This is a genomic window from Anaerococcus sp., assembly GCF_022770135.1.
In the GTDB taxonomy this organism is placed as follows: Bacteria; Bacillota; Clostridia; order Tissierellales; family Peptoniphilaceae; genus Anaerococcus.
The window spans coordinates 1-41,416 of the sequence record NZ_JALEIL010000072.1 but is presented as its reverse complement, the minus strand read 5'-3'; the positions used below and the strand labels follow the sequence as shown (position 1 = coordinate 41,416).

35 protein-coding genes, 1 tRNA gene and 1 other annotated feature are annotated in these 41,416 nt (G+C 36.8%); of the genes, 33 read left to right on the top strand and 3 right to left on the bottom strand.

Going from position 1 to position 41,416, the window contains the following annotated elements:
- Nucleotides 1-905: 905 nt before the first annotated feature.
- The 10 genes from MRZ08_RS03395 (at nt 906) to MRZ08_RS03350 (ending at nt 11,587) form a co-directional block, all read left to right on the top strand.
- Entirely contained in the window at nt 906-1,847 is a 942-nt protein-coding gene (locus MRZ08_RS03395) for a metal ABC transporter substrate-binding protein (RefSeq protein ID WP_297379242.1), read from the top strand.
- Between the two features lie 92 nt (nt 1,848-1,939).
- Nucleotides 1,940-2,503 (top strand): ATP-binding cassette domain-containing protein, encoded by a 564-nt coding sequence (locus MRZ08_RS03390; RefSeq protein ID WP_297379240.1) that lies wholly within the window; start codon nt 1,940-1,942, stop codon nt 2,501-2,503.
- Between the two features lie 6 nt (nt 2,504-2,509).
- The gene (locus MRZ08_RS03385; protein ID WP_297379238.1) at nt 2,510-3,304 is read left to right on the top strand and encodes a metal ABC transporter permease; all 795 of its coding nucleotides are present in this window, start codon (nt 2,510-2,512) and stop codon (nt 3,302-3,304) included.
- Nucleotides 3,305-3,314: 10 nt separating this feature from the next.
- Nucleotides 3,315-5,015: a hypothetical protein gene (locus MRZ08_RS03380; protein ID WP_297379236.1), complete on the top strand. Its 1,701-nt coding sequence runs from the start codon at nt 3,315-3,317 to the stop codon at nt 5,013-5,015.
- Between the two features lies 1 nt (nt 5,016).
- Nucleotides 5,017-5,607, top strand: coding sequence for a DUF5633 domain-containing protein (locus MRZ08_RS03375; protein WP_297379234.1), 591 nt, complete (start codon nt 5,017-5,019; stop codon nt 5,605-5,607).
- A 382-nt stretch (nt 5,608-5,989) separates the two neighbouring features.
- On the top strand, nt 5,990-6,919 hold the full coding sequence (locus tag MRZ08_RS03370; protein WP_297379232.1) for an ABC transporter permease: 930 nt from the start codon (nt 5,990-5,992) through the stop codon (nt 6,917-6,919).
- Between the two features lies 1 nt (nt 6,920).
- Complete coding sequence (locus MRZ08_RS03365) at nt 6,921-7,946, top strand: ABC transporter permease (RefSeq protein WP_297379230.1); 1,026 nt, start codon at nt 6,921-6,923, stop codon at nt 7,944-7,946.
- 6 nt (nt 7,947-7,952) lie between these two features.
- Nucleotides 7,953-8,951: an ABC transporter ATP-binding protein gene (locus tag MRZ08_RS03360; protein WP_297379228.1), complete on the top strand. Its 999-nt coding sequence runs from the start codon at nt 7,953-7,955 to the stop codon at nt 8,949-8,951.
- Nucleotides 8,941-9,924: an ABC transporter ATP-binding protein gene (locus tag MRZ08_RS03355; protein WP_297379226.1), complete on the top strand. Its 984-nt coding sequence runs from the start codon at nt 8,941-8,943 to the stop codon at nt 9,922-9,924. The genes MRZ08_RS03360 and MRZ08_RS03355 overlap by 11 nt, the downstream gene beginning before the upstream one ends.
- Nucleotide 9,925: 1 nt before the next feature.
- Nucleotides 9,926-11,587, top strand: a complete 1,662-nt coding sequence (locus MRZ08_RS03350; protein ID WP_297379224.1) for a peptide ABC transporter substrate-binding protein — start codon at nt 9,926-9,928, stop codon at nt 11,585-11,587.
- 72 nt (nt 11,588-11,659) lie between these two features.
- Here the strand turns inward: MRZ08_RS03350 and MRZ08_RS03345 are convergent, their stop codons facing one another.
- Nucleotides 11,660-12,610 (bottom strand): DMT family transporter, encoded by a 951-nt coding sequence (locus MRZ08_RS03345; RefSeq protein WP_297379222.1) that lies wholly within the window; start codon nt 12,608-12,610, stop codon nt 11,660-11,662.
- Nucleotides 12,611-12,830: 220 nt separating this feature from the next.
- Here MRZ08_RS03345 and MRZ08_RS03340 point away from each other — a divergent pair, with 220 nt between their 5' ends.
- The gene (locus MRZ08_RS03340; protein ID WP_297379220.1) at nt 12,831-14,075 is read left to right on the top strand and encodes a hypothetical protein; all 1,245 of its coding nucleotides are present in this window, start codon (nt 12,831-12,833) and stop codon (nt 14,073-14,075) included.
- Nucleotides 14,076-14,129: 54 nt separating this feature from the next.
- On the opposite strand, the gene MRZ08_RS03335 is transcribed toward MRZ08_RS03340, so the two are convergent.
- On the bottom strand, nt 14,130-14,516 hold the full coding sequence (locus MRZ08_RS03335; protein WP_297379217.1) for a hypothetical protein: 387 nt from the start codon (nt 14,514-14,516) through the stop codon (nt 14,130-14,132).
- 135 nt (nt 14,517-14,651) lie between these two features.
- Between MRZ08_RS03335 and treP the strand changes: the two genes are divergently transcribed.
- Together treP and treC are read left to right on the top strand one after the other, a co-directional pair.
- Entirely contained in the window at nt 14,652-16,097 is a 1,446-nt protein-coding gene (gene treP, locus MRZ08_RS03330; RefSeq protein ID WP_297379214.1) for a PTS system trehalose-specific EIIBC component, read from the top strand.
- Between the two features lie 8 nt (nt 16,098-16,105).
- Nucleotides 16,106-17,767, top strand: coding sequence for an alpha,alpha-phosphotrehalase (treC, locus tag MRZ08_RS03325; protein ID WP_297379212.1), 1,662 nt, complete (start codon nt 16,106-16,108; stop codon nt 17,765-17,767).
- Between the two features lie 31 nt (nt 17,768-17,798).
- Here the strand turns inward: treC and MRZ08_RS03320 are convergent, their stop codons facing one another.
- Complete coding sequence (locus MRZ08_RS03320) at nt 17,799-20,510, bottom strand: ATP-binding cassette domain-containing protein (RefSeq protein ID WP_297379210.1); 2,712 nt, start codon at nt 20,508-20,510, stop codon at nt 17,799-17,801.
- Nucleotides 20,511-20,589: 79 nt separating this feature from the next.
- On the opposite strand from MRZ08_RS03320, the gene MRZ08_RS03315 reads away from it, so the two are divergent.
- The 20 genes from MRZ08_RS03315 to MRZ08_RS03220 all read left to right on the top strand — a co-directional run.
- A complete protein-coding gene (locus MRZ08_RS03315; protein WP_297379208.1) occupies nt 20,590-21,612 on the top strand; it encodes a hypothetical protein in 1,023 nt (340 codons plus the stop codon).
- A 64-nt stretch (nt 21,613-21,676) separates the two neighbouring features.
- Nucleotides 21,677-22,963, top strand: a complete 1,287-nt coding sequence (locus MRZ08_RS03310; RefSeq protein ID WP_297379206.1) for a dicarboxylate/amino acid:cation symporter — start codon at nt 21,677-21,679, stop codon at nt 22,961-22,963.
- A gap of 130 nt (nt 22,964-23,093) precedes the next feature.
- The gene (locus MRZ08_RS03305; protein WP_297379204.1) at nt 23,094-23,780 is read left to right on the top strand and encodes a hydrolase; all 687 of its coding nucleotides are present in this window, start codon (nt 23,094-23,096) and stop codon (nt 23,778-23,780) included.
- Nucleotides 23,780-24,706, top strand: a complete 927-nt coding sequence (locus MRZ08_RS03300; protein ID WP_297379244.1) for a P1 family peptidase — start codon at nt 23,780-23,782, stop codon at nt 24,704-24,706. Before MRZ08_RS03305 ends, MRZ08_RS03300 begins: the two co-directional genes overlap by 1 nt.
- A gap of 127 nt (nt 24,707-24,833) precedes the next feature.
- On the top strand, nt 24,834-25,118 hold the full coding sequence (gene rpsF, locus MRZ08_RS03295) for a 30S ribosomal protein S6 (RefSeq protein ID WP_297379202.1): 285 nt from the start codon (nt 24,834-24,836) through the stop codon (nt 25,116-25,118).
- A gap of 3 nt (nt 25,119-25,121) precedes the next feature.
- The gene (locus MRZ08_RS03290; RefSeq protein ID WP_297379200.1) at nt 25,122-25,655 is read left to right on the top strand and encodes a single-stranded DNA-binding protein; all 534 of its coding nucleotides are present in this window, start codon (nt 25,122-25,124) and stop codon (nt 25,653-25,655) included.
- 18 nt (nt 25,656-25,673) lie between these two features.
- Nucleotides 25,674-25,901 carry a 30S ribosomal protein S18 gene (gene rpsR, locus MRZ08_RS03285; RefSeq protein ID WP_015777443.1) on the top strand — a complete coding sequence of 76 codons (228 nt, stop codon included), beginning with the start codon at nt 25,674-25,676 and terminating at the stop codon, nt 25,899-25,901.
- A 273-nt stretch (nt 25,902-26,174) separates the two neighbouring features.
- Nucleotides 26,175-28,139: a sodium-translocating pyrophosphatase gene (locus MRZ08_RS03280; RefSeq protein ID WP_297379197.1), complete on the top strand. Its 1,965-nt coding sequence runs from the start codon at nt 26,175-26,177 to the stop codon at nt 28,137-28,139.
- A 62-nt stretch (nt 28,140-28,201) separates the two neighbouring features.
- Nucleotides 28,202-28,430, top strand: a binding site (T-box leader).
- Between the two features lie 83 nt (nt 28,431-28,513).
- Nucleotides 28,514-29,746, top strand: coding sequence for an argininosuccinate synthase (locus MRZ08_RS03275; RefSeq protein WP_297379195.1), 1,233 nt, complete (start codon nt 28,514-28,516; stop codon nt 29,744-29,746).
- A gap of 9 nt (nt 29,747-29,755) precedes the next feature.
- Nucleotides 29,756-31,129: an argininosuccinate lyase gene (gene argH / locus MRZ08_RS03270; protein WP_297379193.1), complete on the top strand. Its 1,374-nt coding sequence runs from the start codon at nt 29,756-29,758 to the stop codon at nt 31,127-31,129.
- Nucleotides 31,130-31,132: 3 nt separating this feature from the next.
- Nucleotides 31,133-32,605, top strand: coding sequence for an ABC transporter substrate-binding protein/permease (locus tag MRZ08_RS03265; RefSeq protein WP_297379192.1), 1,473 nt, complete (start codon nt 31,133-31,135; stop codon nt 32,603-32,605).
- Nucleotides 32,598-33,323 (top strand): amino acid ABC transporter ATP-binding protein, encoded by a 726-nt coding sequence (locus tag MRZ08_RS03260; protein WP_297379190.1) that lies wholly within the window; start codon nt 32,598-32,600, stop codon nt 33,321-33,323. The genes MRZ08_RS03265 and MRZ08_RS03260 overlap by 8 nt, the downstream gene beginning before the upstream one ends.
- Nucleotides 33,324-33,375: 52 nt before the next feature.
- Nucleotides 33,376-33,466: transfer RNA gene (locus MRZ08_RS03255), tRNA-Leu, on the top strand.
- Nucleotides 33,467-33,843: 377 nt separating this feature from the next.
- Complete coding sequence (gene ispE / locus MRZ08_RS03250; RefSeq protein ID WP_297379188.1) at nt 33,844-34,680, top strand: 4-(cytidine 5'-diphospho)-2-C-methyl-D-erythritol kinase; 837 nt, start codon at nt 33,844-33,846, stop codon at nt 34,678-34,680.
- The gene (gene murI / locus MRZ08_RS03245) at nt 34,673-35,425 is read left to right on the top strand and encodes a glutamate racemase (RefSeq protein WP_297379186.1); all 753 of its coding nucleotides are present in this window, start codon (nt 34,673-34,675) and stop codon (nt 35,423-35,425) included. Before ispE ends, murI begins: the two co-directional genes overlap by 8 nt.
- The gene (locus MRZ08_RS03240; RefSeq protein WP_297379184.1) at nt 35,422-36,327 is read left to right on the top strand and encodes an exopolyphosphatase; all 906 of its coding nucleotides are present in this window, start codon (nt 35,422-35,424) and stop codon (nt 36,325-36,327) included. The genes murI and MRZ08_RS03240 overlap by 4 nt, the downstream gene beginning before the upstream one ends.
- A gap of 1 nt (nt 36,328) precedes the next feature.
- The gene (locus MRZ08_RS03235) at nt 36,329-38,515 is read left to right on the top strand and encodes an RNA degradosome polyphosphate kinase (protein ID WP_297379182.1); all 2,187 of its coding nucleotides are present in this window, start codon (nt 36,329-36,331) and stop codon (nt 38,513-38,515) included.
- A 365-nt stretch (nt 38,516-38,880) separates the two neighbouring features.
- Nucleotides 38,881-39,879: a M15 family metallopeptidase gene (locus MRZ08_RS03230; RefSeq protein ID WP_297379180.1), complete on the top strand. Its 999-nt coding sequence runs from the start codon at nt 38,881-38,883 to the stop codon at nt 39,877-39,879.
- 62 nt (nt 39,880-39,941) lie between these two features.
- Nucleotides 39,942-40,313: a RidA family protein gene (locus MRZ08_RS03225; RefSeq protein WP_015777454.1), complete on the top strand. Its 372-nt coding sequence runs from the start codon at nt 39,942-39,944 to the stop codon at nt 40,311-40,313.
- A 54-nt stretch (nt 40,314-40,367) separates the two neighbouring features.
- On the top strand, nt 40,368-41,416 hold a 1,049-nt coding region (locus MRZ08_RS03220; protein WP_297379178.1), incomplete at its 3' end, for an amidohydrolase.

The following is a 41,416-nucleotide window of genomic DNA, read 5'->3' as shown; positions in this document are numbered from 1 at the left end:
ACAAAGGTAATTAAGTAGTCCCATCCTGATTGGGTGGCGGATTTTAATCCGTCATCTCTGAGGTGAAGTCCTCAACGAGCCGGACGGGCTAATGCTGAACCCAGAGAACTAAGCGAAAAGATTCGTTAGAATCTTTGAGAGTATATCCTAATAGGGTGAAAGATGCGAAAGCATTTTTCATTTTCGAGACGAAGTCCTCAAAAAGCCGGACGGGCTAATGCTGAGTCCGAAAAACTAAGATAAAAGGTCACGAAGTGGCCTTTGAGAGGATACTCTCTCTAATAAAAAAATAAATTAAGAGGCAAGCTTTCGGGCTTGTCTTTTTTTGTGGAGATTTTTCATATACTATCAAAGTATTAATATAAATTTACTAGCATTTATAATTTGAAGCGATCTAATATTCAAATAATCTATAATCCTATATTGAAATATATCTTGATTTGAACAGAATCAAAAAGCCAAAGTAGTAATCGATTAATTATAATAAAATGATCTACTAGAGATAAAAAGATATGACCATGTTAAAAGATTTTATATTATTTAATTTATAAATTTAATGATACGGCTTTAAAAATACCATTTAAATGTAGAACTTTCTAGTTTCTTAGGAAAAATTATAATATCAAGCAAATTAATTGGAAAGATAAAGTCATGAATCTTAAATCTCATGGTTTATAGATAAAAAAGAAGAAGAAAAAACTAAGGTGGAATAGACTTACTATATAGATTTATAATTCGAGGATAATTAAAAAATTGTATAAACCATTTCTCATGATTTCAACTATACTATTATATTTAATAGATGGTTGTTTTTTATTTAATAAAATTCCTAAATCTATTGCAAATGATTTGCACTAGGTGTATAGATAATAACTATCGCAAACAATTTGCATATAGGAGGATATATGAAAAAGAATTTTAAAAGTTTATTTGTTGTATTTCTTCTTGCCCTAGTTTGTATGACTTCTTGTGGCAAGGAAGATAAAAATATAGAAAATACAGCTACTAACGAGCAAAACACAGAAGGTAAGAAGACTATTTATGCAAGCTTTTTTCCAGTAGCTGAATTTGTAAAGATGATTGGTGGCGATAAGTTTGAAGTTAAAACCATCATAAAAACGAGCGAGGAGCCACATTCCTTTGAGCTAACTAGTGATGCTATTAAAGAACTTCATGGAGCTGACCTTATAGCCTATAACGGAGCTGGCATGGAGTCATTTATTGATGATTTGAAGGCGAATATCAAGGATGATGATAAGTTTTTGGACCTTTCAGCTGGTCTTAACTTACTTGATTCTTCTAAGGAAGGATCTGACATGACTTCAATAAATCCTCATACTTGGCTTTCAATCAAAAATGCCAAAGTCATGGTTGATAATATTTATAGGAAATTATCTGCCATGGATCCAGAAAATGAAGGCTATTACAAGGAAAATTTGGACAAGGCCCTTGCTAAGTTCGATGAACTTGATAAGAAATTTGAAGATGGACTTTCTAATGTTAAGTCTCAAGATAAATATTTTGTAGTTTCTCATGCGGCCTTTAATTACCTAGCGGATGATTATAATCTTAAGCAAGTGGCTGTAACTGGGATTTCTCCAGACGAAGAGCCATCAGCCAAGGATCTCAAGACAATTGCAGACTTTGTGAAAGAAAAGAATATCAAGACGATTTTTTTTGAGGGCAAGGCTACACCAAAGGTTGCAGAAACCCTAGCAAAAAATACGGGCACAAAGACATCTACCCTCTATACTATGGAAAATCTAGATGATGATATGGTAGCTAAGGGATATGTTGGCCTAATTGAGGACAATCTCAAGGCCTTAGTAGAATCATTCAATGAATAATACAATATTAAAGGTAGAAAATCTTAGCTTTGCCTACGACAAAGACCTAATTCTTGATAGTATAAATTTTTGAAATAAAAGAGGGAGATTTCGTGGCCCTTGTTGGGGCAAATGGTGTCGGAAAATCTACTCTCCTAAAGTTAATTTTGGGAGAGCTAAAGGCAAAGGTTGGTCATATAGAAGTATTTTCCGATGATATTAGAAGAGATAGTCATTATAGGGATTTGGCTTACATATCTCAAAATGCTGTTACTTCCTACAGGAATTTCCCAACAACTATTGAAGAAGCAATCAAAATCCACATTTCCTACCAAAAAAAGAAAATAGACCCAAAAGATTTGATGGAAAGGCTAGGACTTTGGGGCCATAGAAATATGGCCCTAAGCGACTTGTCTGGTGGACAAATTCAAAGATTTGCCATAAGCCTGGCCCTTATAAAGGATGCAAGCTTAATTCTTTTAGATGAACCAACTACTGGAATTGATGAGGATTTTGCTAATGAATTTTTTAAAAGCTTGATTGCCCTTAAAGAAAGCGGCAAGACCATATTGATAATCACCCACCAGCTTGATATGGCAGGAGCCTATGTGGATTATGCTATTAGAATTAAGAGGGGTAAAGAAAAGATTATAAGCAAAAATGAGCTTAGTTTGTGAGGAAATATGCTAGATATATTAGAATATGAATTTATGCAAAGGGCTTTTATTGTTGGAGGGCTCTTGGCTTTGATTTTGCCATGCATGGGCCAATTAGTTCTTCTAAAGAGGCTTTCTATGATTGGAGATACTCTATCTCACTCATCTCTTGCAGGGCTTACTATTGGTCTTGCCTTTGGTTTTAGTCCAATCCTTGCGGCGATTATTGCTTGTCTTCTTGCAGGCTTATCTATAGAGCTTATTAGAAATAAATTAAAGGCCTATCAGGAGATTTCGACAGTAATAATTCTTGCAGCATCAATTGGTCTTGCTGGAATATTTTCATCCATGGTCAAAAACACCAATGCAATATCATCCTACTTATTTGGATCTATAGTGACCATCTCGGATGAGGAGTTTTATTTGGTAATAGGAGTTGCTATATTTGTACTTTTAGCCTATATGCTTTTGTACAAAAGCCTGTATCTAACTATTTTTGATCCTCAAGCGGCTAAGATTATGGGAATTAATGTAAGACTTATAAATATTTTTATAACTTTCTTAACGGCCATTGCAGTATCAATTTCAGCTAAGACAATAGGGTCTTTGATAGTATCATCAATCTTGGTTATACCCAGTATTTGTGCAATGCAATATGCTAAGACTTACAAAAATACGTTAATATTATCGATAGGATTCTCGATAATTTTTGTATTTTTAGGACTTATAATATCTTATTACCTAGACCTAAAACCAGGCTCAGTCATAGTATTGATATCTGTATTATGGTTAATAGCAAGTCTTTTTATAAAGAAAAAATAAAGGAGAAATAATGAAAAATAAGAAAAAATTAGGAAGAGCAGTCCTACTTGCTTGCCTATTTGCAACAAGCCTTAGCGCCTGCTCCCTATTTAAGAACAAAGAAGAAAAAACACTTGTAAATCAGCCAGTAAAAACAAGTCAAATAGGAAAATATGTGGCCCAAAAATCATCCATCAAAAAGGACAAGACTACAGAAGTCCTAGTGGATGCTGAAATAAAAAAAGAAGATATAGTAAAGATTGTAAAACACGGAGATCACTGGCATGTATTTACCAAGGATGGTAGAGAAAAGATAACCTATACCGATCCAAGCAAGATGGAAAGTATCAACAACTTTGACATGGTTAGTGTAGTAGGCAAGAGTCAGTTAAAAAATAAAGATGTAGTTGCAATTAAAAAGCACGATGACCATTACCATGTTTATTTAGCAGATGGAACAGAATATCTCACCTATGAAAACCCATCAGCTCTGTTTCCAAACATCCCAATTGGAACCTATGTAGGAAGTCACAGTTCACAAAACTCTAACTGGACTAAGGCAGAAAAGAGAGCCCAAAATATAAAAGTGAAAGAAAGACTTGAAAGAGATGATGAAAGAGTAATAAAAATTCTAAAACACGGAGACCATTACCATATTTATACATCAAAGGGCAATGAATTTGTAACTTACGAAGACCCAAGAGGCCTATATCCAAATGCATCATACGGAATTTATCAGGGTAGCCATGGCAATAGAAAAGAGATGATAGCCAAAATACTCAAAGAAGATAAGGAAAAGCAAGTAAAAAACAAGAGAAAAATAGTAGAAAAAAAACCAGAAAAACTACAAAAAGATAAGAAATTGATAAAGGTAGAAGATGAGAAGAAAACTCATAATGTAGTAAAAATCCTAAAACACGGTGACCACTACCATATCTATACAAAAGATGGAGATGAATATATAAGCTACACTAACCCTTCAAGCCTTTATCCAGATATCCCAATTGGTACTTATCACGGAAGCCATGGCGATGTAAATAAAGAAAAAAATAAAAAGCCAACTGATGATAAAAAAGAAAATCCTAAAAAACCAGACCAATATAGGCCGGGACAAACGGGAGCTTATAATAAATCAAGGATAGAAAACTTAAAAATAACCAATATCCTAGGCAAGGAAAAAGTTGACCGTTATGATATAGTTAAAATCCTAAAACACGGCGACCACTACCATATCTATGATTCCAAAGGTAGAGAAGGGGTAACTTATGAAAATCCTCAAGATATTTATCCAAAAGCAAACTTTGGTCAATATGAAGGAAGTCATGGAAATAATAAGGATGACAAAAAGGACTTCACTTGGCCAGAAGGCATCACAAAAATAATAGACCACGGTGACCATTGGCATCTCTACAGGGGAGATAAGGAAGTAGGAGTTGTAACAGAAAATCCAAAGTCTCATTACCCAGATGCCGAATATATCAATGATTCAAAAGACTATTCTCACGTAGAAGTAAATGATGGCGACCTATTTTCTTATGAAAGTGTCAAAGGCAAAAAAATAGCAGGTATAGAAAGAGTATTTGACGATAGGTTTAAACTTATGGAAAACTACGGAAAAATAACTGATGGCAAGGCAGCTTTCGGTCCAGGAGGTCAATATAAGGGGGGGCGATGTCTTCTATTGGCTTCACGGAGACCACTATCACTACCTAAGCATAAAAGATTTGATTAAAATGGAAAAGGCTGGAGAATTAGGCAATTTCACATCTAAAGATATAGTATCAACCCTAAAATACAAGATGGAAAATCCAGAAGTAGAAATAGGTAAAGACTATGACGACGAAAAATCAGAAATTTTAAGATATAATATAATAACATTTTTGAAAAGAGCCTACCCAGAATCCGATGTAAGCAATATCGAGCTAAACTTCTATGTATACGGGTCAGAAGATTTGGTCTTCCACATAAGTGACTTCGAAGAAGTAGATGGCAAAGTAGTCTACAAAAATGGAAATCTTCCAGTAATGAAAAAAGAAGAAAAAGATAAGTCAGATGGCAAAGAGCAAGAAGAGTCTTCAGAAGATAAGAAAGAAGATAATATTGAAAATAAGGAAGAAAAAGAAAGTAAGGATAAGGAAGAAAAGAAAGAAATAGATCCAGCAGAAAAACAAGAAAATTTAGAGAAAGCTCAAGATGGTTATGAAAACAAGGAAAAAGCAGAAATAGCTGCAAAAAAAGCCCTTGAAAGCGACTTTGCAAATAATGATTATGACATAATCCAAGGACCAAATGGTAGGTGGTTCTATAACTTGAAAGTGAGCTAAAACAAAAAAGCACTCGGCTATAAAAGTCTGAGTGCTTTTAACTTGGAAATTTTTAGAGAACATTAGATTTTGACCTTGACTTAACTAAGAAGATAGGCAAATTAATTTAAAAAAGTTAAAACTTTGCAATAATTATGTGATAATTTCTTACATAAATTCCTCAAAATCTAAAGTAAAAAAGCAAAAATATTCAAATTATTAAATAAAATCAAGAAAATAATTTAAAAATAAACTTTTGAAAATATATTTTGAAATAAAAAATGGAAGATAAGTCCTCCAAATGCCCTAAGCATACACTTGGTAACCATTTCACTTAACTTCTTTATCATGCTTGCAATTTATTGCGATATAGTATATAATTATTCACAACAAGGAGGAGGAAATGTTTAAGTACATAATTAAAAGAATCTTACAAGCTGTGGCAGTGTTGCTTCTTGTAACCTGTATAACTTTTTTTCTGATGAAATTAGTTCCAGGATCACCATTTGCAAGTGAGAAAATGCAATCACCAGAGGTACTAGAAGCTTTGAACAAAAAGTACGGCTTGGATGAACCTTATTTGGTTCAACTTAAGAAATTTATTGTAAATGCAGCCAAGGGAGAGTTTGGAGTATCTTTGAAGATGCAAAAAGACAGACCTGTTATTGATATTATAAAAGAGATGCTTCCAACTAGTGTTAAGTTAGGACTTATTGCTCTCTTATGGGCGACTCTTGTGGGAGTTCCTTTAGGATCTCTTGCAGCCTACCATAGGGATGAGGGACTCGATTCCTTCCTAAGAGTTCTAACAACCATAGGAATTTCTGCACCAGGTTTTGTTGTAGCTACACTTTTACTTTTACTATTTGGAGTTAAGTTAAAAGTTCTACCAACTATGGGTCTTGATAGCTGGAAATCTTACATAATGCCTTGCTTTTCTCTAGGATTTTATCCTATGTGTTATATAGCAAGACTTTCAAGATCTTCTATGCTAGATGCTATCGGACAAGATTATATAAGGACTGCCAGAGCTAAGGGAGTTTCAGAAAGGAAGGTTTTGTTTAAGCATGCTTTAAAGAATGCTTTTATACCAGTTCTCACCTATCTAGGACCTCTCACAGCTGGAATTATTACAGGGTCTATGGTAGTTGAGTCAGTGTTTTCTGTCCAAGGACTTGGAAGATACTTTATAAACTCAGTTCTAAATAGAGACTATCCGATAATTATGGCGACAACTTTGTTTTTTGCCTTTATGGTTATAGTTATGAATCTCGTAGTAGACATACTCTACACCTTCATAGACCCAAGGATAGACTTGAGTAAGGGAGAATGATATGGATAATATTTTATCATTAAATAAAAAATTAAAATTAGAAGACTTTGACCTAAGCTCAGATGATTTCGAGCTTGCAAGTGAAAGTCAAAAGGAAAATTTTATAAGTAAAGCGCCATCAACTTCCTACTTCCAAGATGCGAAAAGAAGACTTAAGGCAAACAAAGTGGCCATGATATCCTTAGGATTTCTGATAATCATTTTTATCTTTGCCTTCCTAGGACCACTCTTTGTAGAAGGAGATTACACGACCCAGTTTAGGGGAGATGAGAATCTTTTTCCTTGTCTCAAATATCCTTTTGGAACAGATAAGCTAGGTAGAAATATTATGGTTCGTACAATGTATGGAACAAGAGTTTCTCTCATAGTTGGAGTCTTTGCTTCACTGATAGTTTTAATCATTGGGACTATTTACGGTTCTATTTCAGGATATTTCGGAGGAAAAGTAGATGCGGTGATGATGAGAATCTTAGATTTGATTTATTCTATACCAGATGTCCTGGTAGTAATATTATTATCTATAGGAATATCTCAACCACTCAAATCATATGTAAACTCATCTACTTCAGACTTCGCCAAGAAAGTCGGAGTCCTGGGACCTGCTCTTATATCGATATTTATTGCTTTCGCCCTACTCTATTGGGTAGGAACGGCGAGGATTATAAGAGGACAAGTACTAATGCTCAAGAAACAAGAGTTCGTAACAGCAGTCGAGGCCTTGGGAGGATCAAAGAGAAGGATTATAAGAAGGCACCTTTTCCCAAACTGTATAGGCCAAGTCATAGTAATGACAGCCATGCAAATACCTTCTGCGATTTTCCTAGAGTCCTTCTTATCATTCTTAGGTATAGGAGTTTCAGCTCCTATGACATCTCTTGGAGCTCTTGCAGCAGATGCCTTGGGAGGAATTTACTCCTATGCTTACAGGCTAATCCTTCCTTCATTGATATTATCTCTTATGTTTTTATCCTTGAACGTGTTCGCAGATGGACTAAGAGATGCCCTAGATCCAAGGCTTAAAAAGTAGGTTATTATGGAAAATTTAGATAAAGAAATGTTAAAAATTGAGGACTTGAGTATTTCCTTCTACACTCCGGTAGGAGAGGTAAAGGCGGTAGATTCTATTAGCTACACCCTCCATGAGAATGAAATCATGGGGATTGTTGGAGAATCAGGTTCTGGTAAATCAGTAGAAAGTTATGGGATTATGGGACTTTTACAAAGTCCAGGCAAGGTAAAAAACGGGAAGATCCTATACAAGGGAGAAAATGTCCTAGACTATGACAAAAAACAAATGTCATCTTTTAGGGGAGCTAAGTGCTCCATGATCTTCCAAAATCCGATGACCTGCCTTAACCCAGTTTATACTATAGGTAACCAGCTTATGGAAGCTGTCCTAGTTCACAAGGACAAAAGCAAGAAAGAAGCCTATGATTTGGCAGTGGAAATGCTAGATCTTGTAGGAATTTCAAATCCAGAAAGACGAATGAAACAATACCCTCACGAACTTTCTGGAGGTATGAGACAGAGAGTTATGATTGGGATGGGGCTGATTTGTAAGCCCGATATCCTTATAGCAGATGAGCCAACTACAGCCCTAGACGTTACAATCCAGGCTCAGATTCTTGAACTTATCAAAGATATACAAGAAAAAAATAGGATGAGCGTAATTTTTATCACTCACAATCTGGCTGTAGTTGCTCAAATATGTGACACGGTTAGTGTAATGTATGCAGGAAGAATTGTAGAGCAGGGGAGTGTTGACGATATATTCTATAGGCCAAGCCATCCTTATACCAAGGGCCTTCTTAAATCTATGCCAAGGATTGACGTAGATGATAAGACAAGGCTTGAAAGTATCAAGGGAGTGCCAGTAGATATGCTAAATCCACCAGAAGGATGTGGATTTTCTACAAGATGTGAGTCATGTATGAATATCTGCCTAAGAAAAGAACCTCCTATGATTGAACTAGGAGATGGACACAGGTCCAAGTGCTTCCTTCATGTAAAGGAGCTTTTAAATGCAAGATGAGAAATTATTAATAGTAAATAATCTAGTAAAACACTTTACAGTTTCTACAAGCTTTAACAATACGGCGAAAGTCCACGCAGTCGATGATGTATCGTTTTTTATAAACAAGGGAGAGACCCTAGGAATTGTAGGAGAGTCCGGTTGTGGTAAGACTAGTCTGGGAAGGACAATTCTTAGACTACACGAACCAACTAGTGGACAGATCATCTATGATGGTGAGACGATTTTTGATAGTGATAAAGATATTAAGGCTGATATGTATAAGTTGAGGAGAAAGATGCAAATAATCTTCCAAGACCCATCAGCTTCCCTAGATCCTAGGATGACAGTAGCTGAAATTGTTGGAGAGGCCTTGGACATCCATGGACTTTACAAAAAAAACAGGAGGGACAGAATCAATGAACTGTTAAGGAAGGTAGGACTAAACGAGGAGCATTCCAATAGGTATCCTCACGAGTTTTCGGGAGGCCAACAGCAAAGGATAGGAATAGCAAGAGCCCTTGCGGTAGAGCCAGAATTTATAGTCTGTGACGAGCCCATAAGTGCCCTTGACGTATCGATCCAAGCACAAATTGTAAACATGCTCCAAGACATGCAAAAAGACAGCGGGCTTACATATATGTTCATAGCCCATGACCTATCGGTAGTCAAACATATTTCGGATAGGATAGGCGTTATGTATTTGGGAAAGATGGTAGAGCTAGTAGATAGCGAAAGGCTATACGAAAATCCTCTCCATCCATATACTCAGTCACTTCTTACAGCAATCCCAATACCAGATCCAGAAAAGACAAGATCTATGGAAAGGATTAAACTAAAAGGAGAAGTCCCATCAGCAATCAATCCACCAAAAGGATGTAGATTCCACGAAAGATGCTTGTATGCTACAGATATTTGTAAGAGTAAAGAACCTGAATTTAAAGAGTATGAAAGTGGCCACTTTGCAAGTTGCCACAATATAGGAGAATTTTAAAATGAAAGCAAAGAGTAAATTATTAATAGGCTTACTGAGCTTGTCAATGATATTTTCTGCCTGCGGTGGAAATAATGATAAGGCAAGTGATGGAAATGATAACAACCAAGCAGTAGTAAATGAAGAAGAAGGAAAGAAGGACGGAGTCCTAGACATCAACATAGCAAGCGAGCCTGACTCAATAGACCCAGCCCTCAACACTTCAGTAGATGGAGCTATTATGATATCCCACCTATTCGAATCTCTAATCAGATGGGATGACGATGGGGAAGGTAATGCAGTCCTTAAACCTGGTATAGCAGAAAGCTGGGAAGTATCAGATGACGGTTTGACCTGGACCTTCAAGCTAAGAGATGCCAAGTGGTCTGACGGAAAAGATATTACAGCAGATGACTTCGTATATTCTTGGAACAGACTAGTAGATCCTGCTACAGGAGCAGACTATGAGTATATGCTAGATATGGTAAAGGGTTATGATGAGAAAAAGCTCGATATCTCTGCACCAGATCCAAAAACATTTGTAGTTAATCTTAATGTAAAATGTCCATACTTCGAAGAAATCTGTGCCTTCCCTGCAGTAATGCCAGTGAGAAAAGACATCATCGAAGCTAACAAAACTTGGACAAATAGCCCAGAAACCCTAGTATCTAATGGAGCTTATAAGCTAGAAAAATGGGACCACAACTCTACTTTATCTATGGTCAAAAACCCAGAATACTACGATCAAGACTCAGTTAAGGCAGAAAAGCTAGCTTTCCACCTTCAAGATGACCAAAATGCAATCTATGCTTCTTATAGGTCAGGAGACTTGGACTTCATAAACTCAGTTCCACAAGAAGAAATTCAAAAACTTCTAGATACAAAAGAACTTAAGATCAAACCATATGTTGGAACATACTTCGTATGCTTCAATACTGAAAAAGAACCATTCAACGATCCAAAAGTTAGAAAGGCCTTCTCTCTAGCAATAGATAGAAACTTCATCGTAAACCAAGTTACAGGCCAAGGTCAAGAGCCAGCTACAGCCTACGTTCCATCTGGAGTATATGATGCCAAGGGAGCTGAAGGAGATGACTTTAGAACAGTTGGTGGAGATTATTACTCTATAAATGACGAAGATTACGAGAAAAATATCGAAGAAGCTAAGAAGCTAATGGAAGAAGCAGGCTACAAAGATGGCGAAGGCTTCCCACAAATCGATTACTTGTATAACACTGATGAAAACCACAAGGCTATAGCAGAAGCCCTACAAAATATGTGGCAAGAAAATCTAGGTGTACAAGTTAACCTACAAAACCAAGACTGGAATGTATTCCTCAAAGAAAGAAAAGAAGGAAACTACAACATAGCAAGACACGGTTGGATAGCAGATTATAACGATCCAATGAGCTTTATAGATATGTGGCTAACAGGCGGTGGAAATAACGACGCTCAATACAAAAACCCAGAGTTCGACAATTACGTAAAAGCTGCCAAAGCAACATCAGATCCAGACGAAAGAATGGAAAATATGCACAAGGCTGAAGATATTCTTATAGGAGAAGATAACGTAGTTGCACCATTATACTTCTACAACAACTCTTATATGATGAAACCAAACATCAAAGGCCTATACTACACACCACTAGGATACTTCTTCTACAAAGGTGCAGAAGGATTCTAAGATAAACAGTTTTCCCTCCAAAAACTGCCCTGCAGGTTAATCCCACAGGGCAGTTTTACTTTACGAATTTTATTATTTAGTTTTTTCTTTTTCCTCTTCCTTATTTCCGAATATGAAAGAAAGCTTAGTTTCTGAAATTATAATCGCTATAAAGATCATGATAAAGCCAATAATTGAATTAACAGTTAGCTTTTCTATTCCTAGCATTACTGGAATTAGAATACCAAAGACTGATTCAAAACCTAGGATAATTGCTGCTGACGATTCGTCTGTGTACTTTTGACCTATATTTTGTAGAAGTAGGGCAACTGTTGTACAGAAAATCGCAAGATAAGCAAGCTCTAGGTATGGTCCATTGCCATTAACTACGATATTTGAGTTATCTTCCATAGTGAAGGTCACGATTGCTGCTACAATGGCTGCAGAGGTGAATTGGAAGATTGTCATAAGTATTGGGTCTTTCCCTTCAGATAAGACACTTACAGCAACTATGTGGGCTGCAAAGAGGAAACCACTTAGTAGGGCAAGGCCGTCTCCAAGAAGCATTTCCTTATCAGCATCGAATATTGATGTTCCAGGTTCTACTCCAGATTTGGATATAAAATAAATACCGATTACTGCGATAATCGCTGCAGCTATGTTAAACTTATCTGGCCTAACTTTAGTTACAGCCCAGGCTAGAAAAGGAACTATTACACAATATGATGCTGAAAGAAAGGCGCTCCTACCAGGATCCGCGTATGTTACTCCCAAAGTCTGAGATGAATAAGCCATAAAGAGGAAGACTCCTATGATAAGTCCAATCTTAAGATCGTGCTTACTAGATTCTCTAATTTTCTTGTGAAATATAATAGCAAGAATTATTGCTGACAAACCGAACCTAATCATCAAAATAAAGTTAGGATTAAAGGTATCGGATGTTTGCTTAACAACTGTTAGGGAAGAACCCCAAAGTATGGCCGTAATCAAAAGACCTAATTTGGCCAAAAGATCGGTCTTCTTGCTCTTTTTTTGTTTTTCCATCATTTCTCCTTGTCTTTTAGTTCGAATAAGGTTGACTCTATGTTTATACCCGAATATTAGAATTTTGCATAAAAAATCTTAAGAAAAATTGAAAATTCTTCAAAACTTACCAAAATTTTGAATAAAACGAAGAAGTAAATATAAAAAATAATTAAATTTGTAAAAATATATATATTTGAATACTAATTAAAAAACAGTATCATAGTAAAGTGGAGGAATTATGAATAAAAAAATTATTAGAATAATGTTAGCCTATGTAGGCGTAATCACAGGAGCAGGACTTGCATCAGGCCAAGAGCTTATGCAGTATTTTGTTTCTATGGGTATTCCTGGCATAGTCGGAGTAGTAGTACTCGCGTTTTTACATATGTTAATAGGAGGACTCCTACTTCAACTCGGTAGCCATTATTTGGCAAATGACCATTCGGAAGTTTTTGATGAGATTACAAACAAAGTTATAAGTAAATTTATGGACTTATCTTTGATATTTACTTGCTTTGTAATAGGTTTTGTAATGATTGCAGGAGCAGGTTCAAACTTAAACCAGGCCTTTGGCACACCAAATTGGTTGGGAGCTGTGATTTGTACGGTGCTAATTATAGTTGTAGGCATGCTAGATTTTGAGAAAGTTAGCCAGATTATAGGATCTTTTACTCCGTTAATCCTAGTCTTTACCCTAATCGCTTCAATCTACACCTTTATCCACTTCACACCAGACTGGAAAAGCCTAGATCTTGTGGCAAGGAGTCTACCAAGCAACTTCTCAAGTGTTACTCTTTCCTTATTTAACTATTTTGGAATGTCAATAATGACTGCTGTATCTATGGCCCTAGTTTTAGGTGGAGATGAGCTTAATACAGGTGAAGCAGGTAGAGGAGGCCTTGTAGGAGGGCTCCTAGTAGGAATATTGGGAATTCTTATTGTTCTTACTTTGTTTATAAGAATAGAAGAAGTAAAAGATCTCGATATACCAATGCTTTATGTAATAGAAGATATAAGTCCAATCCTTGGAACTCTCATGGCTGTAGTAATATTTGGTATGATCTTTAACACGGGAATTTCTCTTTTCTACGCCTTGGCTCGTAGATTTTCTGGAGGAGAAGAGAGGAAGTTTAAGATTCTTCTCGTGACTATAACCCTTGCAGGATTTATCCTAAGTTTTGGAGGATTTAAAAAGCTTGTTTCAGTATTTTACCCAATCATAGGTTATGCTGGAATCATCATGCTAGTTGTTTTACTTTTCGCTTATCATAAGGAAAGAACTTCTATCAAGTACGAAAATATCAGAAGATTTGCCATCAATCACTATATGAGAAAGAAACTAGATGAAGATATGGAATATACAAAAGAAGATAAGGAAAAACTCAAAAGACTTATAGAAAGAAGTCATATAGAAAATAAGGATATGATAGAAAAATCTGAAGAAGCCGTTCAAGAAATCTTGGACGAAGAAAATGAAGAATAAGATAAATTAATTTGAATTTAGGGGAAGCTATAAGAGAGGATAGCCTCCTCTATTTTATTTGCGAAAGGGATTCTTCCTCAAGATATAAAAATATTTGATCAATTCTTGGATTATTAACATGCCATTTAGCATATACACACTTATAAGATTGTTTTCTTCTAGTAAAGAGCTCCATCGAGCCCCTCTAGCAAAGATAAAGGCTGAGACTAGTATTATAAGGACTTCTATTAGAAATGAAGTTAGGTTAATCTTTAACCTTTCTTTGATCGTAATATCTAGTTCGATTTCTTTATTTAAAAATATTATTGGAAGCCAAGCTAGAACTATTAGTAGGATTATCTTTGAATTAGCTATTGGAAAATAATTTATAACTAAGTTTATCAAAAGAAATACGGCGCTGATTGCTAGTAAGATTCTCTCCTTAACAAGATCTTTTCTCATAAAACCTCCTTTTTCTTCTATTAAATATCTACCCAAGACTTTTGATTTAAAATAAAAGTTTAATTTGCTTGTAAGGCTAAATTATTTCGACAAAATTGGGTATAAGTATTATATAAAATGTTATAATGAGGACTTATGGGAAAATATACAGATGACGCGAAGCTTTTGCATCAATATATTGGAGGAGATAGTAATATCTCATCAGTTACGCATTGTGTTACCAGAATGCGTTTTGTGCTAAATGATCCTAAGAAGGCCGATGTGAAAAAAATCGAAGATTTACCTTCAGTTAAGGGATCTTTCACCCAGGCTGGCCAATTTCAGGTTATTATTGGAAACGATGTAGATGAGTTTTATAATGACTTTATGGCTATATCAAACGCTACAGAAAAGAGTAAGGATGATGTGAAGAAGGATGCTGTGAAAAATCAGAACGCCCTCCAAAGGGTATCTTCAGTCCTTGCAGAAATCTTTGCGCCTTTGATTCCAGCAATTATCGTAGGTGGTTTGCTCTTAGGTTTTAGAAATATTCTTGGAGAGATGCCTTTTGATAGTCTTGGAGGAAAGACCATTGTAGAGACTTCTGTTTTTTGGAATGGGGTAAATGACTTCTTGTGGCTTATATGTGAAGCGATTTTCCATTACTTGCCAGTAGGAATCACCTGGTCTATCACAAGGAAGATGGGCACAACCCAAATTCTTGGAATTGTTCTAGGTATCTGTTTGATTTCACCTAACCTACTTGCCAACGCTTATTCAATAGCTGGCGGAGGAGAGATTCCGGTTTGGGACTTTGGATTTTTCACTATAGAAAGAATAGGCTACCAAGCCCAGGTAATCCCAGCCATGCTTGCAGGCTTCCTCTTGGTTTATCTTGAAAGATTCTTTAAGAAGGTCATCCCTCAAGCAATATCTATGATTTTTGTTCCCCTATTTTCACTAATACCAACAGTACTTTTAGCTCACCTAGTCTTAGGTCCTATTGGTTGGAAGATAGGCTCATTAATCTCTGCTGGAGTATATAGTGGCTTGACCTCAGCCTTTAACTGGCTTTTTGCGGCAGTCTTTGGCTTCTTATATGCGCCACTTGTTATTACAGGACTTCACCATATGACAAATGCAATAGACCTACAGCTTGCAAATGACTTCGGTGGAACAATCCTTTGGCCAATGATTGCTCTATCAAACATTGCCCAAGCATCAGCAGTAGTAGCTATAATCTACCTACACAAAAAGGACGAGAGGGAGAAACAAATCTCAGTTCCAGCAGCAATTTCTGCCTATCTTGGAGTTACAGAGCCAGCTTTATTTGGTATCAATATCAAATACGGCTTCCCATTTATAGCGGGAATGATTGGATCTGCCCTAGCAGCAGTATTTTCTGTATCAACTTCAACCATGGCCTACAATATAGGTATAGGTGGACTTCCTGGAATACTTTCAATCATGGGAGGATCTAGGTTAAACTTCGCCATAGCCATGGTAATTGCTATAGTTGTTCCTGTAATACTAACTGTGGTATTTGAAAAGAAGAATATGTTTCATAACAAGATAGAATTTAAGACACCAAGTTTTAGCTAGGAGTTTATATGAATTTAGGAAAACAAGTAATCTACCAGGCTTATCCTAGAAGCTTTAAGGATAGTTCGGGTAATGGTATAGGAGACCTTAAGGGGATTAGCCAAAAGGTTGATTATCTTAGAAAGCTTGGAGTAGATATGGTCTGGCTCAATCCTTTCTTTATCTCTCCACAAAATGACAACGGCTACGACATAGCAGATTATTACCATGTGGACCCTGTCTTTGGGACTGACGAGGACCTAGATAATCTAATCGCAGAATTTGACAAGGCAAATATTAAACTCATGTTTGATATGGTTTTAAACCACACATCGACAGAGCATGAGTGGTTTAAGAAGGCCCTAGCTGGAGATGAAAAGTATCAGAATTTCGATTATATAAGAGAAGGAAAAGACGGATCATATCCTACAAATTGGCAGTCCAAATTTGGTGGTCCTGCCTGGAATGAGTTTGGAGATAGTGGAAAATACTATCTTTGTCTCTATGATAAGACCCAAGCTGACCTTAATTGGCACAATCCTGATCTTAGGGAAGAGCTTTATAAGATCGTAAACTATTGGATTGATAAGGGGATCGGAGGATTTAGATTTGACGTCTTAAATGTAATAGGTAAAAGTCAAATCTTAGAAGACTCTTCAGGAGACATAAGCGAGGAGAAAAAACTCTACACTGACACTCCTATAGTTCATAAGTGGATCAGAGAGCTAAACAAACACACTTTCGGCAAAAATCCCGAGATAATTACAGTAGGAGAGATGAGCTCGACTGATATAGAAAATTCTATCATGTACTCAGCAGCCGAAGGCGACGAGCTTTCCATGATATTTAGCTTCCACCATCTCAAGGTAGACTACAAGGATGGGGATAAGTGGACTGACATGGACTTTGATTTTATGAAATTAAAGGAAATCCTAAACAAATGGCAGAAGGGTCTCCAAGATGGGGGCGGTTGGAATGCTCTTTTCTGGAACAATCATGACCAGCCAAGGGCCAATAACAGATTTGGAGATGTTAAAAACTATCCAAAAGAAACTGCCACCATGCTTGCCCAAACCATCCACATGATGAGAGGAACTCCTTATATCTACCAGGGAGAAGAAATCGGCATGACAGATCCTGACTTTTCTTCAATTGATGATTACAAGGATATTGAAAGCATAAATGCCTACAAGGACCTAATAGAAAAAGGCAAAAGCCCTGAAGAAGCCCTAAATATCATAAAGAGAAAATCTAGAGATAATTCTAGAACTCCTATGCAATGGGATGAATCAGAAAATGCTGGCTTTACGACAGGAACTCCTTGGATAGGGGTAAATGATAATTATAAGGAAATAAACACGGCAAAGGCCCTAGAGGATAAGGACTCAGTTTTCTATTATTACAAGAAGCTAATAGAATTAAGAAAGGAAGAGCCAATAATATCCGATGGTCTCTACTTCCCAATCCTAGAAGATGATCCTCATATCTTCGCTTATATCAGAGAACATGAGGGAGAAGTGCTAATCAATATGAATAACTTCTCTGGTGAAAATGTTAAGGTTAATTTAGAAGAAATCTTAGAATATTACGATAAGTTCGAATATCTCTTAGGAAACTATGGAGAAAGAAAAGTAGAAAAAGAAATAGAATTTGCTCCTTACGAGAGCCTTGCTCTTATAAAGAGAATATAAAAAAGCCCCGGCTGGGGCTTTTAATTTGCTCTTATTCTTGGGATAGGGCCTTTACTGGATCTTTTTTAGCTGCAATGCTTGATGGGATAATTCCTGCGATTAGGGTAAGTCCTACAGAAATTAATACCAGTATTAGACCTGCCTTGGCTGGAAGGAAGGCTCTGATTTCTTCTATCCCACTCATATTTTGGATTAGCTTTGATAAGGGGATATTTATTAGCATGCTAGCTCCGATTCCTATTAGACCTGACAAGAGACCTATTATAAAGGTTTCAGATAGGAAGACTTTTCTTATATCCTTCTTGCTTGCTCCGATTGATCTTAGAATTCCAATCTCCTTCACCCTTTCAAGAACGGAAATATAGGTGATTATTCCAATCATTATGGACGAAACTACAAGACTTACTCCGACAAAGGCTATCAAAAGATAAGAGATGGCGGAGATTATTTGAGTAATTGATGAGGAGATTAGACCGATATAGTCTGTGTAGGCAATCTTCTCATTTTCACTCTTACCCTCGTTATATTCTTTGATGAAGTCCTTGATCTTATTTCTATTTTCAAAGTTTTCAACATAGATTGAGATATCTGATGGGGCATCTTTGGATACTAGACCGAATTTTTCTAGATTTTTGTTATAGGTCGCATCTTTTAGGAACTCATCGTATATGTCGAGATATAGATTCTTGTCGTTTTTATCAAGGGCATAATCTATTAGAGCCCTATTGTTATCTTTGTTTTCTTGATTTTCCGCAAGGGCCATAGGGTTCTTACTTTGAATTTCCTTAGTCTTTTCGCTTAGCTCATCCATAAGCTCTGGCTTATTTCTCATCAGATAAGTGTTTACCTTCATTTCTTCCTTGCTATCGAGGTTTTCTAGGAAGGATTTTCCTATATTTTGTTTCTCCTCATCGCTTCCTGCCTTGAAGGGAAGGTTATTGAGGATGTTTTTGTCTTTATTCGCAAGTTGGGCCTGGGCTATTTCTGAATCTTCTACATGTTTTATAAGAAGGTCAGTCAAATCTTTGGAGTAGGCTAGAGGAGAGTCGATGATTTTATTGTCGTCATTGGTCTTTTTTCTAGCTATTCCTACGATTTTGGCACTTATGGCCTTGTCAATTAATTCCTTTTTCTTAGCTTCATCATCACTTATATCTAGGAAGGAATCTCCAGACTTTTCATAATAATCTGATCCTGTAAGGATCTTGTACTCATGACCTATGATATCTTTTGGGCTAAGTCTTGCTTCTTTAAGGTCGATTTTCTCCTTGTTATCAAGTTTTGCTAAGATATCCTTGTAGTCCTTGCTAGGTAAAAGTCCTATTTCATAGAGGGTTTGGGTCATGATCTCGTTATTATAATCTGTAAAAAGAACTAGGTCTGTGGCTTCCTTCGGCCAGCTTCCTTCAATTATCTCATAATCATCAGTAATCATCTTTGAAACTTCACCGTCTTCACCTGTTATAAGCTCAGTAAAGTTTTTGTTTGAAGATTGGGGCTTTAGGAGATTTGCCATGAAGTTATCTTCTCTTTCTTCAAATTCTGACCCGTCAGTATTAATTAAATCTCCTTTTGGGTCTTTGGTGAAGATATCAAAGTTCGTATCATAGGAATAGGTCACGAAATTGCCACCTATTTCGTCACTTAGTTTCTCTTTATTATCTTCCATATATTTCTTGAAAGGAGTGAGGTTGTTTTCGCTGTAGGAAGCAGAAAGCTCGCTTCTTCTTTTAAGAATCATATTGTTGGCTAAGACGTCTTTTGTTGAATTTGCCTTATCTTCCTTTTCTGGAGGACTTAGGATATTGTCGAGATTTAAGGACTCCTTTTGGATTTGTATAGGATAGGACTTTAGAGCATTTCTCTGACTTTCTTCTATGAAGTCATCCGCTCCCTTTGATATAGAAATTATTAGGGCAATTCCTATAATTCCAATAGATCCCGCAAAGGCGGTAAGGATTGTCCTTGCCTTCTTGGTCAAGAGATTGTTGAAGGAGAGGTTAAGGGCTTGTTTTATTCCTAAATTTAGCCTTCTTGTCTTAAAATTTTCCTCATCAGTTTTTTCCTCATAAGGGTCAGAATCATCAAAGATCACCCCATCTCTGATTTTGACAATCCTAGTAGAGTATTTCTCGGCAAGTTCTGGGTTATGGGTAACCATTATGACCAGTCTGTCCTTAGCTATTTGTTTAAGTAAATCCATAATCTGCTTTGATGTATTGGTATCTAAAGCTCCCGTTGGCTCGTCAGCTAGGACGATTTCAGGATTGTTTACCAAGGCACGGGCTATGGCGACTCTTTGCATCTGTCCACCAGATAGTTCGGCCGGTTTCTTGTAGATATGATCTTTGAGGCCTACCTTATCGAGGGCTTCTATGGCACGCTTTTTCCTATCTTCTTTCTTTACGCCGGAAAGAGTTAGGGCAAGCTCTACATTTGAAAGGATCGTTTGATGACTTATGAGGTTGTAGGATTGGAAGATAAAACCAACCGAAACATTTCTATAATAATCCCAATCAGAATCCTTGAAGTTTTTGGTGGACTTGCCATCAATTAAGAGGTCTCCTGAAGTGTACTTATCAAGCCCTCCTATGATATTGAGAAGGGTAGTCTTTCCACCACCACTTCGTCCTAAGATTGAGACGAATTCATTTTTCCTAAAGGAAATCGAAACATCGTCTAAGGCCTTCTGTTCGAAGTCGCCTGTCTTATATATTTTTGTGATATTTTTAAGTTCTAACATATTTCCTCTTTTCTATAGGAATATTTATACCCTAATTGTAAAGGCCTTCAAATTAATGTACACTAAGTAATGAACGATTATGAGAGAGACTGATGAATTATTTATTTATAAAGAAAATTCAATAGAAAATATAAAGAAAAGCCTTCCTTTTTATAAGAAGTTAGCTATTAATTTCTTGGCAATCGATATGGGAAAATTCATAAATGATGATTATTTGACAGAGATCTTTTCCATCAATGAATCCTTGAAGAAGGAAGGTATGGGACTTATGCTTAGGATAGATTTATTAATTTTATCCCAAAAGCTCCTCGATTCGAAAGTAGATGATCTAACTTGGAAAAATACCAAGGTCAAAAGGGCAGGGCTCTCATTCCTAAACTTCCTTGTCAAAAGAGGCATTGCTGCCTTTGACTTTTTGAATTTATCAAAGATGCTAGATAATAGAAATTTCTTGAAGGGAATAAGAGAAATTAATAAAAATGTTCGTCACTTAAACGAAGATGTGGTTACCACGGGACTAATAGATAAACCTAAGATTATAAGCTACCTTTCTTCTAATGGTAAGACTGACTTTTCTTTCATCAAATCTAAGATAGATTATCTTAAGATAGAAGATATGAATTCTTTTTATGAAACTGGCCCAATCCTTGCTAAGACTTTTGATAATTTCTCAAACAAATTCTCAAATAATTTTGCTTACTTTAGCATGGCTCAGAAAATTTCTAATATCATTATCCTAAAAGGTCCCATTTATTTGGAAAGTAAGGATATAGATTTTGAAATGGAGGGACCCTTTTATAAGCTCTCTTCCTATATGGAAAATCTTTCTATAATAAGAGAAGAAAATAAGTCTTTGAAAAAGGGAGATTTCCTTGAGATTTTCAAGAAAGATAGGGATACCCTTTCCTATATTAGAAGTTATAAAAATGAAAAAGCACTTGTAATTAATAATCTAAGCCAAAAGGAATTTCTCCTACCTATTTCTATGTATCTGGCAGATTATTCCTCATACAAACTCGCTTTGGGAAATTACGGTCAAAGAAAGATGGTAGATAATCTTCTCCTTAGGCCCTTCGAAACCTTAATTTTTGTAAAAAAATAAATTAGCCTTTAAATTTTCTAGCAAAATGATATGATATTTGATAAATAAAAATATAGGAGGAAATATGAAATTAATTTCGTTAATAATTACGATAGCCCTATTTTTTCTCTTAGGAAAAATGAAAGAAAAAAATATTTCTTTTGGTAAGAGGGTGATATTGGCGGCTGTCTTGGGTCTGGTCTTAGGATATTTATTTGCTGGATCAACTGAATATGTGGCAATTTTTGGAAAAGTATATATAAGATTATTATCAGCCATGGTAATACCACTCTTATTTGCTACCATTATAAGAACGACCCTAAACACAGGATCTTTGGGTAAGCTTAGAAGCGTAGGACTAAAGTCTGTGGGAATCTTAAGTCTCCACAATGTATTAGGATCTACAATTGGTCTTATCCTTGCTGTTATTTTCTCAATTGGTAAGGGAGCGAATATCCCTTTGCCAGAAGCAAGCGAAGTTAAGGAAGTGCCTACTGTTGCAGAGACTATTACCAACTTCTTCCCATCAAACATAATCTCAAACGCAGGTGATGGTATGGTAATTCCTGTGATAATATTCTCTATCCTTGTTGCAATAGCTGCTCTTAAGCTAGTTGATAAGGGAGAAGGGGAGAAAGTTACGGCCTTTAAGGACTTTATCAATTCCTTTGCAGAGATAATCTATGAGCTAACAAGCATGATTACAAGTCTCACACCCTTTGCTGTCCTATCTCTAATGGCAGAAGCTGTATCAAAGATTGACTATGAAGCGGTTAAGCCACTTCTACTAATCTTAGTCTTAAACTATGTAGCAAGTGCCATTCACTCATTTATCACGACAGGAGCTCTTGTTTCTATTTTTGCTAAGGTAAATCCAGTTAAGTACTTCAAAAACGCATGGCCAGTTCAAGTAGTCGGTTTTACCACTCAATCATCAATGGGATCTCTTCCAGTAAATATGGAAAATCTTGAGAAGACTCAAGGAGTATCAGAAGATGTAGCATCATTTGTCGCTCCTCTTGGTGCAACTATGGGTATGCCTGGTTGTGCAGGATTTTGGCCAGTGATGAATGCTGTTCTTACAATAAATGTTATGGGACTTGACTTTGGAGGATTCGACTATGTTAAGCTCGTCCTAATAGCCCTTCTAGTTTCCCTAGGAACTGTCGGTGTACCAGGAACAGCTACTATAGCAACTACTGCAGTCTTTGCTGCTATGGGTCTACCTCTAGAGATGGTTGTCCTCTTAGCGCCAATCTCTTCTCTTGCAGATATGGGAAGGACATCAACAAATGTTGTTGCAGCCAACTCTTCTGCTCTAATAGTTGCAGCAAGTGAAGGAAAACTAAATAGAGAAGTATTTAATAGCTAAAGAGATCTTCTAGATTTATTTATCTAATAAGCTCATTTGCTAAGGCCCGGCTTCTGCTGGGTCTTTTATTGTAAAAAAATATAATGCTTGTAGAATATATTTTGAAAGAAATTTTAGAATAGAGGAAATAATGACAGAAAAAAAGGAAAAATACATACCCCAAGTACATTCGAAACTAAGAAAATCATTTATCACTGTCCCAAAGGAGATTTACAAGGCTAGTGGTATTATGATTTTTGAAAAAAGAATAAAGTCTCTCTTATTTACGACAGACCTTGCCATAATTAGAAACTCAAATGCAGATTCTATCATGGCAGTCTACCCTTACACTCCACAAAACTCCATCTCCCAAGCAATCCTCGACGTATCAAACGTCCCATGTTTTATCGGAGTTGGAGGAGGAACGACTCAAGGATTAAGGTCCAAATATATTGCCATTGAGGCAGAACTTGCTGGAGCTTACGGTGTTGTAGTAAACTCACCCATACCAAACGAGGATATTAAATCCATATCTGATTTCGTTGATATACCAGTGATTGCATCAGTCGTAAGCTTTGAAAATGACTACATGGGAAAAATTGCAGCAGGAGCAGAAATCCTAAATGTATCAGGAGGCAAATACACAGCAACCCTAGTTCGTGAGATTAGAAAAAATATTGGAGATAAGTTTCCAATAATTGCAACCGGAGGAAAGACTAGCGAGCAAATCCTAGAGACAATAGAAGCAGGAGCCAATGCAATATCCTACACCCCACCTTCAAGCTCTGAAGTCTTTGGATCTATGATGGATACTTATAGAAATGAGGACCTACATTGATTTATGAAGGATTTCTTACAGATGTCGGTGGGATTAAGTTAGGTCATGCCAGTGACTTACATGGAGGAACAGGCCTTAGTGTTATAATTCCAGATCCTGGAAACACAGCAGCTGTTGAAGTTAGAGGATCTGCTCCAGGAACAAGGGAAACGGACCTACTTAGTCCAATCAATCAAGTAAGCGAAGTAAATGGAATAATTCTTTCCGGTGGCTCTGCCTATGGGCTCGATGCGGCAAGTGGATTAATGGAAGCCTTAGAAAAAGACGGAAGAGGCTTTGATGTAGGATGTGGTATTGTGCCAATTGTAAGCCAGGCAGTATTATTTGACATGGCCTATAAAGATCCTTTGGCAAGACCTGACGGACAAATGGCAAAGCTTGCTTACAAGAATGCCACTTACGATAACAGGGAAGAAGGAATAATAGGAGGAGGAACTGGAGCAACTGTAGGAAAGGGTCTTGGTATGGATAAGGCCATGAAATCAGGCCTCGGTCAAGCTTCTCTTAGACTGGGAGAAATCGTGGTTTCAGCCATGGTTTGTGTAAATGCCTTCGGAGATATCTTCGATTATGAAAAAGGAATCCAAATTGCAGGCCCAAAAATTGATGGGAAAATTGTAAACACCATGGATAATATAGGAAAAATTGCTCAAAGCTTTTCTGAAGTCGAAGGAAAAAATACTACAATAGGTCTTGTTGCGACAAATGCGACTTTTGATAAGACAAAGCTTACTAAAATTTGTCAAATGAGCCACGATGCTTATGCTAGATCTATTAACCCAGTCCACACTATGTTTGATGGAGATACCATATTTGCCCTAGCTACTAACAAAATAGGAGCTGATGTAAATACAGTAGGAGCCCTAGCGGCTAAAGTCATGTCAAGGGCTATAGCTAATGCCATTTATAGTTCAAATGACCAATGAGCTTTAATAGCTATAATTTATAAGAAAATCCTTGACAATAAAGATGGGCTATAGTATTATACATAGGTAATAATTCTCTACTCCGTAAGTAATTAACGGGGTCAAGACCACAGGGAGGTGAAAATACATGAATAAATACGAAGCAGTATTGATTTTCAAAGCTGATATGGCGGATAGTGAAAGAGTAAGCCTACTTGACAGATTTAAAGATATCATAGCTCAAGATGGTGAAGTAACTAACGTTGATGATTGGGGAAAAAGAAAACTAGCTTACGAAATTAACGACCTAAAAGAAGGTTATTACTATATCGTAGACTTCGATTCTAACCCAGACCATATCAAAGAATTTGAAAGAAGACTAAGACTTTCAGACTTTGTAATCAGATACATGGTTATCAGAAAAGAGGACTAATCAATGAATAAAGTTATCCTTATCGGAAGACTCGTAAGAGATCCTGAATTGAGATATACTCAATCTCAAAGAGCCGTATGTACATTTACATTGGCAGTAGATAAGAGACTTAGCAGAGAGAGAAAGAACGAACTGGAAGCTCAAAATCGTCCAACAGCAGATTTTCTAAGAATCACCGTTTGGGGAGTTCAAGGAGAAAACGCCAGCAAATACCTCAGAAAAGGAAGTCAATGCGCAGTAGATGGTAGAATCGAAACAGGTTCCTACCAAGATAGAGAAACAGGTAAGACTGTTTATACAACTGATGTTGTAGCAGACAATGTTGAATTTATAGGATCAAGATCTGATAATCAATCTAATAGCTATAATAACAATAACTACGACAATCAAGATACCTACAGAAATGACTATTCACAAACAAACAACTACCAACAAAACAGGGGAAATAATAACAACAACCAAGCTTTTGATGGTGGAGATGATTTCTTTGATGATGACTTTACTGAGATTGAGGATGATGGAAGGATTCCATTCTAATATAAGAAAGGATTTATGATGGCAGGAAGAAGATTCAGACCAAGAAAAAAGGTAGATCCATTTGTAAAAGATCCATCAAAAGTTATCGATTATAAAGATATTGAAACTTTAAAAAGATTCGTTACAGATAGAGGTAAGATTCTACCTAGAAGAGTAACAGGTCTTAATGCAAAACATCAAAGAGAAATAACACGTGCTATTAAAAGAGCTCGTCAAGTTGCATTATTACCATACGAAGAAAACTAAGTAAATAGATAATATATAGATAAATTTCAATAAGCAATATTAAGGGGACTGTTGCAGAGTGAATTTATAGTTTCACTGTTAGCCCATCCTATAAAAATCGCTCAAGCGGGGCAGCTAGCCCGATTAGCTTAGACGAGTTTTTGTTAGGGTGGAGTTAGCGAAGGCTATATCTTCTTTCTTTGCACTGTCCTCTTTTTATTTGATTGGTATTTTTATAATAAAACTTGAAAATTTACCAATATATATTAAAATTATTATGAATAGGAGGAAATTATGTTCGTAGAAATTTTGGCCTTGATTGTGGCAATCCTCGCAGTATTATTTATGGGATTTACAATCAAATCAAAAATTATGCCTGTATCTGCAGGTAATAAGAGAATGACAGAAATTGCTTCTCATATCAAAGACGGTGCTATGACATTCATAAGCCGTGAGTATAAATATATAGCAATATTTGTCGTAGTTGTATCTATCCTAATAGCAATCTTCTTAAATATTAAGATTATGATTTGCTATATCTTAGGATCAGTATTTTCAATGCTAGCAGGCTACATCGGTATGAGGGTTTCAACAGAAGCTAACGCTAGATGTGCTAATATGGCTCTTGAAGATGGAACAAATGGTGCTTTAAAGGTAGCATTTTCTGGTGGATCAGTAATGGGATTTGCCGTTACAGGTCTTGGATTTTTAGGTATTATGATAACTTACCTTGTGTATAGAGACCCAGCTATCCTAATGGGCTATTCCCTAGGTGCTTCATCTGTAGCTCTTTTTGCTAGAGTTGGTGGTGGTATCTATACAAAAGCAGCCGACCTTGGTGCTGACCTTGTAGGTAAGGTAGAAGCAGGAATTCCAGAAGATGACCCAAGAAACCCAGCAGTTATCGCTGATAACGTAGGAGATAACGTAGGAGACGTAGCTGGTATGGGTGCTGACCTTTTCGAGTCTTACTCAGGAGCAATCATCTCTGCAGTAACTCTAGGTATTATTGCAAGCGGTGATGCTGGAATGAAGTTTACATTTTTCCTAGTTGCTATAGGAATTTTAGCTAGTATCTTCTCAAGCATTATGTTCTTGACTAAAAAACACAACAACCCACAAAAGTCACTTATGAATACAATCTATGTTTCAGGTGGAATTGTTCTTGTTGCAAGCTTGATTTTATCATTCGTTTATTTCCAAAGTCTAAATGCAGCTTTGGCTATCATTGTAGGTATTGTAGTAGGAATACTTATCGGACTTCTTACAGAATACTACACATCAGATAAATATAAATACGTTAAAAACATAGCAGCAGAATCTAAAACTGGTGTTGCTACAAACATTATTGCTGGTCTATCAACAGGTATGCTTTCAACAGTGTTCCCAATTATCCTAATTGCTTTAGGAATCCTTGTAGCTTATTGGGCTAACGGAGTATTTGGTATAGCACTTTCAGCTGTAGGTATGCTTTCAACAACAGCAACAACTGTAACAGTTGATGCTTATGGACCAATCACAGATAACGCTGGTGGAATCGCTGAGATGAGCTACCTTCCAGAAGGAGTTAGAGACATCACAGATGAGCTAGACTCAATCGGAAATACTACTGCCGCAATCGGTAAGGGATTTGCAATTGGATCAGCTGCTCTAACAGCACTTTCACTATTTGTAACATACTCAGAAACACTAGATCTTGGTGCAATTTCAATTCTTGATGCCAAGGTTGTTGCAGGAATGTTTATAGGAGCTATGCTTCCATTCTTATTTACAGCCCTTACAATGAATTCAGTTGGTAAGGCTGCTACAGAAATGATCGAAGAAGTTAGAAGCCAATTTAGATCAGATGATAGAATCCTAAAGGGTGAAGTTGAACCAAACTATGCAAGATGTATCGATATTTCAACTACAGCTTCTCTTAAGGAGATGATCCTTCCAGGAGTTCTTGCAATAATCGTTCCAATCTTTGTAGGAAAAGTATTAGGACCATATGCTCTCGGAGGACTATTAGCAGGAGCCCTAGTTACAGGAGTACTAATGGCAATCTTTATGTCAAACTCAGGTGGGGCTTGGGATAATGCTAAAAAATACATCGAAACTCTTCCAGGAGAAGAAGGAAAAGGATCAGATGCTCACAAGGCATCAGTTGTTGGAGATACTGTAGGTGACCCATTCAAGGATACATCAGGTCCATCTCTAAACATCCTTATCAAACTTATGACTGTAGTATCAGTTGTATGTGCAAACTTATTTATTTAATAAAAATATTTGACAAAACATCCAGTACATTGTAAAATGTAATCAATCAATAGATTTAGTTAGGAAAAGTGTTGAAGAGAAGAGTAATTAATTTGAAGCTTCAAGCGAATCCCGATTGGTGCGAGGGGATAAGCAGACGGTTAATGAAAAGAACCTCAGAGCATATAGGTCGATACAAGGAGACCTATACGGGAACTCCCGTTACAGAGTTAGAGTATGTTAGTACTTGATGAGGTCTATCTTGTGAAGGATAGATAAATATGGGTGGTATCACGAGCTTTCGTCCCTTTTGGGATGAGGGCTCTTTTTTGTTACCAGAAGAGTCTTAGGCACGTATAGCTAATATTGATTAATAAAAATTAAGGAGATTAAAAATGAAACAAAACGAATATCAAATGTTAAAAGAAGCGAAAAAAGTTATACTTGCCTACTCAGGTGGGCTAGATACATCAGTCCTTACGAATTGGTTACTGGAAAAGGGAGTAGGGGAAGTGGTTTGTGTATCAGTCGACTTAGGTCAGGTCAAAGATCCAGATAAGCTAAAAGAAAAGGCTCTAAGCCAAGGAGCTAGCAAGTTTTACAATGTCAATGTAGAAGATGAATTTATAGAAGAATACGCCTACAAGTCACTTCTTGCTGGAGCCAAATACGAAAACTTGTACTTACTAGGAACTGCCATAGCAAGGCCACTTATAGCCAAGGTCTTGGTAGATATCTACGAAAAAGAAGGGGCAGATCTTATAGTACATGGCTGTACAGGAAAGGGAAATGATCAAATAAGGTTTGAGCTTTCAATAGCAGCCCTAGATCCTAAGATCAAGGTCCTTGCTCCTTGGAGGTTCTGGGATATCAAGGGTCGTAGCGAAGAAGAAGCCTATGCAGCAAGCCACGGCATCAAGCTAGACTTCACTAAGGAAGAAGACTACTCCATGGATGAGAATATCTGGCACCTTTCCCATGAAGGACTCGACCTAGAAAATCCAGAAAATGAAGCAGACCTTGACAAAATCCTCCATTTGATCACTCCTCCAGAAAAGGCCCCTGATGAGGCTGAAATAGTAGAGATAGGCTTTGAAAAAGGAAAACCAATTTCACTAAATGGCAAGAAACTTAAGGGAAGCGATATGGTTAAGGCCTTAAATAAAATCGCTGGAAGTCACGGAATAGGAATTGATGATATGGTTGAAAGCAGGGTTGTTGGAATGAAGAGCAGGGGAGTATACGAAAACCCAGCAGCAAGTCTCCTATACTTCGCCTTGGAGAAACTTCAATCAGTAACAATCCATCCAGAAGCTCTTGCCTACAAGCAAAAGATGAGCCTTGATTATGCAAATCTCGTCTATGAAGGAAAGTGGATGACACCACTTAAGGAAGCCATGGACCTATTTATGGAAAAGGTAAATGAAAATACTAGCGGAAGTGTTAAGGTAAAACTATACAAGGGAAATATGTATCCTGCAGGAATTTTTGCAGATAAAGCCCTTTTTGATGAAGAACTTGCAACCTTCGAAGAAGATGATGTTTATAGCCAAGAAGATGCAACAGGCTTTATCAACCTATTTGGCTTATCCACAAAGACCTATGCGTCAGTAATGAAAGAAGATTAGGAGAAATAAATGAAGTTATGGAGCGGAATGCTTACGGGTGAACTTGATAAGCTTGCAGAAGAATTTAATAATTCAATAAAAATAGATAAAAGACTAGTATATTGTGATATCGAAGGATCTATTGCCCATGTAGAAATGCTCGGCAAAAACAATATAATCTCAGATGAAGAAAAAGAACAAATTATCACAGGTCTTTGTTCAATATATAAGAATCTCAAAGAAGGCAAGGAAGAAGTCGACGAATCCTATGAGGATATTCATACATTTGTCGAAGCAAGACTTATCGAAGAAATCGGTCCTGTCGGTAAGAAAATGCACACAGCAAGGTCAAGAAACGACCAGGTCACTACAGATTTTAAGCTTTATCTAAGAAATGAATGTGAAAGTATTCTAGAAGATACTAAGGCTTATGTAAAATCCCTTATAAAGCTTGCTCGTAAAAACACCAAGACCATTATGCCGGGCTACACCCACCTTCAAGCAGCCCAAGCCGTAACTTTCGCCCACCATCTCATGGCTTACGCTATGATGGGATTAAGAGATATAGAAAGAATAGAGTCCTTAAAGGAAAGGATGAACGAGCTTCCTTTGGGAGCTTGTGCCCTAGCGGGTACGACCTATGATATAGATAGGGACTTTGTCAAAGAAAAGCTTGGATTTACAAGTCTTATGCAAAACTCCATGGATGCCGTAAGCGATAGGGATTATGTAATAGAATTATCTTCAATAATATCTCTTATCTCTATCCACCTATCGAGACTTTCAGAGGAGCTTATAATATTTTCCTCTCAACCCTATTCATTTGTAAGGATTGACGATAAATACTCGACAGGCTCTTCCATTATGCCCCAGAAGAAAAATCCTGATATGGCTGAGCTGATAAGGGCAAAAGCAGCAAGACTTATTGCAAATACAAATCAGTCTATGGTTATGATGAAGGGTCTTCCTCTTGCTTATTCTAAGGATATGCAGGAAGATAAGGAAGGAATATTTGAAAGTATAGATACCATAAGGGCTATGCTTAAAATAATGGCAGGACAGATAGAAAGCCTTAAGGTCAACAAGGAGAAGATGCTAGCTGCCTCTAAGGAGGGCTATCTTAACGCAACTGACGTGGCGGATTATCTGGTAGGGAAAAATCTTCCCTTTAGGGATGCCCACCATATATCAGCAAGGCTTGTAAAATACGCCATGGAGAAAAATCTGTGCTTGGAAGATCTTCCCCTAGAAATTTATAAAAATGAATCGGACTTATTTGAAGAAGATATCTACCAAGCTATAGATTTATACACATCGGTAAACAAGAGAGATTCCCTAGGTGGACCTAGTGAGAAAGAAGTTCTAAGGCAGATCGCCTATGTAGAGGAAAAATTAGAAAGGTAAGTTATGAAAAACAAAAAATACGGACTATTGGCTATGCTTTTGGCCTTGGTCGTACTTATACCAACAAAAGCATTTGCAGAAGAGAAAATCGTAGATGATGGAGTGATAGACTTAGGTACAAGTGCAGACTTTCCTCCTTATGAATACTACGAAGGAGACGAAATTGTAGGAATCGACCCAGATATAGTGAAGGCTATTGGTGAAGAGTTAGGCCTTGAAGTCAAACTTCACGACATGGACTTTAACAATATCATAGCAAGTATCCAATCAGGCAAGGTCGACGGAGGAGCGGCAGGCTTTACAGTAACTGAAGAAAGAAAAAAATCAGTAAACTTTACCGAACCCTTTGCCAAGACCAGCCAAATCATAGTTAAGAGAAAAGATTCAGATATCAAAGAAATAGAAGATTTGGAAGGAAAAAAGCTAGGAACCCAACTGGGCTCTATCGGGGACACCATAGCAAAGGACGACTTTGGAGAAGAAAATGTATCTTCCTTTAATAAGGTTCCAGATGCTATCCTTTCCCTTCAAAGTAAGAAAATCGACGCTGTAATATTAGATAAGCAAAGTGCAGAAAACTTCGTAAATGCTAACAAAGATCTAGAAATAGTAGATACGCCATATCTTGAAGAAGAATACGCTATAGCAGTTAATAAGGACAACCCTGTCCTTCTAGAAAAAATGAACGAAGCTATCACTAAGCTTAAAGAAGAGGGTAAAATAGACGAAATAATGTCTAAATATCAAGGTCCTTCTGAAGTTAAAGAAAGCAAGGGACTTATAGGAAGATTTAAATCAACAATTATCGATAATGGATCTTATAAATATCTATTAGACGGCCTAAAAATTACCGCAAAAGTAACAGTGTGTGCCCTAATCCTTTCCTTTATCCTAGGACTTATTATTGCCCTCGTTAGGTCTGCGAAGATTGATATTGGAGATGAACTATCAGGATTTCCAAAATTCCTACTTACAATAATTGATAAAATATTTGCCATATTTGTGTCAATAATACGTGGAACACCTTCGACAATCCAACTTTTGATAATGTTTAATGTAATCTTAGTCAACCTAGATAACCTAGTTCTAGTTGCGATAATTTCTTTTGCCTTAAACTCATCAGCCTACATGGCAGAGCTATTTAGGGGAGGAATCAACTCAGTTAGCAATGGAGAGAAGGAAGCGGCTAGAAGCCTCGGCCTATCCAACCTACAAATGATGAAAAAAGTAGTAATGCCACAAGCTGTGAAAAATTCCTTGCCAGCTCTAGGTAACGAAGTCATAACCCTCTTTAAGGAAACATCAATAGCAGGCTTCATAGGACTAGCTGATCTAACAAGGGGAGCTTCAATCGTGATAAGTCAAACCTTCGATGCAGCAACAGCCTACTTCTCCGCAGCTATAATCTATCTTGTGATAGTCCTAGTGATGGAGAAAATATTCAAAGAACTAGAGAAAGGATTCCTATATGCTTAAAGTAAAAAATGTAGAAAAATCATTCGATGACTTAAAAGTCCTAAACGGCATCGACCTAGATGTAAAGAAAAAGGACGTAATATCAATAATAGGCCCATCTGGTTCTGGAAAGTCAACCTTCCTTCGTTGCCTCAACCTCCTAGAAAAACCAGATTCGGGAGAAATTTATTTCGAAGAGAAGAAAATTAACGATAATAATGTAGACATAAACAAACTCAGGGAAGAGATAGGAATGGTATTTCAAAACTTCAACCTCTTTTCTAATATGTCTATCATAGATAACCTAACCCTCGCCCCAGTTATGAGAGGGAAAATGAAGAAGAAAGAAGCGGAAGATGAGGCTATAGAGCTTTTAGAAAGAATAGGCCTTGCTAGCAAAAAAGATGTCTATCCAGTAAGCCTTTCAGGTGGACAAAAACAAAGGGTAGCCATAGCAAGAGCCCTTATGATGAAGCCAAAACTCATGCTCTTTGACGAACCAACAAGTGCTCTCGATCCAGAGATGGTAGGAGAAGTCCTAGAACTTATGAAAGAGCTTGCCCACGACGGGATGACCATGGTCGTAGTAACTCACGAGATGGGATTTGCAAGAGAAGTCTCAAACAAAGTTATCTTTATGGATAAGGGAGAGGTTGTAGAAACTTCAGAAAACCCTGAAGACTTCTTCCAAAATCCAAAAGAAGAACGTAGCAAACAATTTTTGTCCATGGTTTTATAAAAAAACTTGACAAAAGAAAAAAATAAGTGTATTATATAAAAGTAATACACGAGCGGGATTGGCGGAATTGGCAGACGCGCAAGACTAAGGATCTTGTGACCGGTTTTAAGGTCGTGGAAGTTCAAGTCTTCTATCCCGCACCAAATCAGCACCTTATAAGTGAGGTGCTTTTTGTTTGCCCTTTATACCTTGATTTTAAAGATTATTAAAATATAATAATCTCAAGAGAAGCCACCTCTTAATAAAGCCACAAAGCTTTCAGACTTTGTGATATTAGTGAATAACAACATATCCCAAATGGGCATACAAAAAGCAGGAGGTCAGTCCTGCTTTTTTCATGTGGGTAAAATGTGGGCAAAAGTTATTTTATCTTTCAAAATAAATGATTTTTCTAGAAACTCCTTCATTGGTAAGTCCTTTGATTAGGAATTTTGATTTTATAGATATAAGTATAAGTTAATCTTTACAATTTCCCAATACGAAATCTTCCTACTTATGATATAATAAATTAGAGGTAATTATGGAAAGAAAATGTTATGCTAAGGTTAATCTTACCCTAGATAGTCTATTGAAAAGAGATGATGGTTATCACGAGATCGATAGTATTATGGTTAGGATTAATCTGTTTGATAAATTGATTATAAAGAAAAATAAAGAAAACAAATTTAATTACGAAACAAATTTACCTGATATCTGCGCCCTTGAGGACAATCTTATATACAAGGCTTGGGACTTGCTTAAAGATAGGGTGGATGAAAATGGAGTCGATGTGACTTTGATCAAGAATATTCCCCTAGCGGCAGGTCTTGCTGGAGGCTCTACTGATGCAGCGGAGATGATCAAGGGACTTGATAAGCTTTGGGATTTAGGTCTAACTCTTGATGAGAAGATGAGTCTTGGCAAAAGGCTAGGAGCGGATATTCCATTCTTCTTCTTAGAATCAAATGCCAGAGCCCAAGGTATTGGAGAAATACTCACTCCTTTTACCAACAAGCTGAAGATGAAGCTACTTCTTATAAATGACGGGACTGAGATTTCTTCTGCCTTTGTTTACAAGAGACTAGGCGATTATGGAGTTATCGATACTAGTGAAATTATTGAAAAGCTCCACAAGGGAGAAAAGTCTGCTATTTCTGGCTTTAGAAATGTTATGGAGGATGTAATATTTGAAAACTTCCCTCATATTAGGGAAATTTGCTCAAGGCTTGAAGATATCGGAGCGGAAAAGGCCCTCGTAAGTGGGTCTGGGGCTAGTGTCTTTGGGGTTTTCACTGATGATAAGAGCCTGGAATTTGCCTATGATAAGCTCTCCGGTAAATATAAGTTCGTAGAGAAAGTGGAGTTAGTAGATGACTAGGATTGGAGTTTTTGATTCAGGCCTCGGAGGTCTTACTGTCCTTAGGGAGCTTGCCAAAACGAACAAGAGCCAGTATTTTTATTTCGGAGATAGCCTAAGAGTTCCCTATGGGGGAAGGAGCGAAGAAGAGCTTAGAAGATTTTCTGCTGATATAGTAGATTTTCTAGAAAAGTTTGATATAGACTATTATGTCATAGCTTGCAACACTCTTTCTGTTACTGTAACTGATTTTCTTAGAGAAAAATACGACAAGAAATTTATTCCCATAACAGAACTTGCCCTTAAGGCTAGTGAGAAATACCAAGGCAAATTCCTGGTTTTAGGGACTGAGACTACCATAAACAGTCATTTTTATAAGAAGAATCTAGAAAAAAATCCCCGAAATATAGTCTATGAGGTTGCTGCAAGTAAGCTTGTCGATTTGATAGAGGCTGATAAGAAAGATGATAAGAAGTTAAACGAATACATAGATTCCTATATAAAGATTGCCAATGATAAGAAAATCGAAAATATCCTCCTAGCCTGCACCCATTATCCTATAATAAGGGAGAACATCGAGAGAAGGCTAGATTATAAGGCAAATATTATTGATCCTGCAATCTTTTTAAGCCAGAGTCTAGTAAGTGCGAGTGATGATTTGGATATTAATATATTTATGTCCAAGAAGACTCCCGCCACAGAGAATTTGATACCAAAACTCATAGAATTTCCCTATAAGCTAAATTACATCAAGGAGGGCTTATGATTTATGCAATAATGGATATCGGAAGTAATACAGTTAGGTTGTCAGTTTATAAGCAGGTTGAGGATAAGGCTATTCATCTTTTTAGTGAGAAAGAGCAAGCCTCTCTTAGAAATTATGTCAAGAAGGGAAATCTTACCGAAAAGGGTATCGATAGGCTGATTGCGACTTTGAGGAGATTTAATTCCATCATTTCAAACTTTGATGATATAGATAGCATCCATCCTTTCGCAACAGCGACCATTAGAGATGTTGCCAACAGGTCTGAGATCCTTAGGAGGGTAAAGGATGAGTTAGGACTAGAAATTGAGATTCTTTCGGGAGAAGATGAGGCGAGGCTTTCCTTTATAGGAGCGAGTAAGTCGGTTGATGTCAGTGAGGGTATTTTGACAGATATCGGCGGAGGTTCATCCGAAGTTGTAATAATCGATCAAGGAAAGGTAATTAAATCTACCTCCCTATCTATAGGATCTTTATCAGCCTTCAACGATTATGTAACGGGCTTGTTTACTAACAAGAAGGAGAAAAAGGCAATAGATAATGCAGTCAAGCTTCTCCTAGCAGAAAACAAGATGTATAGGGAAAAGCAAAATAATCTAGCTGCTGTAGGTGGGTCTGCTAGGGCCTCTCTTAAGTTTTATAATGAATATTACAAACTTTCAAATTATAACTCTACCATGGAAGCCAAGAAGTTTAACAAGATGGTCAAAGAGATTTTGGAAATGGATGATAGAGAAGTCCTTGATAGGATTCTTGAGATAAAACCAGATAGGGTTCACACTTTGATTCCTGGTATGGTTATTTTAAATAGATTAGCAAAATATTTTTATGTAAATGAAATAAATATCAGCCAAACAGGCGTTAGGGAAGGGTACGTGTATAGCAAGTTATTAGAAAGGAAATAATATGAAAGACGTATCTTTTACACAAAACAGGGAGCTATCATGGCTCAAATTTAACGATAGGGTTTTAGAGGAGGCAGCAGATAAGTCTGTTCCCCTGCTTGAGAGACTCAAATTTTTATCTATCTTTGATACTAATTTAGAAGAGTTTTTTATGGTGAGGATTGGTTCTCTTACCGACCTATCAGGTCTATCCAAACAGGCCATAGATTCTAAATCTGGCTTAAGCCCTAAGGAGCAAATCGACAAGGTCCTAGAGATTTTACCCAAATCCTATGCCAAGAAAGATGAGGTATATTTCGATATCCTAGAAGATCTTAAAAGAGAGGGAGTGAGGATATCTAAGATATCTGACCTAAATGAGAAGGACCTTATATCTTGTAAGAATTATTTCGATAGCAAGATTGAGCCTATATTAAATTTTCAGTTGATAGATAGGACCCATCCTTTTCCTAGACTTGCCAATCTATCCATAGTTATAATCTTTGACTTAGTTGCTTCAGAAAAGAAAAGAAGGGATAAGATAGGTATTATTTATCTTCCAGATAGACTTCCTAGATATTTAAAATTATCTGACAATCACTTTGTCCTACTGGAAGATATTATAGAAAATTTTGCTGGAGAGCTTTTCTATAAGTATAAAATCGAAAAGTCCTACGCTCTTTCCTTGACTAGGAATGCAGATATCAATTTCAATGATGATGACTACGAGGTCGAACAGGACTTTAGGGACTATATGATGGGAAAGCTTAGGAAAAGAAAGAGACTTCAGCCTGTAAGGGTAGAAGTTGACAGAGACTTAGATGATGATTCTATCAAGTTTTTAACTAAACAATTTAAACTGGGCAAAGAATCAATCTTCGTGACTAAATCTCTCATCCAGTCGGATTTTATCTTTGATCTAATAAGTGACTTGCCAGAGGACTTTAGGAAAAATCATAGCTATGAAGAATTTAGCCCACAAAGCTCGTACTTTATAGATGATAATAAATCTGTCATAAGTCAAATAGAAGAGAGTGATAAGCTCCTTTCCTATCCATACGAGTCAATGGATCCTGTAATTAAGCTCCTTGACGAAGCTAGCACGGATCCTGATGTAATATCTATAAAGATTACCTTGTACAGAATAGCCAAGGAAAGTGAGATTGCCAAAGCCTTGATTAGGGCTAGTGAAAATGGGAAAGATGTCATAGTCTTGATGGAACTTAGGGCAAGATTCGATGAAGATAACAACATCCTTTGGTCATCAAGACTTGAGAAGGCGGGATGTAATGTGGTATATGGTTTTGAAAATTACAAGACCCACTCCAAGGTCTGCCTTATCACAAAGGTCGATTCAAATGACAAGATTAGCTATATTACCCAAGTAGCAACAGGAAACTATAATGAAAAGACCGCCAAGCTTTACACAGATTTCTCCTTTATGACAGCAAATCCCGACATAGGAAAAGAAGCCAAGGAGATCTTTGACAATATCCTTATAGGGAATCTCGAAGGAGATTATAAGTATCTGATGGTAAGCCCTAAATCTATGCAGGAAGGCTTGGATAAGCTAATAGATGAAGAAATTAGAGTCCAAGAAGAAACAGGAGAAGGCTACATTAGGCTAAAGATGAATTCAATCTCTGATAGGAAACTTATAGATAAGTTATCTGAAGCGAGCAATAAGGGTGTCAAAATTGATATGATGGTCAGGGGAATTACCTGTATTCTTCCAGGAATTAAAGGAAAGACGGAAAATATCAGGATCTATCAAGTTGTAGGTAGATTTTTAGAACACCATAGAATCTATCAATTTGGCAAGGAAGGTAGGATAAAGTTATTTATCTCATCAGCGGATTTCATGACAAGAAATATCAGAAATAGAATGGAGGTAGCGGTTCCTATAAATGATTCTACAATCAAAAAAAGAATCCTAGATTTCCTTGATATAATGTTTGCGGACGATGTCAAAATCAGACAATTAGGACCGGATGGGAATTACTACAAGCTAGAAAATAAGAAAAACCTAATAGCTCAAGAAAAACTAATAGAAATTACAAGAAAAAGAAGCGAAGAAAAAAATATTGAAGAGACGACTAGCAAGAAGGAAGATGCCATAGGACAAAAAAGAGCGCATAAGACTTCTAAGGAAAAAGAGAAAACTTTTAAGTGGAAACTAGGTTATTTCTTAGGGAAATTATTTTCATAAATTAAACTGTTATAAAAATTAATCATCTTGTAGAAAAATTTTAATATTTTCTTAGAGATTTGATTTCTTTTTATAGCAGTTTTTCTTTTAGATTTTAAGTAAAAGCTTTCATAAATGGGTGGAATTTATAAAATTAAAAGGAAATAATATTTTTTTCACGAAATATTTGAAAAATCTTCCAGAAAGTCTAAAAATACTTGAAATAGGGCTGTATTTTTTTCCCTTTACATGTTATAATAAATATAAGAATTTAGCAATCTAAAGCAAGATTTGTAAGTTGAAATATATTTATGAATCTAGACAAATGATTGCTTATCCCTTAGACTTTACAAAAGACAAAATATTGAAATAAATAGAGGAAGGTTATGTCTAACAGAGGTATCAGAGAATTAAAGAGAAAAAAGAGAAGACAAGCGAAAAAAAGAAGAAAAAAGTTCCTACTAACAAGTCTTGCGGCTATCGCCCTGGTTCTAGGAACGAAGTTTCTTAAAAACACTGAAGAAGAATTTATAATCCAAAGACCGGCTGAGTATAGGCAGGCTGAGGCAAGCGATGATATAGAAGAAGAAAAAGAAGTAAAGATTAATGGAGACAAGATCCATATAGCTACCCAAGCTGGATTTAAGGATATAGCAATAGATGAAGATAAGAAAATTGCTGATGATAAGTATGAGGATAATCTAGTAGAATACGTAAGGTGTGCCAAGACCCAGTACGCCTACCAATATCCAAATGATTATTCCAAGACAGAAAAGTTCATCAAAGAAGGAGATTATGTCGCCTATTATGGTACTGAAAATGGTTTTTCAAAAATCAAAATGGACGACAGCTTTTACTATGTCAATAAGTTTGGCCTAGAAAAGTTAGACCCTGAAGCAAATATCAAAGTTGTAAATGGAATTAGCTATGTAAGCGAGGCCTATCCTTTGCCAAGTGATTTTAATCCAGGTCTAGATAAGACCGCCATGCGTGCCTTCGAGACCATGCGCCAAGATATGGAAAGAGAAGGCCTTAGTATCAAGATTGCCTCTGACTATAGGGATTACGACCTAGAAAGAAAGATGAAAGAGGCAGGAGAAGTAGATAGCGAAAATCCAGGCACAAGCGAGCATCAATTAGGCCAAGCTTTTGACTTTTTTACAGAAGGAAGCAAATACAGCGATAAGTTCGCTACTACAAAAGAGTACAAGTGGCTTTGTGAAAATGCTTACAAATATGGTTTCATAGAAAGATACCCTGAAGACAAAGAGGATAGCACAAATCACAGACCTATGCCATGGCACTTCAGATTCCTTGGAGTAGAAAACGCCAAAGAAATCTATGAAAATGATTTAAGCCTTGAAGAGTATTTGAAGATTAATTGATTGTAATTTCTTAGACTTTCGATATAGTATAAGTGTAAACATAATTAAATTAAGGAGTTTTTATGAAAGCAATTAACACAAATGACGCTCCAAAAGCAGTAGGAGCCTATGTACAAGGTATAGCTACAGACAGTTTAGTATTCACTTCAGGACAACTTCCACTTGATCCAAAAACAGGAGAGCTAGTTACAGAAATTAAAGCTGCAACCAAACAAGCTCTAGAAAATGTAGAAAACATCCTAAAAGAAGCTGGATCAAGCAGGGATAAGGTTATCAAATGCGTTGTTTACTTAAACGATATCAACAACTTCAAGGCATTTGATGAAGTATATGCAGAATTCTTCAAAGATCACAAACCAGCTAGATCAGCATTCGAAGTAGCAAACCTTCCAAAAGACGGTCTACTAGAAATCGAAGCTATCGCAAGCTTATAAAACATAAAAGCGGCAGTTTAAGCTGTCGTTTTTTTATATAGAAAAGGAGACCTCATGGAAGATTTTTTAATAAAAGATCAGATAGAAAAAGATAAGAAGAAAATATTAGATACAAGAAGGAAACTCCACAGGATGGCAGAAGTCTCTGGCAAGGAATTTAAGACAAGTAAATTCTTAAAAGAGGAAGTAAAAAAGCTGGGACTTGCCATAGTGGAAGTGCCAACAACTGGATTTTATGCCGTATTAGATAGTGGAAGGCCTGGCAAGACCCTAGGTCTTAGAACCGATATTGACGCCCTACCAATTTGTGAAAGCTCCTTCAATTTAACTAGGGAAAAGTACTCAGTATCAGATAATAAAGAGGCTTCTCACGCTTGCGGCCATGACGGCCATATGACAATCCTTCTGGAAAGTATGAAGATTCTAGTAGAAAATAAGGACAAAATCAAGGGAAGGATTATCTTTATCTTCGAGGAAGGTGAAGAGACAGGCTGTGGAATTATACCTATGATTAAGGCATTAGAAAAAGAAAATATAGATGCTTTTTACGGTAACCACTTGGCAAGTTTTCTAAAGACAGGAGAAATAGCAATAGACGAAGGCCCAATTATGGCTGGCTTTATCAGAACAAGATTTACTATTAAAGGTGTCGGAGGCCACTCCTCAAGACCCGACCTTGCGATAAGTCCAATCTTTGCCCAAGCTGCAATCATTCAATCCCTGGCATCAAGCTGGGTCAATAGGCTAGATCCAACCAAGACCGTAACCCTAGGTCTTTCTACGATCCATGGGGGAAGTGCTCATAATGTCATAGCAGATAAGGTAACAATCGATGGAACTCTAAGATTTTTCGACAGAGAAGAAGTAGATAAGGCGATTGAGCAAATAGATATAGTAGGTAATAACATAGCCAAGGCCCATGGATGTGACTTTATCAATGAAACGGGTGATGAACAATATGATCCTGTTATAAATGATCCTGATCTTTCAAGATTAATGAAAGAAAATATCAAGGATTATTTTGGAGATAATATAAAAAAGGATGTAAGGTGGTTTGCCTCAGAGTCCTTTGAGCTTTATGGAAAGCTTGCCCCAAGTCTTTT

Bases quoted from the DNA above. Each gene is read 5' to 3' on its own strand.
- MRZ08_RS03395 (WP_297379242.1), top strand. From the start codon at position 906: ATGAAAAAGAATTTTAAAAGTTTATTTGTTGTATTTCTTCTTGCCCTA.
- MRZ08_RS03385 (WP_297379238.1), top strand. From the start codon at position 2,510: ATGCTAGATATATTAGAATATGAATTTATGCAAAGGGCTTTTATTGTT.
- MRZ08_RS03380 (WP_297379236.1), top strand. From the start codon at position 3,315: ATGAAAAATAAGAAAAAATTAGGAAGAGCAGTCCTACTTGCTTGCCTA.
- MRZ08_RS03375 (WP_297379234.1), top strand. From the start codon at position 5,017: ATGGAAAAGGCTGGAGAATTAGGCAATTTCACATCTAAAGATATAGTA.
- MRZ08_RS03370 (WP_297379232.1), top strand. From the start codon at position 5,990: ATGTTTAAGTACATAATTAAAAGAATCTTACAAGCTGTGGCAGTGTTG.
- MRZ08_RS03365 (WP_297379230.1), top strand. From the start codon at position 6,921: ATGGATAATATTTTATCATTAAATAAAAAATTAAAATTAGAAGACTTT.
- MRZ08_RS03360 (WP_297379228.1), top strand. From the start codon at position 7,953: ATGGAAAATTTAGATAAAGAAATGTTAAAAATTGAGGACTTGAGTATT.
- MRZ08_RS03355 (WP_297379226.1), top strand. From the start codon at position 8,941: ATGCAAGATGAGAAATTATTAATAGTAAATAATCTAGTAAAACACTTT.
- MRZ08_RS03350 (WP_297379224.1), top strand. From the start codon at position 9,926: ATGAAAGCAAAGAGTAAATTATTAATAGGCTTACTGAGCTTGTCAATG.
- MRZ08_RS03345 (WP_297379222.1), bottom strand. From the start codon at position 12,610: ATGGAAAAACAAAAAAAGAGCAAGAAGACCGATCTTTTGGCCAAATTA.
- MRZ08_RS03340 (WP_297379220.1), top strand. From the start codon at position 12,831: ATGAATAAAAAAATTATTAGAATAATGTTAGCCTATGTAGGCGTAATC.
- MRZ08_RS03335 (WP_297379217.1), bottom strand. From the start codon at position 14,516: ATGAGAAAAGATCTTGTTAAGGAGAGAATCTTACTAGCAATCAGCGCC.
- treP (WP_297379214.1), top strand. From the start codon at position 14,652: ATGGGAAAATATACAGATGACGCGAAGCTTTTGCATCAATATATTGGA.
- treC (WP_297379212.1), top strand. From the start codon at position 16,106: ATGAATTTAGGAAAACAAGTAATCTACCAGGCTTATCCTAGAAGCTTT.
- MRZ08_RS03320 (WP_297379210.1), bottom strand. From the start codon at position 20,510: ATGTTAGAACTTAAAAATATCACAAAAATATATAAGACAGGCGACTTC.
- MRZ08_RS03315 (WP_297379208.1), top strand. From the start codon at position 20,590: ATGAGAGAGACTGATGAATTATTTATTTATAAAGAAAATTCAATAGAA.
- MRZ08_RS03310 (WP_297379206.1), top strand. From the start codon at position 21,677: ATGAAATTAATTTCGTTAATAATTACGATAGCCCTATTTTTTCTCTTA.
- MRZ08_RS03305 (WP_297379204.1), top strand. From the start codon at position 23,094: ATGACAGAAAAAAAGGAAAAATACATACCCCAAGTACATTCGAAACTA.
- rpsF (WP_297379202.1), top strand. From the start codon at position 24,834: ATGAATAAATACGAAGCAGTATTGATTTTCAAAGCTGATATGGCGGAT.
- MRZ08_RS03290 (WP_297379200.1), top strand. From the start codon at position 25,122: ATGAATAAAGTTATCCTTATCGGAAGACTCGTAAGAGATCCTGAATTG.
- rpsR (WP_015777443.1), top strand. From the start codon at position 25,674: ATGGCAGGAAGAAGATTCAGACCAAGAAAAAAGGTAGATCCATTTGTA.
- MRZ08_RS03280 (WP_297379197.1), top strand. From the start codon at position 26,175: ATGTTCGTAGAAATTTTGGCCTTGATTGTGGCAATCCTCGCAGTATTA.
- MRZ08_RS03275 (WP_297379195.1), top strand. From the start codon at position 28,514: ATGAAACAAAACGAATATCAAATGTTAAAAGAAGCGAAAAAAGTTATA.
- argH (WP_297379193.1), top strand. From the start codon at position 29,756: ATGAAGTTATGGAGCGGAATGCTTACGGGTGAACTTGATAAGCTTGCA.
- MRZ08_RS03265 (WP_297379192.1), top strand. From the start codon at position 31,133: ATGAAAAACAAAAAATACGGACTATTGGCTATGCTTTTGGCCTTGGTC.
- MRZ08_RS03260 (WP_297379190.1), top strand. From the start codon at position 32,598: ATGCTTAAAGTAAAAAATGTAGAAAAATCATTCGATGACTTAAAAGTC.
- ispE (WP_297379188.1), top strand. From the start codon at position 33,844: ATGGAAAGAAAATGTTATGCTAAGGTTAATCTTACCCTAGATAGTCTA.
- murI (WP_297379186.1), top strand. From the start codon at position 34,673: ATGACTAGGATTGGAGTTTTTGATTCAGGCCTCGGAGGTCTTACTGTC.
- MRZ08_RS03240 (WP_297379184.1), top strand. From the start codon at position 35,422: ATGATTTATGCAATAATGGATATCGGAAGTAATACAGTTAGGTTGTCA.
- MRZ08_RS03235 (WP_297379182.1), top strand. From the start codon at position 36,329: ATGAAAGACGTATCTTTTACACAAAACAGGGAGCTATCATGGCTCAAA.
- MRZ08_RS03230 (WP_297379180.1), top strand. From the start codon at position 38,881: ATGTCTAACAGAGGTATCAGAGAATTAAAGAGAAAAAAGAGAAGACAA.
- MRZ08_RS03225 (WP_015777454.1), top strand. From the start codon at position 39,942: ATGAAAGCAATTAACACAAATGACGCTCCAAAAGCAGTAGGAGCCTAT.